The 57,071-nt window shown below is 61.7% G+C and carries 52 protein-coding genes, 2 tRNA genes and 1 other RNA gene (1 of these 55 running past the window's edge); 24 read left to right on the forward strand and 31 right to left on the reverse strand.

What is annotated here, in order from left to right:
• Positions 1-59: 59 nt before the first annotated feature.
• Positions 60-1,256 (reverse strand): tyrosine--tRNA ligase, encoded by a 1,197-nt coding sequence (gene tyrS / locus L1073_RS05335; RefSeq protein WP_246897373.1) that lies wholly within the window; start codon positions 1,254-1,256, stop codon positions 60-62.
• A gap of 99 nt (positions 1,257-1,355) precedes the next feature.
• Here tyrS and L1073_RS05340 point away from each other — a divergent pair, with 99 nt between their 5' ends.
• Positions 1,356-2,471, forward strand: coding sequence for an anhydro-N-acetylmuramic acid kinase (locus L1073_RS05340; protein ID WP_246897374.1), 1,116 nt, complete (start codon positions 1,356-1,358; stop codon positions 2,469-2,471).
• Positions 2,472-2,475: 4 nt separating this feature from the next.
• Here L1073_RS05340 and L1073_RS05345 read toward each other — a convergent pair whose 3' ends face one another.
• Both L1073_RS05345 and L1073_RS05350 read right to left on the reverse strand, forming a co-directional pair.
• The gene (locus L1073_RS05345) at positions 2,476-3,618 is read right to left on the reverse strand and encodes a PilT/PilU family type 4a pilus ATPase (RefSeq protein WP_246897376.1); all 1,143 of its coding nucleotides are present in this window, start codon (positions 3,616-3,618) and stop codon (positions 2,476-2,478) included.
• A gap of 38 nt (positions 3,619-3,656) precedes the next feature.
• The gene (locus L1073_RS05350) at positions 3,657-4,697 is read right to left on the reverse strand and encodes a type IV pilus twitching motility protein PilT (protein WP_246897378.1); all 1,041 of its coding nucleotides are present in this window, start codon (positions 4,695-4,697) and stop codon (positions 3,657-3,659) included.
• Between the two features lie 34 nt (positions 4,698-4,731).
• On the opposite strand from L1073_RS05350, the gene L1073_RS05355 reads away from it, so the two are divergent.
• The 5 genes from L1073_RS05355 to metW are packed head-to-tail and all read left to right on the forward strand — an operon-like array spanning position 4,732 to position 8,759.
• Positions 4,732-5,439, forward strand: coding sequence for a YggS family pyridoxal phosphate-dependent enzyme (locus tag L1073_RS05355; protein WP_246897381.1), 708 nt, complete (start codon positions 4,732-4,734; stop codon positions 5,437-5,439).
• 50 nt (positions 5,440-5,489) lie between these two features.
• On the forward strand, positions 5,490-6,314 hold the full coding sequence (proC, locus tag L1073_RS05360; protein ID WP_246897382.1) for a pyrroline-5-carboxylate reductase: 825 nt from the start codon (positions 5,490-5,492) through the stop codon (positions 6,312-6,314).
• A gap of 34 nt (positions 6,315-6,348) precedes the next feature.
• Complete coding sequence (locus tag L1073_RS05365; protein ID WP_246897384.1) at positions 6,349-6,939, forward strand: YggT family protein; 591 nt, start codon at positions 6,349-6,351, stop codon at positions 6,937-6,939.
• Between the two features lie 60 nt (positions 6,940-6,999).
• Positions 7,000-8,160 carry a homoserine O-succinyltransferase MetX gene (gene metX, locus L1073_RS05370; protein ID WP_246897387.1) on the forward strand — a complete coding sequence of 387 codons (1,161 nt, stop codon included), beginning with the start codon at positions 7,000-7,002 and terminating at the stop codon, positions 8,158-8,160.
• Entirely contained in the window at positions 8,160-8,759 is a 600-nt protein-coding gene (metW, locus tag L1073_RS05375; protein WP_246897388.1) for a methionine biosynthesis protein MetW, read from the forward strand. The genes metX and metW overlap by 1 nt, the downstream gene beginning before the upstream one ends.
• Position 8,760: 1 nt before the next feature.
• Here the strand turns inward: metW and sfsA are convergent, their stop codons facing one another.
• Positions 8,761-9,507, reverse strand: coding sequence for a DNA/RNA nuclease SfsA (gene sfsA, locus L1073_RS05380; protein WP_246897390.1), 747 nt, complete (start codon positions 9,505-9,507; stop codon positions 8,761-8,763).
• A gap of 246 nt (positions 9,508-9,753) precedes the next feature.
• On the opposite strand from sfsA, the gene dksA reads away from it, so the two are divergent.
• The 3 genes from dksA (at position 9,754) to L1073_RS05395 (ending at position 12,676) form a co-directional block, all read left to right on the forward strand.
• Positions 9,754-10,191: an RNA polymerase-binding protein DksA gene (gene dksA / locus L1073_RS05385; protein WP_246897392.1), complete on the forward strand. Its 438-nt coding sequence runs from the start codon at positions 9,754-9,756 to the stop codon at positions 10,189-10,191.
• Between the two features lie 71 nt (positions 10,192-10,262).
• Complete coding sequence (gene gluQRS / locus L1073_RS05390; protein ID WP_246897394.1) at positions 10,263-11,138, forward strand: tRNA glutamyl-Q(34) synthetase GluQRS; 876 nt, start codon at positions 10,263-10,265, stop codon at positions 11,136-11,138.
• A 173-nt stretch (positions 11,139-11,311) separates the two neighbouring features.
• The gene (locus tag L1073_RS05395; protein WP_246897396.1) at positions 11,312-12,676 is read left to right on the forward strand and encodes a sigma-54-dependent transcriptional regulator; all 1,365 of its coding nucleotides are present in this window, start codon (positions 11,312-11,314) and stop codon (positions 12,674-12,676) included.
• A gap of 147 nt (positions 12,677-12,823) precedes the next feature.
• On the opposite strand, the gene L1073_RS05400 is transcribed toward L1073_RS05395, so the two are convergent.
• Positions 12,824-13,165 (reverse strand): hypothetical protein, encoded by a 342-nt coding sequence (locus L1073_RS05400; protein WP_246897398.1) that lies wholly within the window; start codon positions 13,163-13,165, stop codon positions 12,824-12,826.
• Between the two features lie 400 nt (positions 13,166-13,565).
• On the opposite strand from L1073_RS05400, the gene pcnB reads away from it, so the two are divergent.
• The 6 genes from pcnB to L1073_RS05430 all read left to right on the forward strand — a co-directional run bounded on the left by pcnB (position 13,566) and on the right by L1073_RS05430 (position 19,708).
• Positions 13,566-14,981 (forward strand): polynucleotide adenylyltransferase PcnB, encoded by a 1,416-nt coding sequence (gene pcnB, locus L1073_RS05405; protein ID WP_246897400.1) that lies wholly within the window; start codon positions 13,566-13,568, stop codon positions 14,979-14,981.
• On the forward strand, positions 14,965-15,462 hold the full coding sequence (folK, locus tag L1073_RS05410; RefSeq protein ID WP_246897836.1) for a 2-amino-4-hydroxy-6-hydroxymethyldihydropteridine diphosphokinase: 498 nt from the start codon (positions 14,965-14,967) through the stop codon (positions 15,460-15,462). The genes pcnB and folK overlap by 17 nt, the downstream gene beginning before the upstream one ends.
• Positions 15,463-15,574: 112 nt before the next feature.
• Positions 15,575-16,366: a 3-methyl-2-oxobutanoate hydroxymethyltransferase gene (gene panB, locus L1073_RS05415; protein WP_246897402.1), complete on the forward strand. Its 792-nt coding sequence runs from the start codon at positions 15,575-15,577 to the stop codon at positions 16,364-16,366.
• Entirely contained in the window at positions 16,366-17,217 is an 852-nt protein-coding gene (panC, locus tag L1073_RS05420; protein ID WP_246897404.1) for a pantoate--beta-alanine ligase, read from the forward strand. Before panB ends, panC begins: the two co-directional genes overlap by 1 nt.
• Positions 17,218-17,355: 138 nt before the next feature.
• Positions 17,356-18,537: an acetyl-CoA C-acetyltransferase gene (locus L1073_RS05425; protein WP_246897405.1), complete on the forward strand. Its 1,182-nt coding sequence runs from the start codon at positions 17,356-17,358 to the stop codon at positions 18,535-18,537.
• A gap of 133 nt (positions 18,538-18,670) precedes the next feature.
• Complete coding sequence (locus tag L1073_RS05430; RefSeq protein ID WP_246897407.1) at positions 18,671-19,708, forward strand: acyltransferase family protein; 1,038 nt, start codon at positions 18,671-18,673, stop codon at positions 19,706-19,708.
• A 72-nt stretch (positions 19,709-19,780) separates the two neighbouring features.
• Here the strand turns inward: L1073_RS05430 and pnp are convergent, their stop codons facing one another.
• From pnp to rlmE, 15 genes are all read right to left on the reverse strand, one after another.
• Positions 19,781-21,910: a polyribonucleotide nucleotidyltransferase gene (gene pnp, locus L1073_RS05435; protein ID WP_246897409.1), complete on the reverse strand. Its 2,130-nt coding sequence runs from the start codon at positions 21,908-21,910 to the stop codon at positions 19,781-19,783.
• A 251-nt stretch (positions 21,911-22,161) separates the two neighbouring features.
• Positions 22,162-22,431: a 30S ribosomal protein S15 gene (rpsO, locus tag L1073_RS05440; RefSeq protein WP_246897410.1), complete on the reverse strand. Its 270-nt coding sequence runs from the start codon at positions 22,429-22,431 to the stop codon at positions 22,162-22,164.
• Positions 22,432-22,603: 172 nt separating this feature from the next.
• Positions 22,604-23,527, reverse strand: coding sequence for a tRNA pseudouridine(55) synthase TruB (truB, locus tag L1073_RS05445; RefSeq protein ID WP_246897412.1), 924 nt, complete (start codon positions 23,525-23,527; stop codon positions 22,604-22,606).
• The gene (gene rbfA / locus L1073_RS05450; protein WP_246897414.1) at positions 23,527-23,931 is read right to left on the reverse strand and encodes a 30S ribosome-binding factor RbfA; all 405 of its coding nucleotides are present in this window, start codon (positions 23,929-23,931) and stop codon (positions 23,527-23,529) included. Before rbfA ends, truB begins: the two co-directional genes overlap by 1 nt.
• A 56-nt stretch (positions 23,932-23,987) precedes the next feature.
• Positions 23,988-26,546, reverse strand: a complete 2,559-nt coding sequence (gene infB, locus L1073_RS05455) for a translation initiation factor IF-2 (RefSeq protein WP_246897415.1) — start codon at positions 26,544-26,546, stop codon at positions 23,988-23,990.
• Between the two features lie 27 nt (positions 26,547-26,573).
• A complete protein-coding gene (nusA, locus tag L1073_RS05460; protein ID WP_246897417.1) occupies positions 26,574-28,067 on the reverse strand; it encodes a transcription termination factor NusA in 1,494 nt (497 codons plus the stop codon).
• 26 nt (positions 28,068-28,093) lie between these two features.
• Positions 28,094-28,555 carry a ribosome maturation factor RimP gene (rimP, locus tag L1073_RS05465; protein WP_246897418.1) on the reverse strand — a complete coding sequence of 154 codons (462 nt, stop codon included), beginning with the start codon at positions 28,553-28,555 and terminating at the stop codon, positions 28,094-28,096.
• A 136-nt stretch (positions 28,556-28,691) separates the two neighbouring features.
• Positions 28,692-28,768: transfer RNA gene (locus L1073_RS05470), tRNA-Met, on the reverse strand.
• 107 nt (positions 28,769-28,875) lie between these two features.
• A tRNA-Leu gene (locus L1073_RS05475) sits at positions 28,876-28,962 on the reverse strand.
• 144 nt (positions 28,963-29,106) lie between these two features.
• Positions 29,107-29,466: a preprotein translocase subunit SecG gene (gene secG, locus L1073_RS05480; protein WP_246897420.1), complete on the reverse strand. Its 360-nt coding sequence runs from the start codon at positions 29,464-29,466 to the stop codon at positions 29,107-29,109.
• A gap of 4 nt (positions 29,467-29,470) precedes the next feature.
• Complete coding sequence (gene tpiA, locus L1073_RS05485) at positions 29,471-30,220, reverse strand: triose-phosphate isomerase (RefSeq protein ID WP_246897421.1); 750 nt, start codon at positions 30,218-30,220, stop codon at positions 29,471-29,473.
• Between the two features lie 64 nt (positions 30,221-30,284).
• Positions 30,285-31,646: a phosphoglucosamine mutase gene (gene glmM, locus L1073_RS05490; RefSeq protein ID WP_246897423.1), complete on the reverse strand. Its 1,362-nt coding sequence runs from the start codon at positions 31,644-31,646 to the stop codon at positions 30,285-30,287.
• A complete protein-coding gene (folP, locus tag L1073_RS05495; RefSeq protein ID WP_246897425.1) occupies positions 31,643-32,515 on the reverse strand; it encodes a dihydropteroate synthase in 873 nt (290 codons plus the stop codon). Before folP ends, glmM begins: the two co-directional genes overlap by 4 nt.
• 116 nt (positions 32,516-32,631) lie before the next feature.
• A complete protein-coding gene (gene ftsH / locus L1073_RS05500) occupies positions 32,632-34,596 on the reverse strand; it encodes an ATP-dependent zinc metalloprotease FtsH (protein ID WP_246897428.1) in 1,965 nt (654 codons plus the stop codon).
• A 138-nt stretch (positions 34,597-34,734) separates the two neighbouring features.
• Positions 34,735-35,367, reverse strand: a complete 633-nt coding sequence (gene rlmE / locus L1073_RS05505) for a 23S rRNA (uridine(2552)-2'-O)-methyltransferase RlmE (RefSeq protein ID WP_246897430.1) — start codon at positions 35,365-35,367, stop codon at positions 34,735-34,737.
• 254 nt (positions 35,368-35,621) lie between these two features.
• On the opposite strand from rlmE, the gene yhbY reads away from it, so the two are divergent.
• Positions 35,622-35,948, forward strand: a complete 327-nt coding sequence (yhbY, locus tag L1073_RS05510; RefSeq protein WP_246897431.1) for a ribosome assembly RNA-binding protein YhbY — start codon at positions 35,622-35,624, stop codon at positions 35,946-35,948.
• 298 nt (positions 35,949-36,246) lie between these two features.
• Here yhbY and greA read toward each other — a convergent pair whose 3' ends face one another.
• The 4 genes from greA to dapB all read right to left on the reverse strand — a co-directional run bounded on the left by greA (position 36,247) and on the right by dapB (position 42,253).
• Positions 36,247-36,723, reverse strand: coding sequence for a transcription elongation factor GreA (gene greA, locus L1073_RS05515; RefSeq protein WP_246897432.1), 477 nt, complete (start codon positions 36,721-36,723; stop codon positions 36,247-36,249).
• A complete protein-coding gene (gene carB, locus L1073_RS05520; RefSeq protein WP_246897433.1) occupies positions 36,720-39,950 on the reverse strand; it encodes a carbamoyl-phosphate synthase large subunit in 3,231 nt (1,076 codons plus the stop codon). The genes greA and carB overlap by 4 nt, the downstream gene beginning before the upstream one ends.
• Positions 39,951-40,022: 72 nt before the next feature.
• Positions 40,023-41,180, reverse strand: coding sequence for a glutamine-hydrolyzing carbamoyl-phosphate synthase small subunit (gene carA, locus L1073_RS05525; RefSeq protein WP_246897434.1), 1,158 nt, complete (start codon positions 41,178-41,180; stop codon positions 40,023-40,025).
• A gap of 251 nt (positions 41,181-41,431) precedes the next feature.
• Entirely contained in the window at positions 41,432-42,253 is an 822-nt protein-coding gene (dapB, locus tag L1073_RS05530; protein WP_246897435.1) for a 4-hydroxy-tetrahydrodipicolinate reductase, read from the reverse strand.
• Positions 42,254-42,573: 320 nt separating this feature from the next.
• Here dapB and L1073_RS05535 point away from each other — a divergent pair, with 320 nt between their 5' ends.
• The 3 genes from L1073_RS05535 to L1073_RS05545 are packed head-to-tail and all read left to right on the forward strand — an operon-like array spanning position 42,574 to position 45,510.
• Positions 42,574-43,701: an ABC transporter substrate-binding protein gene (locus tag L1073_RS05535; protein ID WP_246897436.1), complete on the forward strand. Its 1,128-nt coding sequence runs from the start codon at positions 42,574-42,576 to the stop codon at positions 43,699-43,701.
• Positions 43,691-44,767 carry a FecCD family ABC transporter permease gene (locus tag L1073_RS05540; RefSeq protein WP_246897437.1) on the forward strand — a complete coding sequence of 359 codons (1,077 nt, stop codon included), beginning with the start codon at positions 43,691-43,693 and terminating at the stop codon, positions 44,765-44,767. The genes L1073_RS05535 and L1073_RS05540 overlap by 11 nt, the downstream gene beginning before the upstream one ends.
• Entirely contained in the window at positions 44,761-45,510 is a 750-nt protein-coding gene (locus L1073_RS05545; protein WP_246897438.1) for an ABC transporter ATP-binding protein, read from the forward strand. Before L1073_RS05540 ends, L1073_RS05545 begins: the two co-directional genes overlap by 7 nt.
• Here L1073_RS05545 and L1073_RS05550 read toward each other — a convergent pair.
• From L1073_RS05550 to grpE, 4 genes are all read right to left on the reverse strand, one after another.
• On the reverse strand, positions 45,488-46,384 hold the full coding sequence (locus tag L1073_RS05550) for a DMT family transporter (RefSeq protein WP_246897439.1): 897 nt from the start codon (positions 46,382-46,384) through the stop codon (positions 45,488-45,490). The two genes, L1073_RS05545 and L1073_RS05550, sit on opposite strands and share 23 nt — an antisense overlap.
• A gap of 219 nt (positions 46,385-46,603) precedes the next feature.
• Positions 46,604-47,743 (reverse strand): molecular chaperone DnaJ, encoded by a 1,140-nt coding sequence (gene dnaJ / locus L1073_RS05555; RefSeq protein WP_246897440.1) that lies wholly within the window; start codon positions 47,741-47,743, stop codon positions 46,604-46,606.
• A 90-nt stretch (positions 47,744-47,833) separates the two neighbouring features.
• Positions 47,834-49,768, reverse strand: coding sequence for a molecular chaperone DnaK (gene dnaK, locus L1073_RS05560; RefSeq protein ID WP_246897441.1), 1,935 nt, complete (start codon positions 49,766-49,768; stop codon positions 47,834-47,836).
• 129 nt (positions 49,769-49,897) lie between these two features.
• Complete coding sequence (grpE, locus tag L1073_RS05565) at positions 49,898-50,530, reverse strand: nucleotide exchange factor GrpE (RefSeq protein ID WP_246897443.1); 633 nt, start codon at positions 50,528-50,530, stop codon at positions 49,898-49,900.
• 185 nt (positions 50,531-50,715) lie between these two features.
• Here grpE and recN point away from each other — a divergent pair, with 185 nt between their 5' ends.
• Complete coding sequence (recN, locus tag L1073_RS05570; protein WP_246897445.1) at positions 50,716-52,389, forward strand: DNA repair protein RecN; 1,674 nt, start codon at positions 50,716-50,718, stop codon at positions 52,387-52,389.
• A gap of 102 nt (positions 52,390-52,491) precedes the next feature.
• On the opposite strand, the gene fur is transcribed toward recN, so the two are convergent.
• On the reverse strand, positions 52,492-52,944 hold the full coding sequence (fur, locus tag L1073_RS05575; RefSeq protein WP_246897446.1) for a ferric iron uptake transcriptional regulator: 453 nt from the start codon (positions 52,942-52,944) through the stop codon (positions 52,492-52,494).
• Positions 52,945-53,022: 78 nt separating this feature from the next.
• Here fur and L1073_RS05580 point away from each other — a divergent pair, with 78 nt between their 5' ends.
• The gene (locus tag L1073_RS05580) at positions 53,023-53,454 is read left to right on the forward strand and encodes an outer membrane protein assembly factor BamE (protein ID WP_246897448.1); all 432 of its coding nucleotides are present in this window, start codon (positions 53,023-53,025) and stop codon (positions 53,452-53,454) included.
• 16 nt (positions 53,455-53,470) lie between these two features.
• Here L1073_RS05580 and L1073_RS05585 read toward each other — a convergent pair whose 3' ends face one another.
• Together L1073_RS05585 and L1073_RS05590 are read right to left on the reverse strand one after the other, a co-directional pair.
• Entirely contained in the window at positions 53,471-53,791 is a 321-nt protein-coding gene (locus L1073_RS05585; RefSeq protein WP_246897450.1) for an RnfH family protein, read from the reverse strand.
• Entirely contained in the window at positions 53,778-54,218 is a 441-nt protein-coding gene (locus L1073_RS05590; RefSeq protein ID WP_246897452.1) for a type II toxin-antitoxin system RatA family toxin, read from the reverse strand. Before L1073_RS05590 ends, L1073_RS05585 begins: the two co-directional genes overlap by 14 nt.
• Positions 54,219-54,354: 136 nt before the next feature.
• Here L1073_RS05590 and smpB point away from each other — a divergent pair, with 136 nt between their 5' ends.
• From smpB to ybiO, 3 genes are all read left to right on the forward strand, one after another.
• Positions 54,355-54,828 carry an SsrA-binding protein SmpB gene (smpB, locus tag L1073_RS05595; RefSeq protein WP_246897454.1) on the forward strand — a complete coding sequence of 158 codons (474 nt, stop codon included), beginning with the start codon at positions 54,355-54,357 and terminating at the stop codon, positions 54,826-54,828.
• A gap of 121 nt (positions 54,829-54,949) precedes the next feature.
• Positions 54,950-55,329: a transfer-messenger RNA gene (ssrA, locus tag L1073_RS05600) on the forward strand.
• Positions 55,330-55,616: 287 nt separating this feature from the next.
• Positions 55,617-57,071 carry the 5' portion of a mechanosensitive channel protein gene (ybiO, locus tag L1073_RS05605; protein WP_246897461.1) on the forward strand. Its footprint extends 936 nt past the window's final position, so only the first 1,455 of its 2,391 coding nucleotides appear in the window; it begins with the start codon at positions 55,617-55,619; its stop codon lies off the right edge, out of view.

Here is a 57,071-nt window from a genome sequence, read left to right on the forward strand (position 1 = left end):
AGGCCCACACGGATTGAACGCAAGGAGTTTTTTACACGAATGAAACATGGCGCTGCGCCCTACTCTAACGTCACCCGCGCGTAGCGTTTTTTACCCGCCTGGATGACATAGCTCCGGCCGGTGGCGAGCATATGATCGCGTGCCACGACATCACCATCGACCTTGACGCGACCATTGCCCAGCATGTCCTTGGCCTGGGCACTGTTGTTGACCAATCCCGAGCGATTGAGCACCGCGGCGATAGGCGCCTGTTCGCCTTCGAAAGCCACGTCAACCTCCGGGAGGTCCTCCGGCAGCTCGCCTTCCGCCAGTTGGTTGCCCGCCGACTTGTGTGCATTGGCAGCAGCTTCATCACCGTGATAACGCCCGATCAATTCGCGTGCCAGCTCCATCTTGATATCACGCGGATTGGCCCCGGACTCGATCGACTGACGAATGGTTTCGATGTCCTCGTTGGACTTGAGCGACAGCAGCTCGAAGTAACGCCACATCAGGCTATCGGGCATCGACACCAGTTTGTTGAACATCACGCCCGGCGTATCGTCGACCCCCACATAGTTGCCCAGCGACTTGGACATCTTCTGTACGCCATCCAGCCCTTCCAGCAGCGGCATGGTCATGACCACCTGCGGCGCTTGACCGAAATGCTTCTGGATCTCGCGCCCCATTAGCAAGTTGAACTTCTGATCGGTGCCACCCAGCTCGATATCGGCCTCGAGCGCCACCGAGTCGTAGCCCTGTACCAGGGGATACAGGAACTCGTGAATCGAGATCGACTGGTTGGCCGTATAACGCTTCTCGAAATCGTCGCGCTCCAGCATGCGTGCCACAGTGGACTGCGCCGCCAGCTCGATCATGTCGGCAGCGGAAAGCTGGCTCATCCACTCAGCGTTGAAGCGTACTTCGGTCAGCGCCGGGTCAAGGATCTTGAATACCTGCTCTTTATAGGTCTCCGCATTGGCCTTGACCTCTTCCTCGGTCAGCGGCTTGCGGGTGACGTTCTTCCCCGTAGGATCACCGATACGCCCCGTGAAGTCACCGATCAGGAACACGACCTGGTGGCCCAACTCCTGAAACTGACGCATCTTGGTGAGCAGTACGCTATGCCCCAGGTGAAGGTCCGGTGCGGTAGGATCGAACCCCGCCTTGATGCGCAGCTTACGCCCGGACTCGAGCTTCTTTACCAACTCGTCTTCCAGCAGGATTTCATGGGTGCCACGCTTGAGCAGCGCCAGCGCATCGGCGACGTCGGTCATCGTATCCTTTCTCCGCAAATAGGGTGACTTGGGCAATAACAGGGGATGTTAGCATGACTCATCGACGGCGGTTGAGCGCCCTGGCACATGGAGATGCACATGCCCCTTTATATCGGTTTGATGTCCGGCACCAGCCTGGACGGCATCGACGCCGCCCTGGTGCGTTGCGGCGAAGGCCGCCCAGAGTGGCTGGGCGCCACCGGCGTGCCCTTTCCCGCCGCGCTGCGCGAGGATTTGCTGGCCCTGTGTCTTGCCCGTGAGACCACCTTCGCGGAACTGGCCCGGCTAGAGGCCGCGTTCTGCGAACGTCAGGCCGAGGCGGTCAACCGCCTGCTCGCGGAGACCGGCACCTCGCCTAGCGACATCGCCGCCGTCGGCAGCCACGGGCAGACCATCGAACATGCCCCCGAAGGCGTACCCCCGCATACCTACCAGCTCGACAACCCCAGCCTGCTCGCTGAGCTGACCGGCTGCACGGTGGTCAGCGATTTTCGGCGCCGCGATATGGCCGCCGGCGGGCAAGCCGCACCGCTCGCGCCGGCCTTTCATGCCGCACTGTTCACCGCCCCCGAGCATATGCGCTTGATCCTCAATCTCGGTGGCATCGCCAACCTCACGCGTCTTCCGCCGAGCGGCGACTCCGCGCCCGTGCTCGGCTTCGACACCGGCCCCGCCAACATGCTGATGGATGCCTGGTGCCAGCGCCACCTGGGCCACGCCTACGACGCCGATGGCGCCTGGGCCGCCGGCGGTCACGTCGACGCGACCTTACTCTCGCGCCTCCTCGAAGATCCTTACTTCCGGCGCCCCCCGCCCAAGAGTACCGGGCGCGAGCATTTTCACCTCGACTGGCTGGCGACTCATCTCACGGGTAACGAAGCGCCCCAAGACGTTCAGGCGACACTCGCCGAGCTGACCGCTACCAGTATCGCCATGGCCATCGCCCAAGGCAGCGAACATTCGGACACGTATTGCGATGCGCTCATCCCCTGCGGGGGCGGCGCCCACAACACGGACCTGTTGGCGCGTCTACGTCGGCACGTCCCGGATATTCCGCTGACACCCTGCGAACGTTTCGGCTGGTCAGCGGACTGGCTGGAAGCCGGCGCCTTCGCCTGGCTTGCTCATCAGCGCCTCGTTCAACGCCCCGGCAACCTGCCCGAGGTCACCGGCGCCCGTGGCCCCCGCGTGCTGGGCGGCCTGTATGCGCCATGAAGGCTCATTCATCGTCGCCCTTCAGGGTGAAACGCTCGGCGGCATCGCTGGCCCGCGCCAGTTGCGGGCTATCGGCATCGCCGTAATCGATGCGCAACCGTAGGTCGTTGGCCGAGTCGGCATGCACCAGGGCCATCTTTTCGCTGATACGCCCTTGCCGATAGAGCGTGTATAGCGCCTGGTCGAAGGTCTGCATGCCCTGGTCGTGAGAACGCTGCATGACCTCCTTGAGGTCGTGAATCGCCCCCTTGCGGATCAGATCGCTGACCAGCGGCGAACGCAGCATCACCTCGACCGCCGCGCAGCGCCCCTCGCCATCCTCGCGCGGCAGCAAACGCTGGGCGACGATGGCCTGCAGATTGAGCGACAGGTCCATCCACACTTGTTCGTGGCGCTCGCTGGGGAAGAAATGCTGGATCCGCTCCAGCGCCTGGTTGGCGTTGTTGGCATGCAGCGTCGCCAGACATAGATGACCGGTCTCGGCAAACGTCAGCGCATGCTCCATGATTTCGCGCGAGCGAACCTCGCCGATCATGATCACATCGGGCGCCTGACGCAGCGCATTCTTGAGCGCCACCTCGAAGGACTCGGTATCGATGCCCACCTCGCGCTGATTGATGATCGCCCGGCCATGCGGATGAATGTATTCGATGGGGTCTTCAATGCTTATCACATGCCCGCCACTCGTCTGATTACGGTGCTGAATCATCGACGCCAGCGTGGTCGATTTGCCGCTGCCCGTGCCACCGACGATGAACACCAGACCGCGCTTGCGATTGACCAGCTCGCTCAGGGCCTCCGGCAACGCCAGGCTCGCCAGATCGGGAATGTCGAAGGCGATGCGGCGCACGACCATCGCCATCTGGCTACGCTGGTAGAAGGCACTCACGCGAAAGCGTCCCTTGCCTTGCAGGCTGAGCGCGAAATTGGCCTCGCGTTCGGCCTCGAAACGCTCACCGACGCCCTGCGGCAGCGCCGCCGAGACCAGCTCGCGCACCTGCGCCACCGACATCGCCTGCTCGCCCAGCGTGACCAGCTCGCCGTCGATCTTGAGACTCGGCGGCGCACCGGTGGAGACCAGCAGGTCGGAGGCCTGCTTGTCGAGCATGATGTCCAGCAGTTGCGTCAGCCATTCGTATGGCGTCATCTCGCGTTCTCCTTCGCGACCGTCGATTGGTGCCCGGCTCACACGCCCAGCACGCGCCCATCCTTCGCCTTGGCCTGTGCCTCGGCACGCGAGACGACCCCCTGCGACACCAGACGCGAAAGCGCCGCATCCAGGGTCTGCATGCCCAGGCTGCCGCCGGTCTGGATAGAGGAATACATCTGCGCCAGCTTGTTCTCGCGGATCAGGTTACGCACTGCCGCACTGGCCACCAGGATCTCGTGGGCCGCCACACGCCCGCCGCCTTCACGCTTGAGCAGCACCTGCGAGATGACCCCCTGCAGCGACTCGGACAACATCGAACGCACCATGCTTTTCTCATCGCCCGGGAATACATCGATGATGCGATCCACGGTCTTGGCCGCCGAGGTGGTGTGCAAGGTACCGAACACCAGATGCCCGGTTTCGGCGGCAGTCAACGCCAGGCGGATGGTTTCCAGGTCGCGCAGCTCGCCGACCAGGATCACGTCGGGGTCCTCACGCAACGCCGAGCGCAACGCCGTGGCGAAGCTACGCGTATCGCGATGCAACTCGCGCTGATTGACGAGACTGCGCTTGCTGCGATGCACGAACTCCACCGGGTCCTCGATGGTCAGCACATGCTGATAGTAGTTTTCGTTGACGTAGTCGATCATCGCCGCCAAGGTCGTACTCTTGCCCGACCCGGTCGGCCCCGTCACCAGCACCAGCCCGCGCGGCAGTGAGGCCAGGCGACGAAACGCTTCGCCCAGGTCCAGGTCGTCGAGGGTAAGCACCTCGCTGGGAATGGTACGAAAGACGGCGCCCGCGCCGCGCCCCTGATGGAAGACGTTGACACGAAAGCGCGCCACGCCCGGCACTTCGAACGAGAAATCATGCTCGAGCGCCTCTTCGTAGTCGCGGCGCTGCTGATCGTTCATGATCGCATAGATCAACTTGCGAACATCACGGTCCTCGAGCGGCTCCACGTTGAGCCGGCGAATGTCGCCGTCGACGCGAATCATCGGCGGCAAACCGGCGGACAGATGCAGATCGGACGCCTTCTGCTTTGCCGAGAACGCCAGCAATTCGATAATATCCATGCATTTCTCTCGCTCGCAGACAGGGTTTCCCAGTATGCCAGATGTCACCATCGCCGAATCCCTCGAACGCGCTCGCCAGCGTTTGACCCGCGCCCTGGCGAGCGCGGGGCGTGACAGCGAAGACGCTTGTCTGCTGGCCGTGAGCAAGACGCACCCTGCGGCGAGTGTGCGCCAGGCCTTCGCAGCGGGGCAGCGCGCCTTCGGCGAGAACTATCTTCAGGAAGCGCTCGACAAACAGGCCTCGCTGGACGATCTCGAGGGTATCGTCTGGCATTTCATCGGTCCTTTGCAATCCAACAAGACCCGCGCGGTGGCCGAGCACTTCCAGTGGGTGCATACCATCGACCGCGAGCGCATCGCCACACGCCTCGACGCGCAGCGCCCGGCGGCGCTGGGGCCGTTGGATATCTGCCTACAGGTCAACGTCAGCGGCGAAACCAGCAAATCCGGCGTCTCGCCCGAGGCGCTGCCGGCGCTGGCCGACGCCGTGATCGCGCTGCCACACCTGCGGCTACGCGGCTTGATGGCACTACCCGCGCCAAGCGACGACCCCACCGCCCAGCGGCGCCCCTTCGCCGAGCTGCGCACCTTGCTCGAAACGCTCCGCCAGCGACACCCCCAGGCGCCCCTGGATACCTTATCGATGGGCATGAGCGGCGATCTCGAGGCCGCCATCCTCGAAGGCGCCACTCTGGTCCGTCTGGGTACGGCCATTTTCGGGCAGCGCGCGCCGCACCCCTGATCGCCTTGCCCCTAACCCCATTGTTTCGCCGCGACACTTCAGGAGACATCATGACAAGCCAAGTCACATTCATCGGCGCCGGGAACATGGCCAGCGCCATTTTCGGCGGCATGATCGAAGGCGGCTATCCCGCCGAGGCCATCACTGCCACCGCGCGCGGCGCCCAGACACTCGACGCGCTCGCCTCACGCTATGGTGTCAACACCACATCCGACAACAACGCCGCCGTCGAACACGCGGATGTCGTGGTCCTGGCCGTCAAACCGCAGGTCATGCGCGAGGTATGTCAGGAATTGCACGATAGCGTGCAGCGTCGGCGTCCACTGATCGTCTCCGTGGCCGCCGGCCTGAGTGCCGAGACGTTGGATACTTGGCTGGGCGGTGACATGGCCGTGATCCGCTGCATGCCCAACACGCCTAGCCTGGTCGGTCAGGGTGCCGCAGGGCTTTACGCCAACGCCCGCGTCAGCGAGGAACAGAAGCAGCTGGCTACCTCGTTGCTGGAAGCCGTGGGACTCGTCGAGTGGGTCGCCGACGAGACACTTCTCGAGGCGGTCACGGCCGTGTCGGGCAGCGGTCCGGCGTATTTCTTCCTGATCATGGAAGCCCTCGAGGACGCCGGCAAGAAGCTCGGCCTGCCCGCCGACAGTGCTCGTCGCCTGGCCCTGCAAACCGCCTACGGCGCGGCCAGCATGGCCCGCGAAAGCGAATTCGAGCCCGCTGAATTGCGCCGCCGCGTGACCTCGCCCAACGGCACCACCGAACGCGCCATCAATAGCTTCGAGGACGACGGCCTGCGTCGGCTATTCGAAAACGCCACGCAAGCCTGCGCGACACGCGCCCGTGAACTGGCCGACGAACTGAGCCGCGACTGAATTCCCCTTCACCCATTCGATACGGAGGAGCCCCATGGGCAGCCAAATGGGAAGCGCCGGCTTGATGCTGGTCAACACGCTAATCAATGTGTATCTGTTCGTCCTGATGCTGCGCTTTCTGCTGCAGTTCTCGCGCGCCGATTATTACAACCCCGTCAGCCAGGCGGTGATCAAGGCCACGCGTCCGGTGGTCGCGCCCTTGCAGCGAATCTTCCGTCCGCGTGGGCGTTTCGATCCCGCCTCGCTGGTCGCGGGCCTGCTGCTCAAGGGCATCACCATCTTCGTGCTGCTCAAGCTCGCCGGCATCGGTATGCCGCCGATTCAGGGTGTGCTGGTGGCGGCACTGGCCGGGGTGTTGAGCGCGATTCTCGACATCTATTTCTTCGCCCTGATCATCATGATCATTCTCAGTTGGGTCGCGCCGCAGGCCAGCCATCCCGGCGCCATTCTCGTCCACCAACTGGTCGAGCCGATCATGGCACCGGTGCGTAAGGTCATCCCCCCGCTGGGCATGATCGACCTGTCACCCATCGTGGTGTTCATCGCCATCAGCCTGATCGACAGTCTTGTCGTCGGCGCCCTGGCCCGTGCGGCAGGATTGCCCGGCATGCTGGTAGGCTTCTGAACATTCACGATCCTGGCGCTGGCGCGCGCCCCACGCTGGACACGGAAACCGACACATACGATGCCCGATACGCTACCTCCCGACTCAGTCGGACTGGTCACGCCGCAAACGGCGCACTTCGATACCCCGCTGGCACTGGCCGGCGGCAAGACGCTGTCCGATTACACGCTGGTCTACGAGACGTATGGCACGCTCAACGCCGAACGCAACAACGCGGTGCTGATCTGCCATGCGCTTTCCGGCCATCATCACGCGGCAGGCTTCCATAGCATGGAAGATCGCAAGCCCGGCTGGTGGGACGCCTATATCGGCCCCGGCAAGGCGATCGATACCGAGCGCTTCTTCGTCATTTCGCTCAACAACCTCGGTGGCTGCCACGGCAGTACCGGCCCCGCCTCGACCAACCCCGAGACTCAGCGCGCCTGGGGTCCGGCATTTCCAGTCCTGACGGTGGCCGACTGGGTGCATAGCCAGGCACGTCTGGCCGATCGACTGGGCATCGAGCGCTTCGCCGCCGTGGTCGGCGGCAGCCTCGGCGGCATGCAGGTGTTGCAATGGACGATGGCGTATCCCGAGCGCATCGCCAATGCCGTGGTCATCGCCGCCACGCCGCGCCTCTCGGCGCAGAATATCGCCTTCAACGAGGTCGCCCGCCAGGCGATCCGCTCGGATCCCGATTTCCATGACGGCTGGTATGAGGAGCACGGCACAGTGCCCAAGCGCGGGCTCAAGCTGGCCCGCATGATCGGCCATATTACCTATCTGTCCGAGCATTCGATGGGCGCCAAGTTCGGCCGCGATCTGCGTACCGATCAGCTCAACTTCGGCTATGACGTGGAATTCCAGGTCGAATCGTACCTGCGCCACCAGGGCGATACGTTTTCCACCAGCTTCGATGCCAACACCTACCTGCTGATGACCAAGGCGCTGGATTACTTCGACCCGGCCGCTCTGCACGGCGGCGATCTGGCTGCGGCGCTGGCGCCGGCGCAATGCCCATTCCTGGTGGTCAGTTTTACCACCGACTGGCGTTTCGCGCCGCCGCGTTCGCGCGAGCTGGTCGACGCCCTGATGCGCGCCGACAAGACCGTCAGCTACGCCAGCATCGACTCGCCCCACGGCCACGATGCATTCCTGCTGCCGCATCCACGTTACAAAGCGGTGTTCGGTGGTTTCATGCGTCGCGTCGCCCGCGACCTGCAGCTCGAGGAGACGACCTGATGCGTGCCGATCTCAAATTGATCCACGACTGGGTGCCGCAAGGCGCGCGCGTACTCGACCTGGGCTGCGGCGACGGCGAGTTGCTTGCCGCCCTGGCGCGTGACAAGCAGGTCGTCGGCTACGGCCTGGAGATCGATCCCGATGGCATCACTGCCTGCATAGAGCGCGGGGTCAGCGTCATCGAGCAGGACATCGACGACGGCCTGAGCAACGTCGACGACGATGCCTATGACTTGGTGATCATGACCCAGGCACTTCAGGCCTTGCAGCGCCCGGACCGCACCCTCGACGAAATGCTGCGCGTGGGCCGGGAATGCATCATCGCCTTCCCTAACTTCGCCTACTGGCGCCACCGTCTTTATCTTGGCATTCAGGGTCGCATGCCGGTGTCCAAGTCGCTGCCCCACGCCTGGTACGACACGCCCAACATTCATCTATCGACGTTCCGCGACTTCGGCCAGCTATGCCGCGACAAAGGCCTGACCATCGTCGATCAACGCGTCGGCAACGGCGATCATGAGCCGCATTGGAGCTCGCGACTGTGGCCCAACCTGTGCGGGGAAACGGCGATCTTCCGTGTCACGCGCGCCTCACGCTGACTCAAGCACTCGGCGGCAGCCGTTCGAGATCCACCGGCAACCGCCGGGTCAGCATCGCCTCGCAGGGCGCGCCGCCCGCATCCCGGGTGACGCTGACGCCATATGCCAGCACCTCGACCCCCTGGGCGGCGACGCGACGTAGCGTCTCGGCATAGGCCGGATCGAGATGCGCGGCCGGCGCCACTGCGTCGATCCCGGTATGTGCCACACAAAAAAGGAGCACCGCGCGTTCGCCCAGCGCAACCCGCGCCGCCAGGCTCTCCAGGTGCCGGCGACCGCGCTCGCTGACCGAGTCGGGGAAATAGCCATGGCCGTCGTCTTCACGCAGCGTCACCTGCTTGACTTCGACATGGGTCGTTTGCCGCGCCTCGGTGAGGCGAAAATCGAGCCGTGCGCCTTCGACCTTGGCCTCCCGCTTGAGCGTCGTATACCCCGCCAGCTCGGCGATACGCCCCGCCCGCAGCGCCTCCTCGACCCACGCATTGGCGCGCCCGGTGTGCACCGAGGCCAGCGCCGGTGCTGCGCCGGGCGTGGGCAGCTCGATCCATTCCCAGGTCCACGCCAGCTTGCGCGCGGGATTACGACTCGGCGAGAGCCAGACGCGACACCCGGGGACGTTGACCGCGCGCATGGAGCCGGTATTGGGACAATGCGCGACCACCTCCTCACCCGATGCCAATCGCACATCGGCCAGAAAACGCTTGTAGCGACGCACCAGAATACCGGGCGTCAGTTGCGTGTATTCCATCTTTCCCTCTTGGATCGCGAATACGTCACACCGCAGGACAAAAAATCACATTTTCGCCAGAGCGGCCGCATGACCGCGAACGCGCGCGCTCCAGCACCTTGACCGAGATCGGAAAGCGCTATTTTGTCGCCGAGAATGGTTGCAAAGCCTGCATTTTTCCGCTAAATAAGCAAGGCTTCGGGCGGGCGCCCAAGTCCTACCCTGGCCAGGCATCGGCCCAAGTCACTTGCGTAATGAGGCAGTCCCATGCCAGTAGCGGAAATCAAATCGGAAGCGCCGAAGAAATTCACCCCGTATGACCCGGCGCCGGGTGAAGAATACATGAACGAGCAGCAGCTCGCGCACTTCCGCCAAATCCTGCTCATCTGGAAACAGGAGCTCATGGAAGAGGTGGATCGCACGGTGCGCCACCTGCAGGAAGAAGCCAACAACTTCGCCGACCCGGCCGACCGTGCCACTCAGGAAGAAGGCTTCAATCTGGAATTGCGTACCCGCGACCGTGAGCGCAAGCTTCTCAAGAAGATCAACGAGACCATCGAAAATATCGATGAGGATGACTACGGCTTCTGTGAAGCCTGCGGCGTCGAGATCGGCATTCGCCGCCTCGAGGCTCGCCCCACCGCCACGCTCTGCGTCGACTGCAAGACGCTGTCGGAGCTCAAGGAAAAGCAACTCGGCGGCTGATGCCGTTTATTAATACTCTATCGACGGGTACCTTCGGGTGCCCGTTTGTCATGGCGCAGGCCACGTAGCTCATGTCATATATCGGTCGCTTCGCACCGACCCCCTCGGGACCTCTACACCTAGGGTCGCTGATCGCGGCCCTGGCGAGCTTTCTCGACGCACGCCACGCCAAGGGGCACTGGCTCGTGCGCATCGAGGATATCGACCCGCCACGCTGCCCTAAAGGCACTGCCGATGCCATTCTCCGCCAGTTGGACGCCTTCGGCCTTACCTGGGATGGCAGCGTGCGCTACCAGAGCGAGCGTCACGCGGACTACCAGGCAGCGCTCGAGCGCCTCGCCGAGCAAGGACTTGCCTATCCGTGCAGCTGTTCGCGCAAGGAGTGGCGCGAACATGCCATCTATCCCGGCTGGTGCCGGCACGGGCCGCTACATCCCGAACGCCCCCAGGCCTGGCGGCTGCGAAGCGACCTTGGCCGGCGTCCCGTTGAATGGGAGGACCGGCGCCTGGGGCATCAGCGCTTCGATCCCGCCGAACTGGGCGACGTCATCCTCAAGCGCAAGGACGACCTCTGGGCGTATCAGCTTGCAGTGGTCATCGATGATGCCGATCAAGGCGTATCCGATGTGGTGCGCGGCGCCGACCTCCTCGATAACACTCCCTGGCAACGTCAATTGCAAGACGCCCTGGAATTCCCGGTGCCGCGCTATCTACACCTTCCCTTGATACTCGGTGACAACGGCCAGAAGCTCTCCAAGCAGAATCTTGCTCCGGCATTGCCGACCGACGCGGCCAGCATCCGCCACACCCTGCACCACGCCTTGCAGCGACTCGGTCAGCAGCCACCACGCGAAATGGCGCATGCCTGCGTGACCGATCAGCTCGACGCGGCGATCGGCGCCTGGTCTCCCGAGCGCCTACGCCACCTGGCAACGACCGAACACTGAAAACCCATGCCCGCGTAGACATCCAGCGCCCTGGCCAGCATCCTTGTCATGCCATGGTCGCACACCCCTTGGCTTGATTCGCCTGGCCGGCAGGCGTCAGGATACAAGCCTACCGAGCGCCGCCAGCGCCGACGTTCGGCTATTCCCCATGCATTCACGCGACCATGAGGCCCATGAGCCGAATCCTGATCGTCGAAAACGAAGACACGCCGCGTCAGGCCCTGAAGGACCTGCTCGAGCGTCAGGCGTACCGCGTCGCGACCGCCGCGTCGCTCGACGCCGCCCAGGCGCTGGCCCCACAGACCTTCGACCTGGTGATCTGCGATCTGCGCCTGGCAGGAGAAGACGGCACGCAGATGCTCGCGCTGAGCGCCCCGACACCGGTATTGGTAATGACCGACCACGCCAGCCTGCGCAAGGCTGTGGTCGCGCTCAAGGAAGGCGCCGTCGATTGTATCGCCAAGCCCGTCGATGACGATGACGTCCTGGCGACCGTGTCACACGTGCTAGCACGCCCGGCAACCAAGGACACCGCCTCTCCTAGTGGCGTTCCTCGCGGCATGATCGGCGAGTGCGTCGCCATGCAGCGTGTCTACGAACGCATCCGCAAGACGGCGCACGCCGATGTCACTGTACTCGTGCAGGGTGAATCGGGTACCGGCAAGGAACTGGTCGCGCGCGCGCTGCATCGCCAGAGCCGTCGCGCCAAGGCGCCGCTGATCTGCGTCAACTGCGCTGCGATCCCCGAGACCCTGATCGAATCCGAACTCTTCGGCCACGAAAAGGGCGCCTTCACGGGAGCCAACAGTGCACGCACCGGCCTGGTCGAAGCCGCCGATGGCGGCACGCTCTTCCTCGACGAGATCGGCGAGCTGCCCATGGATGCTCAGGCCCGCCTGCTACGCGTGCTTCAGGAAGGCGAGATCCGACGCATCGGCTCGGTGGAGACGCGCTACGTCGACGTACGCCTGATCGCGGCGACGCATCGTGACCTGCACTCGCTGTCGCGCAGCGGCGAATTCAGGCTCGACCTCTACTATCGCCTCAATGTCATGCAGATCGAGCTGCCACCGCTTCGCGAGCGCGACGACGATATTCTCACCATTGCCCAGGCCCTGCTCGAGCGGGCTTGCACCCGCCATGCGCGACCAGGATTGCGCTTATCGCGCGCCGCACATCGCGACATCCTCGGTTACGCTTGGCCAGGCAATGTGCGTGAGCTGGAAAACGCCCTGGAACGCGGCGTCATTCTCGCCGAGGGCCACCTTATCCACCCCGGCGATCTCGGCCTCCCCCTGGAACGCAGACAAGAGTCGGCCTCTGGATCTCCCGAACCGTCCGACGCCCCCGAAGAGGGCGAGGTTCTCGACGACGACCTGTCTCTGGAAGACTACTTCCAGCATTTCGTCCTCGAGCATCAGGCGCAGATGAGTGAAACCGAGCTGGCCCAGAAGCTGGGCATCAGCCGCAAATGCCTGTGGGAGCGTCGTCAGCGTCTGGGCATTCCGCGCAAGAAAAATGCTCGCCGCCTGGCGTGACACCCCTTGATCTCGCCGTCGAGCACCTTTTCGATTCCTGCCGCGACTATGGTCTAAGCGCATCTCCCGGCCTTTTCAGAGATCCTATGCGCCTTGGTGACGGGGCTGATGCACCAGTTGTTACCATCCCACACAAGAGATGCCCCGTTATGCGGCAATTTCGGTAACACCAAGCTCCCTCAGAACGTAGGGAACTTTCATTAAAAACCATAAAACATTGATAAAAAAGAAAAAAACAAATGGTGGCACGACCACTGCAACATATAGATCAAGAAAAACAACAGCCGGACGCCCGGCGGCGCACGAACAACCACAATAACGTACGCCGCAGGTGCTCAGCCCGACATCGGCAACCACAAATACAACAACGTCGAGCTGGAACATCGCAAGCGAATCGCCAACAACAACAAACGAGACGCAACGCGAGTCGACCGCCAACAACAACAAGACGGTCGAGATCCGGAACCGAACCAGGACGCGACGCTTCATGCGAGGCCCAACAAGAACAATGCTCTCGCCCGAAGCATCCCGACGACAACAACAACATGTCGGGAGAAACGATGTCGTCGTGGTTGGATTATTGTTTTGAATACGAGGTGGTCACCATGCGGGAAGAGTCACAACAACAAGAATACTGCTTGCCTGCCGGATTTCATTGGTGACTGTGGTGCGTATTCAAGGCGATGCGCCATCACGAAGAAGAAACAGCAGCAAGGACGTTGCACAGCACACTTAGGGGAGGCCATCGGGTCTCCCCTTTCTAATATGTCATATATTCCTCTACTCCCAAGATGGACTGTTCTCGCTGCCCATCACGCCACATCCTTTGCAAGCCAAGGAGTGTCGGCTTACACTGGCCACTTCGCTCTCCGCAAGTCGTTAACGACGCATGTTCAAAGGATTTACCCGCTTTCTCCAACGCCCCGGTGAACGTTTGAAGACCCTGTTTGGCGCCCAAGAGGCCTCCGGCCACTCCACGCCCACGCTGCGCGTCATCCCACGTGACCAACACGACGTATCGCGGCGCCTGTTCAGCGAGAATGCCCTCAAGGTATTGTATCGCCTGCATAATGCCGGCCATGAAGCCTACTTGGTCGGTGGCTGCGTACGTGACTCACTGCTCGGAAAGGTCCCCAAAGACTTCGATATCGCCACCGATGCCACACCGGAAGAAATACGCACGCTGTTTCGCAACTCACGCATCATCGGACGCCGCTTTCGTATCGTTCACGTGCGCTTCGGCCGCGAGGTAATCGAAGTCACGACCTTCCGTGGGCGGCCCGGCGACGACCAGGACACCACGCATTCCCAGCAATCCGACGACGGCTTGCTGCTGCGTGACAACGTCTGGGGCACCATCGAGGAAGACGCGCTACGTCGCGACTTCACGGTCAATGCGCTTTACTACAACATCGCCGACTTCTCGATTCACGACTGGGCCGACGGTGTGAATGATCTCGAAGCCCGCACTCTGCGCTTGATCGGCGACCCCGAGGTGCGCTATCGCGAGGACCCGGTGCGCATGCTGCGTGCCATGCGCTTCGCCGCCAAGCTGGACTTCGATATCGAGCCGCGCACTGAGGCCCCGATTCTCGAATTGGCACCCTTGCTGTTGCAGATCCCGCCCGCACGCCTGTTCGAGGAAGTGCTCAAGCTCTTCCTTTCCGGACAAGCACTGCGTACCTTCGAGCTGCTCCGCGAGTATGGCTTGTTCGCCATGCTATTCCCCGAGGCCGAAGAGGCCATCACAGAACGCGCGTGGGCAAGGCCACTGATCGAGCAGGCCCTGATCAACACCGACCGGCGCATCCAGGAAGAACGCCCCGTCACTCCGGCGTTTCTGTACGGTGCCATACTATGGCCCGGCATGCGGCTACGCGCCGAGCGCCTCGAGGGCGACGGCATGCCGCCGATCCCCGCGCAGCAGACCGCCTCGCAGCAAAGCATTTCGCGGCAACTGCAGCACACCACGATCCCCAAACGCTTCAGCATGCCGATGCGGGAAATCTGGGACCTTCAGCAACGCTTGCCCAAGCGTCGCGGCAAACGTGCCTTCCAGACCCTGGAGCATACTCGCTTCCGCGCCGCCTATGACTTCCTCCTGCTGCGGGAAAGCGCCGGTGAGATCGATCCCGGGCTCGGTGCTTGGTGGACGGCCTTCCAGGAAGGCGACGACCACGAGCAGGCACGCCTGATCGCCAAGACCAGCGGCTCCCCGGCTGGCACGTCCGACCGCCCCAAGCGTCGCCGTCGTCGGCGGCGCAATCCGTCCTCCGAGCACGGCAATGATGGACGCCAGGAGTGACCGCGTAACGGCCTATATCGGCCTGGGCAGCAATCTGGATGGGCCGCGCGAACATGTCTCGCGCGCCCTGAAAGAACTCGATACCCTGCCGCTGACTCACTTGGCGGGGTATTCCTCCCTATATGCCTCGGCGCCGGTAGGCCCCCAGGATCAACCCGACTTCATCAATGCCGTTGCTTGCGTATCCACGCGACTCTCGCCGCTGGCCTTGCTCGACCAACTGCAGGCACTCGAGCAACGCCACCGTCGGGTCCGCCAGCGCCATTGGGGGCCACGCACGCTGGATCTCGATCTCTTGCTCTATGCCGACCTCCAATGGCAAACATCGCGCCTGACGCTCCCTCACCCAGCCATGCACGAGCGAGCCTTCGTGCTCGTCCCCCTGGCGGAGCTCGCACCCGAGGTAACGCTTGCGGGCAAGACCAGCGCCACCTTAGCGAAGCACCATAATAGTGCAGGCCTGCACCGCCTTCTTCCCTAAAAGTCGTGTTGCAGCCAATATGTTACCGATACACACTTCCGGCGCCCCAAGGTAACGTTTGCGGTAACACGTACCCTAGGCCCGAGCGGGCCACCACAGCATGGAATATCTCATGAAAACCGTCACCTTGAGCCACCTCAATGCCTTCAAGCGTGCCAGCGAACCGTTCAGTTGCCTGACGGCCTACGATGCGTCGTTCGCACAGCACGCGGACGCCGCCGGTATCGATGTGTTGCTGGTGGGCGATTCACTGGGCATGGTACTGCAAGGTCATGCCAGCACGATTCCCGTGACGCTCGACGACATCCTTTACCACACGCGCTGCGTGGCGCGCGGCAAGCAGCGTAGCCTGTTGATGGTCGACCTGCCCTTCATGAGCAACGCCGATACGGGCCAGCTATTGCGCGATGCTGGCGCCCTGATGCGCGCCGGCGCCGAGCTCGTCAAGATCGAAGGCGCGGGATGGATGCACGACGATGTGCGCGCACTCACGCAACGTGGCGTGCCGATATGCGCGCATCTGGGCCTGACACCCCAGAGCGTGCATCAGTTCGGCGGCTACAAGGTGCAAGGACGCGAACAGGACGACGCCCAGCGCATCGTCGATGATGCGCGCTTGCTGGTCGACGCCGGCGCGTCGGTGATCCTGCTCGAGTGCGTGCCCGCCGTGCTGGGTCGCGCCGTGCGCGATGCCGTGGAGGTCCCGGTGATCGGAATCGGCGCCGGTCCCGATGTGGATGGCCAGATATTGGTAATGCATGACATCCTTGGCGTGACGCACGGGCGGCCGCCACGTTTCGCCAAGAACTTTCTAACCGGCCGCGATAGCATTCAGGCCGCGTTCGCGGCTTACCACGACGCCGTCAAGACACGCCAGTTTCCCGCCGAGGAGCATAGTTTTTGATGTTGACGCTGCACGACATCGCCGAATTACGTGCCCACCTGACTCCTTACCGCCGCGATGGCCAGCGTATCGCCCTGGTGCCGACCATGGGTAATTTGCACGCGGGGCATCTGGCCTTGATCGACGCCGCGCGCCGTGACGCGGATGTGGTGGTCGCCACCATCTTCGTCAATCCTCTGCAGTTCGGGGAGGGCGAGGACTTCGAGCGCTATCCACGCACGCTCGATACCGATACTCAGGCGCTGGCAAGCCACGGCTGCGATATCATCTTCGCCCCCAGTGCCGATACGCTTTATCCTCAGGGCCACGCTCACCTCACCCAGGTCAGTGTCCCCCAGGTCTCGGAAGGCCTGTGCAGCGCCAATCGGCCCGGGCATTTCACCGGCGTGGCCACGGTCGTCAGCCTGCTCTTCCATCTCGTGCAGCCCGATATCGCTTATTTCGGGCGCAAGGATTACCAGCAGCTGACGGTGATTCGCAAGATGGTCGCCGATCTGCATTTCCCCATCGACATCGTCGGCGTGCCCACCCAACGCGCCGAGGACGGCCTGGCGCTGTCGTCGCGCAATGGTTATCTAAGCGCCACGGAACGTCAGCGCGCCCCGGCACTGTATCGTATCCTGTGCCAGGTGCGTGACGCACTACAAAGTGACACTACCCCGGCGTCGGCGCTGCGCGAGGGCTTGGCGAGCCTCGCCGCGGAGGGCTTCAAACCCGATTACCTGGAGCTGCGTCGCGCCCAGGATATGGGGCCAGTCGCGGTGGATACCCGCGAAACGATCCTGCTCGCCGCGGCGCACCTCGGTACCACCCGCTTGATCGACAATCTTCCGGTCAGCTTGCCGCACTGATCAGTTACCTTATCTCCATCACATTACGCCGGTATACCTGCTCATGCCGGCGATCTACGCCCACTACCCGATTGTCGCGCGGCATCGTACTCACCTATTCTGAATGTATCGTCCCTCTACGCTGATCAGGAGACTCTCATGGAAGACGTGGTGATCGTAGCCGCGAGGCGCACCGCCATCGGCAGTTTCGGCGGCGCCCTCGCCAGCCTTCCCGCGACCCAGCTCGGCGCCACGGTCATCGCGGATTTGCTCGCGCATACCGGCGTGCCCCCCGAACAGGTCGACGAGGCTCTGCTCGGCCAGGTGCTGGCCGCCGGATGCGGTCAGAACCCTGCCCGCCAGGCGGCCATAAACGCGGGACTACCTTCCGCCGTACCGGCGATGACTATCAACAAGGTCTGCGGCTCCGGTCTCAAGGCACTGCATCTGGCGACCCAGGCCATCCGCTGTGGCGACGCCGAACTGATCATTGCCGGTGGCCAGGAGAACATGTCACTCGCCCCGCACATGCTGCCGAACTCGCGTACCGGCCAACGCATGGGCGACTGGACGGCGGTGGACACGATGATCCGCGACGGCCTGTGGGATGCCTTCAACGACATCCACATGGGCATCACCGCCGAGAATCTAGCCGAGAAATACGGCATTACCCGCGAGGAGATGGATGCTTTTGCCGCCGCTTCCCAGCAGAAGGCGGCCGCTGCCATCGAGGAAGGACGTTTTGCTGGACAGATCGTGCCGGTCGAGATTCCCCAGCGCAAAGCTGACCCGCTCCATGTCACCACCGATGAGGAGCCACGCGCAGGCGTAACCGCCGAACAACTCGCCGGTATGCGCCCGGCCTTCAAGCGCGATGGCACCGTCACCGCCGGCAATGCCTCTTCGCTCAACGACGGCGCTGCCGTGACCATGCTCTGCTCGGCGAAGAAAGCGAAAGCGCTTGGTCTGGAGCCCCTCGCTGTGATCAAGGCCTATGCCAACGCCGGGGTCGACCCTGCCATCATGGGCATCGGCCCCGCCCCCGCTACGCGACGCTGCCTGGAACGTGCCGGCTGGTCGCTCGACGAACTGGACCTGGTCGAAGCCAACGAGGCATTCGCCGCCCAGGCGCTCGCCGTCAACAAGGAACTCGGCTGGGACCCGGTCAAGATCAACGTCAATGGCGGGGCCATCGCATTGGGGCACCCCATCGGCGCCTCGGGTTGCCGCATCCTGGTGACGCTGCTGCACGAGATGATTGCCCGCGATGCCAAGAAAGGGCTCGCGACGCTATGCATCGGCGGGGGGCAAGGCGTCGCGTTGGCTATCGAGCGCTCGTGAGGCACTAATAAAAACACTGTTTTGTAACTTAACGTAAAACCGGTGAACTTTTCGATTATCCTGCCTGCCCAACCGTTTACGGCGCCCAATCGGCGTCGTATTCGTCTTGGTTTCAACAGGAAATGTCATCGGTATGTTGATTTCGGTGCAGGCATTACGGGCGTTTGCGGCCTGGGTGGTCGTCTTCCACCACTTCGTACAGGTCTTTTTCGACTTCGATGCCAATAATGCCTTCGAGCACCTTCTCGCCACCCGTGGTCAAATGGGTGTGGATATCTTCTTCATCATCAGTGGCTTCGTTATCTATGCCGCCACTGCGCGCCGTGAACCTTCCGGCGGTGAGTTTCTCCTGCAACGCACCGCGCGTATCGTGCCTGCCTACTGGCTTTATACCGCCATTACAGCAGGCATCGTCTACCTTTCACCGGATGTCATGCCAGACTACGGGCTGGACCTCAAAAGCCTGGTGATGTCGCTTTTCTTCCTGCCCACCGAGAATCCTGCCGGCTATGGGTACTATCCAACATTGCCCGTGGGATGGACGCTTAACTTCGAAATGCTGTTCTACCTGGTGTTTGCAGGCTCCCTGCTGATCAATAGACACCTACGCCTGTGGCTACTCGCCCTAGTGCTGATCGCGATCAGCGCCTGGCTCGCGGAGCGCCCACTCTTGAGCGATTTCTACCATGACCCGATCATCTACAACTTCCTGCTCGGGCTGGGGGTCGGCATCATCTATCGCCGCGGCTGGCTGCCACAAGGGCGCTGGTTGCCGGCCGGCATCGCCCTGATAGCATTCACGCTGCTCATGCAGTTCGATGATCCCCAAGGCATGACGCGCTTCCTGGCCTGGGGGTTGCCCAGCACGGTGCTGCTGTGCGCGTTCATCGCCATGGAGCCGCTGTTTGCCGGCAACCGGATGATCAAGGCGCTGGGCGATTGGTCCTACTCGACCTACCTGCTGCATGTCATCGTACTGTGGACGGCGCAATACACCCTGCGCGAACACGTTGGCTTCCCACCCTACGCCACCCTGGCGATCTGCCTGCCGCTCATCGCCGTGTTGTCGTGGGCCAGTTTCGAGTTCATCGAGAAGCGACTTTCACGCCGCTTGCGTCAATGGATGCCCGAGCACCGCTCGTCTCCTGCCGCAAACGCCTGCCAAGCTTGAGGCATCACTAATATAAAAAGCCCCGTACACCAACGTGCACGAGGCTTCATTGACCGCTGGGTGCGGGAGCGTTTATTCAGTCTCGGCCGGCGCTGCCTCGAAAGCCGCTTTTTCTTCCGCGGTGATTTCCTTGATGGAAAGCTTCACGCGGTTGCGGTTATCGATATCGAGTACCTTGACGATGACTTCCTGGTCTTCACTGAGATAGTCACGCACGTCGTTGACCCGCTCAGGGACGATCTGCGAGATATGTACCAGGCCGTCGGTGCCCGGCATGAAGGTCACGAAGGCGCCGAAGTCGGTGATACGCGCGACCTTGCCCCGATAGAGCTTGCCGATCTCGGGCTCGGCAGTAATCGCCAGCACGGTATCGATCGCTGCCTTGGCAGCTTTCTTGTCCTCGGCATAGATGCGCACGGTACCGTCATCGTCGAGATCGATGGAGGCGCCGGTATCATCGCAAATCTTGCGAATAGTCGCGCCACCCTTACCGATCACGTCACGAATCTTGTCCGGAGCGATCTTGACCGTAGCCATCGACGGCGCGTTGTCGGACACTTCGTTACGGCTCTGGCCAATGACGGTGCTCATCTGCTCCAGAATATGCAGGCGCGCTTCGTGAGCTTGCTGCAGTGCGGTCTCCATGATCTCTTCGTTGATGCCCTCGATCTTGATATCCATCTGCAGGGCCGTCACGCCGGCGGTGGAACCCGCCACCTTGAAATCCATATCGCCTAGGTGGTCTTCGTCACCGAGGATGTCGGTCAACACCGCGAAGCCGTCGTCGTCCTTGACCAAGCCCATGGCGATACCTGCCACTGGTGTCTTGAGCGGAACGCCGGCATCCATCAACGCCAGGGATGTACCGCACACCGAGGCCATGGAGCTGGAACCGTTGGATTCGGTGATTTCGGACACCACGCGAATGGTGTAGGGGAAATCTTCCTCGCTGGGCAGCACCGCCTGAACGCCGCGCCGTGCAAGACGTCCGTGGCCGATCTCGCGGCGCTTGGGGCCGCCCATGAAGCCAGCTTCACCCACGCAGTAGGGAGGGAAATTGTAGTGCAGCAGGAAGCGGTCCTTACGTTCGCCTTCCAGCGATTCGATCAGCTGCGCATCCCGCAGCGTGCCCAGGGTCGCGACCACAATCGCCTGGGTCTCGCCGCGCGTGAATACCGCCGAGCCATGCGTCTTGGGCAGGTTGCCGACCTCGATCGCCAACGGACGCACGGTCTTGAGATCGCGGCCATCGATGCGCGGCTCGCCCTTGATCACCCGTGAACGCACCACCCGTTTTTCGAGACCGGCGAAGGCCCCCTTGACGTCCTCGGCACTGAACTGGCCCGTTTCCTCGCCGGCCAGTTGCTCGATCGCCTCGTCCTGCAAGGCGGATAGAGCCTCCTGACGCGCCATCTTGTCGGTGACGCGGTAGGCTTCACCCACCTTGGCTTCGAAGCCAGTCGCCAGGGCCTCCTTGAGCGCCGTATTCTCGACGGCGGGCTGCCATTCCCAACGCGGCTTGCCGGCCTCAGCGGCAAGCTCATTGATCGCGGCGATCGCGACCTGCATCTCCTGATGGCCGTAGAGCACTGCACCGAGCATTTCATCCTCGAGCAGTTCGTTGGCCTCGGACTCCACCATCAGCACGGCCTTCTCGGTGCCAGCCACGACCATGTTCAACTCGGAACTACCGAGCTCTTCCACCGTCGGATTGAGGAAATAGCCATTGTCCTCGGTGAAACCAACGCGCGCGGCGGCAATCGGCCCATTGAAGGGGACCCCGGAGATAGCCAACGCGGCAGACGTGCCCAGCATCGCCGCGATATCCGGGTCATGGTTGCGGTCGGTGGAAAGCACCGTGCACACCACCTGCACCTCGTTCATGAACCCTTTGGGGAACAACGGGCGGATCGGACGATCGATCAAACGCGAGGTGAGGGTTTCCTTCTCGGTGGGGCGGCCTTCACGCTTGAAGAAACCACCGGGAATCTTGCCTACGGCGTAGGTCTTTTCCTGATAGAAAACGGCCAGCGGGAAGAATGGCTGGGCGGGGTTGACGTCCTTCTTGGCCACCACGGTACACAGTACCACGGTGTCGTCCATGGTCACCATCACGGCACCGGTAGCCTGGCGGGCGATACGGCCCGTTTCCAGGGTGACGGTACTGCGACCGTATTGAAACGTTTTCTTGACCGGGTTCACGGCAATGTCCTTAACTTTTCATCTCATGTATTGGTCGTTTCGACTCGGCGACCATTTTAGGAGTTCACGCACCACGGGGCCACTCATTACGACACCCGGGGCCGACGAAACAAAAAACGGGCAGCCCCGGAGGACTGCCCGTTTCAAACAACCATGCGTCGGCGCTCATGTGAAAGACCTTCGCGACCCTGGCATGCAGGTGCAACACCTTCATGGCACCCACACCTGCTCTGTCGCGAACGGAACTTTCCTCAGCGGCGCAGGCCGAGACGCTGGATCAACGACTGATAGCGCCCGAAATCCTTGCGCTTCAGGTAATCCAGCAGCTTGCGACGCTGATTGACCATGCGAATCAGACCACGACGAGAGTGGTGATCCTGCTTGTTGCTCTTGAAGTGATCCTGCAAGCCATCGATGTTGGCGGATAGCAGGGCCACCTGTACTTCAGGCGAACCGGTATCGCTTTCGCCACGACCGTATTCGTCAACGATGGCGGCTTTCTGTTCAGCGGTCAGTGCCATTTCTCTCTCCAGTAAACAATATGCCTGAGCAATGAATGTCGGAGACCACGCATATTTGCAGTCTCCAGGTACTGCCCGCGAAATACGGGCACCATGTAAAAGGCCTGGCCTTCATGCACACCGAGAGTCTCGGTATGCCCCGGCGCACATGGCACGCGCCGGGTATCACGCCTCACTCGCGAACGGGCGAGGCGGTATTCCGTAAGCGTCGCGGCGTGACTTCCCCAGGCCTCGTAACGCTCACGAGCCCCAGGAAAGCACCGTCGTGATATAGACGCACCGTCTCGTCCGCGACCAGCGCGCCGGTGTCGACCCGTGCCCGCTGCCCATGCAGCAGCCGCCGCGACTCGATCGCTGCCACTTCAAGCGATGGCACATGGGGTAACATCGCATCGATGGGCAACAACCGCGCCTGACGCGAGGCCCCGTCCATTTGCTCGAGTGCCTCAACGTCGTGCATGGCATCGGCGTCGAACGGTCCGCTACGTAGCCGACGCAGGGACGTTATGTGCGCGCCGCATCCCAGCGCCTGGCCGATATCCTCGGCCAGGGTACGAATATAGGTGCCCTTGCTGCAGCGGACCTCGAGCTCGAAGCCTTCGCTCTCGCACGCCAGCAGGCGCATATCATAAACCGTCACGCGGCGCGCCGCACGTTCGACCTGCTTGCCTTCGCGCGCCAGCTCGTACAGAGGACGCCCTTGGTGCTTGAGTGCCGAGTACATCGGCGGAACCTGCTCGATATCGCCGCGAAACATCGTCAGCACGGCCTCGATATCATGCTCGCCGAGGGCCGGCACCGCATGACGCTCGACCAAGGTGCCTTCGGCGTCACCGGTATCGGTGATTTCGCCCAGCCTGACACGCGTGCGATACGTCTTGTCGGCATCGAGCAAATAGGCCGAAAACTTGGTCGCCTCGCCAAAGCAGATCGGCAGCAAGCCAGTCGCCATTGGGTCCAGCGTACCGGTATGGCCAGCCTTTTGCGCCTCGTACAGACGGCGCACCTGCTGCAAGGCATGGTTCGAAGAAACGCCCTGTGCCTTATCGAGCAACAGCACACCATCCACCGGTATGCCACGACGACGGCGCGCCATCAACGTACCTCGTCTTCGTCATCGTCATCGTCATCGTCGTGACGGCGACGATCATCGGCCACCGCCTCGTCGATCAAGGACGACAGACGCTGACCGCGCACGATGCTTTCATCGTAATGAAAGCGCAGTTCCGGCACATGTCGGAGCTTGACGCGATTGGCAATCTGACTGCGCAGGAAACCCCGCGCATGACGCAACACCTTGAGGTTTTCATCGATGCGCGTGGCATCGTTCTCACCCAGCAGCGTGATGTGAATGTCGGCATAGCCCAGATCGCGACTGACCGTCACCGCACTCACGGTGACCATCCCCAGGCGAGGATCCTTGATCTCACGCTGGATGAGGACGGCCAACTCCTGCTGCAGTTGATCGGCCACACGATCGGTACGTTTGAATTCGCGCATCGTTATCTCCCGCGATTCGCCACTCGGATGGCGGACGACACGTCGTCCGCCATACCTTACAGGCTACGCTCGACCTTGACCTGATCGAAGACTTCGATCTTGTCGCCGACCTGAACGTCGTTGTAGTTCTTGACGCCGATACCGCATTCCATACCGCTGCGGACCTCGCCGAGGTCATCCTTGTAGCGACGCAGGGATTCCAGCTCGCCTTCGTAGATGACGACGTTCTCGCGCAATACGCGAATTCGTTTGTGGCGATGCACGGTGCCTTCGACGACCATGCAGCCTGCTACGGCACCGATCTTGGGCGCGCGGAACACCTCGCGTACTTCGGCTACGCCGACGATCTCTTCCTTCCACTCCGGTGCCAGCATGCCACTCATGGCCTGCTTGACCTCGTCGATGAGGTGATAGATCACGCTGTAATAGCGCAGCTCCAGGCCTTCACGGTCGACGATTTCCCGCGCGGAGACATCGGCACGCACGTTGAAACCGACCAGGATAGCGTCACTGGCCACCGCCAGATTGGCATCGGTGCCAGTGATACCGCCGACACCAGAGGAGACGACCGCCACCTTGACCTCGTCGGTGGAGAGCTCTTCCAGGGCACCACGAATCGCTTCCAAGGAACCTTGCACATCGACCTTGAGGACGATGTTGACCTTGGCCACTTCGTCCTGGCCCATCTGGCTGAACATGTTCTCCAGCTTGGCCTTCTGCTGGCGAGCCAGGCGCACTTCGCGGTACTTGCCCTGACAGAAGTTGGCGACTTCGCGCGCCTTCTTCTCGTCGGCCACGACGATGAACTCGTCACCGGCTTCGGGCGTCCCATCCAGTCCCTGAATCTCGACCGGCATGGCTGGGCTAGCCTCTTCCACGCGTGTGCCGGTTTCATTGACCAGCGCGCGAACGCGCCCATAGTGCAAGCCAGCCAGGACGATATCGCCCCTCTTGAGCGTACCGTTCTGTACCAGCACGGTCGCCACCGGGCCGCGGCCCTTATCCAGTTGGGATTCGACGACGACGCCCTTGGCCGGTGCGTCCGGCACCGCCTTGAGCTCGAGCACTTCAGAGACCAGCAGTACCGCCTCGAGCAAGGCATCGATGCCGTCACCGGTCTTGGCCGAGACGTGTACGAACTGCGTATCGCCGCCCCATTCCTCGGAGATCACACCGTGCTGGGACAGCTCATTGCGGATACGGTCGAAATCCGCACCTTCCTTGTCGACCTTGTTGACCGCAACCACCAACGGCACGCCGGCCGCCTTGGAGTGCTCGATCGCCTCGACGGTCTGTGGCATGACCCCATCGTCGGCCGCGACGACCAGGATGACCACGTCGGTCGCCTGGGCACCGCGCGCACGCATGGCGGTGAACGCCGCGTGGCCCGGTGTATCGAGGAAGGTCACACCGCCGTGCTGATCTTCGACGTGATAGGCGCCGATGTGCTGGGTGATACCACCGGCCTCGCCAGTCGCAACCTTCGTGCGGCGGATGAAATCAAGCAGCGAGGTCTTGCCGTGATCGACGTGCCCCATCACCGTGACGACCGGCGCACGCGTGATTTCATCGCCTTCGTAGGAGATGGCCTCGAGCACTTCCGTCTCCAGCGCATCGTCCTTGACCAGCTTGGGCTTGTGGCCCATCTCTTCGACGACGATAGCCGCCGTGTCTTGGTCGATGGTCTGGTTGATGGTCACCGCCGCACCCATGGTGAACATCGCCTTGATGACCTCATTGGCCTTGATCGACATCTTGTCGGCCAACTCGGCAACGCTGATCGACTCGGGAATGCCAACTTCGCGGACGATGGGCTGCGTCGGCTTCTGGAAGCCGTGCTGATTATCACGACCACCGCCACGACGACCGCCACGGCGCTCGGAGCGCTTGGCTTTCTTGGCATTGCCGCGACGCCGCTCACGGCGATCATCGTCATCGTCACGTCCGCCTTTGCGGCCACGTTCTGACTCTTTCTTATGCGGAGTCTGACCACGACGGTTCGGTGTCCGCGGCTCTTTCGGCGGCGCCTCGACGTAGGGCTCGCTCGCAGGCGCCGGTGTAGCGATATCCTCAGGCACGGGGACGTCTGGTGTGCTCGGCGTCTCGCTTTCAGCCGGCTTAGCGGCCTCGGATGCCTTGGCTTCCTCTTGTGCCTTCACACGCGCGGCCTCTTCCGCCGCCGCTTCTTCCGCAGCGGCTTTTTCCGCCTTGGCGGTTTCGGCAGCCTCGGCGGCCTGCGCCTGCTTGGCATCGGCCATGTCACCGACCAACTGACGCGGACCGGTTTCTTCGGCCGGTGCTTCTTCGGTCGGCTCCGGCTCGCGTTTGACGTAAGTACGCTTCTTGCGCACCTGCACGTCGATGGCCTTGCCGCGGCCATCGCCACTACGGATCCGGCTCTTGGTATTACGCGTCAGCGTCACGCGGTTCTTCGTCGTGCCGCTGTCTCCACCATGGCTGCGCGTCAGGTGATCGAGAAGGCGTTGTTTATCCTCCTCGGATACCGCATCGCCTTCGGCCTGATGGGGAAGCCCTGCTTCTTTCATCTGCTCCAGCAGACGGGACACATCGCGTCCCACCTTGCTGGCAAAATCCTTAACGGTCATGTCTGACATTACGACCCTCCTGAGCCCGTGACCAGATTACTGTTCGCTCTCGAACCAAGGCGCACGAGCGGTCATTATCAGCGCCGCAGCGCGCTCTTCGTCCACACTGTCGATGTCCTTGAGATCATCGATGGACTGCTCGGCCAAATCCTCACGAGTGACGATCCCTCGGCTGGCGAGCGTGAATGCCAAGTGACGCTCCATGCCCTCCATTTCAAGGAGGTCATCATCAGGCTGCGCACCGTCCAGTGCCTCTTCGGAGGCAATGGCCAGCGTCAGCAACTCGTCCTTGGCTCGAGCGCGCAGCGTTTCGATCAGTGCTTCATCCAATTCCTCGATTTCGAGCAATTCCTCGAGCGGCACATAGGCCAGCTCTTCGAGCGAGGTAAAGCCTTCCTCGACCAGCAGGCGTGCCAGTTCATCGTCGACTTCGAGATGATTGATGAAGTACTCGATCAGGCTGTCGATTTCTTGCTCGCGCTTACCTTCGGCCTCTTCCTCGGTCATCACGTTGAGCGTCCAACCCGTCAGCTCGGAAGCCAGGCGAACGTTCTGGCCGCTGCGGCCGATGGCCTGCGCCAGGTTATCCTCGGCGACGGCGACATCCATGGAGTGGGCATCTTCGTCGACGAGAATGGAACCGACTTCCGCAGGCGCCATGGCGTTGATCACCAATTGCGCCGGGTTGTCGTCCCAGGTAATGATGTCCACGCGCTCGTTGCACAGCTCGTTGGACACCGCTTGCACGCGCGAACCGCGCATGCCGACACACGCACCGACCGGGTCGATACGCTTGTCATTGGTCTTCACCGCAATCTTGGCGCGTGCACCCGGATCGCGCGCAGCCCCCTTGATCTCGATCAATTGCTCGGCAATTTCAGGCACTTCGATCTTGAAGAGTTCGACAATCATCTCGGGACGCGTACGCGTCAGAATCAACTGCGAGCCACGCGCCTCGGCATCGACCTTCCACAACAGGGCACGTACCCGCTCGTTCATGCGGTAACGTTCGCCGGGGATCATTTCACTACGCGGGAGGAAAGCCTCTGCGCTCTCTCCCAGGTCGACCACCAGCCCTTCTCGCGTGGTCTTCTTGACGATACCCGCCACCAGTTCGCCTTCACGCTCGGCGTATTGGCGCACGACCTCGGCCCGTTCGGCTTCGCGCACCTTCTGCACGATAACCTGCTTGGCGGTCTGGGCGGCGATGCGTCCGAAAGCCACCGATTCGACCTGCTCTTCGACCACATCGCCGAGGGCCAGCGGCGGATCGCGACGCTCTGCCTCGGAGAGCGGAATCTCGCTGTCCGGATTCTCGAACGCGTCATCGTCGACGACGGTCCAGCGACGGAAGGTGTCATAGTCGCCTGTCACGCGGTCGATCTTGACGCGGGCGCTCACTTCCTGGCCGTCGAAACGCTTACGCGATGCACTCGCCAGCGCCGACTCCACGGCCTCGAAGATCACTTCTCGCGGCACCCCCTTTTCGTTCGAGATCGCATCCACGACTAGCAGAATCTCTTTACTCATGCCTATGCCTCGTAGAAAAGCTGTCCTTAATTATCGAACTGAGGCACCACCCGCGCCTGCTCGATGCTTTCGACCGGAAAGCAATATTCTTGTCCGTCGAGTTGCAGCAGAATCTCGTCTCCCTCGACACCCGCCAGTTGTCCTTGAAACTTGCGACGCCCTTCGAAGGGAACGCTCAACTTCACCTGGACATGGCTGCCCTTGAAACGCGCGAACTGATCGAGCGTAAACAGAGGACGATCCATTCCCGGCGATGAGACCTCCAAGCGATATTCTCCCGCGATGGGGTCTTCTACATCCAGTACGCCACTGACTTGACGGCTGACTGACGCGCAGTCGTCCACGGTCACGCCCTCGGCGCTTTCGATATAGATCACCAGACGGGAATGCTTACCCTGGGAAAGGTAGTCGACCCCCCAGAGATCGAAGCCCATGGCCGTCACGACCGGCTCGATGAGCGTATTCAGTGCAGCGTGCTTATTTGCCACAGGCGGAGGCTCCCACTAGCAGTTGCATCAGGCACCTGACCAGGAGTGAAGAGAAAAGCTAGGTGGCTGATTGGCGTTATCGTCGCAAGTGATAACAAAAAGCCCCTTCATAGGAAGGGGCTTTTCGTAAAAAACTTGGTAGCGGGGGCCGGATTTGAACCGACGACCTTCGGGTTATGAGCCCGACGAGCTACCAGACTGCTCCACCCCGCATCAGTGGCTAACGATTATACTGATCACCTCTTGAAAGGTCAAGGTGCCGAGCTATCGTTATATCGTGCCAATCTTCAATTGGGTCAACAGCTTACATTGACTCAATGTGGTGCCGAAGGCGGGACTTGAACCCGCACGACCATGAGGTCACTACCCCCTCAAGATAGCGTGTCTACCAATTCCACCACTTCGGCAACAGGGGCCAGGCTACCTCGACGCAAAACACTTGCTACTGCTTTTTGTTTGCATCGTTTCGCCTGCTAAACCACTCATCATGAAGTCGGCCAATTTGGCTTCTCTACATTACTTGATGAGCTAACCCAATGACGGCATTGCATTTATTCGCCGCCGTCCTCGAGTACTGGCGCTGCATTCTGCTCGTTATCTTCCTCTTCGTCAATAGATGGCGAAGATTTTTGTTGCTCGACGACTTGTGCATCGGGCACACCTTCCTGTGGCGCATCCCCAGTCTGCGAGACCATGTACGCCAGGCCCAGCGAGGTCGCGAAGAAAACCGCCGCCAACACGCCCGTCAACTTGGCCAGGAAATTACCGCTGCCTTGCGACCCGAAAACCGTCTGCGAAGCACCGCCCCCGAAGGACGCGCCAGCGTCGGCGCCCTTGCCTTGCTGTAGCAATACCAACACCACCAGGGCAATGGCAATCGCCACATGAACCAACAACACCCCAATATACATCGCGCTACCTTGCTGAATGACAAATGGCTAGAAAATCGTCGACCTTGAGCGAAGCACCACCCACCAGGCCGCCGTCGATATCCGGCTGAGCCAGCAACTCGGCCGCGTTGGCCGCGCTCATACTGCCGCCGTAAAGCAACCGCATTGACTGCGCCAGGCCGGAATCGATACCGGCCAGGTACTCACGAATAGCGGCCATGACGTCCTGCGCTTGCTCGGGCGTCGCTGTACGTCCCGTGCCGATGGCCCACACCGGCTCATAAGCGATCGTCACCCGAGTACGTTGCTCGGGCTCGAGGGAGGTCAGCGCATGGCCGACCTGTTGCAGCACGACATCAAAGGTATGCCCTGCATCGCGCGCCTCGAGCGTCTCGCCAACGCACAAAATCGGCTGAATGCCGACATTCAATGCTGCCAGCAGGCGATCATAGACGTCGTCATCGGTTTCTCGATAAAGCTCGCGCCGCTCCGAATGGCCAACCAGCACATAGTCGACACCCACCTCTTTGAGCATGCGACTACTGACCTCGCCAGTATGAGCACCGGCATGCGCGGGATTGAGCGTCTGCGCGCCGAGCTGCACGGAGACGTCGGCCAACGCACGGCGCGCCGCATCGAGATAAGGGAATGGCGGCAGTACGACGACGTCCAGCGAATCGGGAAGCGCGACATCGGCGAAGGCACGACCGAACTCATCCACCAGGGCGTTCGAGCCGTTCATCTTCCAATTGCCCGCGATCAGCGGCGTGCGCATAGAACAGTCCTCCGAATGGAGCGCCATGGTATAGGAGGCGTATTGACAACACAATATGCGCGCTTTAGCGCGCCATTTGCCCCTCGATATCGTCCGCAATACGCTTGGCCAGCGCGTCGACATCGAAATGAGGGCGCCCTTCGACCATGACTCGGATCAAGGGCTCGGTGCCCGAAGGTCGTAACAACACTCTCCCTTCGTCGCCCAACTCCGCCTCGACTGAGGCAACAGCATGACGCACCTGCTCATTGGCCAACAACGCCGCGTTGTCCACATCAGAGGTCAGGCGTACATTGACCAACGCTTGCGGCGCTTTCTCGAACCCCTTGAGCAGACCCGATAGCGATGACGACTCGCGCACCATAATCGCCAGCACCTGAAGCGCCGACACGATGCCATCCCCGGTCGACTGCACATGGCCGCAGACAATATGCCCGGAGGACTCACCTCCCAGCTGCCAACCGTTGGCTGCCAGGCGCTCCATTACATAACGGTCACCGACCTTGGCCCGCTCAAAGGGAATATTCAAGGCCTCCAGTGCAGCCGCAAGACCGAAGTTGGACATCAGCGTGCCGACCACGCCTCCGCCCAGCATATCGCGCATTTGCCGATCGCGAGCAATCAGATAAAGAATATCGTCGCCATCGACCTCATGGCCCTCGGCATCGACCAGAATCACACGGTCGCCATCGCCATCCAGCGCCATGCCGAGATCGGCACCACGCTCGATCACCGCCGCGCGCAAGGCGTCAGGATGCGTGGACCCCACATCCTGATTGATATTGAGCCCATCCGGATCGACGCCGATCAAGCTGACCTCGGCGCCCAGTTCGCGCAATACGCTGGGAGCAATGTGGTAGGTTGCGCCATGCGCGCAATCAAGCACCACCTTCAGGCCTTCCAGCGTCAGACGATCGGGCACCGTGGACTTGCAGAATTCGATGTAACGTCCTGCGGCATCCGAGATACGTAGCGCCTTGCCCAAGGCCGCCGGCGCCACCGTAGATAGCGGCTGCTCGAGTTCCGCCTCGATCTCTTCCTCGACGGCATCGTCAAGTTTTACGCCCTCGGCGGAGAAGAACTTGATGCCGTTATCCTGAAACGGATTGTGCGACGCCGAGATGACGATCCCCGCATCGGCACGAAATGTCCGCGTCAGATACGCGATCCCCGGCGTGGGCATCGGCCCCAGCAAGGATACGTCGACCCCTGCCGCTGACAGCCCCGCCTCCAGAGCAGACTCGAACATGTAGCCCGAAATCCGCGTATCCTTGCCGATCAATACCTTGGCGCGCGACTTGCGCGCCGTGTGGCGCGACAGCACACGGCCCATCGCCCAACCTAGTTTCAATACAAAATCAGCGGTGATGGGAGGCTCTCCCACCGTGCCGCGAATACCATCGGTTCCAAAATAGCGTCGTGTCATGCGTCGGTGCCTTCCTGTAGCACTGCCCAAGTCATATTGACCGCATCCACCGTCGGTCCTACATCGTGAACGCGCACGATACGCGCCCCTCGCTCCACCGCCATCGTGGCAAGCGCCAGGCCGCCCGGCAGGCGCTCCTCGACGGGACGCGCCAGCACTTTGCCAATCATACTCTTACGTGACATGCCAGCCAGTATGGGAAGCCCAAAATCAGTCAATGGTTGCATGCGATTCAGCAGCCGCAGGTTATGTTCGACACGCTTGCCGAAACCAAAGCCTGGGTCGAGCACCAGCCTGTCGCGCCTGATTCCTGCCGCTTCGCATTCAGCAATGCGCGCCTCGAGGAACGCAGCCACCGCCTCCTCGATCGGTATCTCGTAATGCGGTGCACGCTGCATGTCGGTGGGCTCGCCAAGCATATGCATCACGCATACCGGCAAGCCACTCAGCGCCGCAGCTTCAAGCGCACCAGGCCAGCGCAGGCTACGCACGTCATTGATCATTCCCGCGCCTTGCGCTGCCGCCTCTTGCATCACTTCGCCACGACTCGTATCCAGCGATACCAATGCATCCAGCTCATTGACCAAACGCTCCACCACCGGCAACACGCGGTCCAGTTCTTGCTGAAGCGGCACCGGCGAGGCACCGGGGCGTGTCGATTCGCCGCCGATGTCGATAATCGCCGCACCCTCGGCCAGCATGGACTCGGCGTGACGTACGGCCTCGTCCAGAGCGTTATGACGACCACCGTCGGAAAACGAATCGGGGGTAACATTGAGGATCCCCATTACGCGGGGATACGAGAGATCGAGCTGATGGCGCCCACAGCGTAACTGCGCGGGCATGGTGTGTCGGTCTTGCATGATCATGGCCGTGGCAACATCAAACGTTCACTTTACCATGCAGGGCATTGGGTGTAAGCACTCCCCAAACGCCAACGGGCGCCGCGTAGCGGCGCCCGTTGTAGTATGACACAGGGTCGCGTTTAGTGGCCGGCTGGCCCACCCAGAGGATCAGAAGGGCGACGCCGTGCATCGTCATCTTCACCACCGCTGGTGTCAGACTCTTCGTCCGCCGACGTGCCCTCAGCGTGCCCCGAACCGGCGGTCGGGCCCTTGTCGTCCCAATCTTCAGGAGGACGCGGCTTACGGCCTTCCATGATATCGCGAAGCTGATTGGCATCGATGGTTTCATATTGCATCAACGACTCGGCCATCAGATCCAGCTTGTCACGATTATCCTCGAGGAGCTGGCGCGCCTTGGCATAGCACTCGTCGATGATCCGCCGCACTTCCTTGTCGAGCCGTGTCGTCGTCTCGCCGGACTTTAGCTTGCCTCCTTGACCAGGACCACCCAAGAACTGGTGCGATTCGTCCTCGTCGTACATCAGCGGCCCCATCTCCTCGGAGAGGCCCCACTTGGCGACCATGTTATGGGCCAGCTCGGTGGCGCGCTTGATGTCGTTGGAAGCACCGGTGGTGACACCATTCGGCCCCAGCGTCATCTCCTCGGCAAGACGACCGCCAAACAACGAACAAATCTGACTGATGATCTGCTGCCGAGAGAGGCTATACCGGTCTTCCTCCGGCAGGAACATAGTCACGCCCAGCGCACGGCCGCGCGGAATGATTGTCACCTTATAGACGGGGTCATGCTCGGGCATCAAGAGCCCGATGATGGCGTGGCCCGACTCGTGATACGCGGTGTTGCTCTTTTCCTTCTCGGACATGGCCATCGAGCGTTTTTCGGCGCCCATCAGGATCTTGTCCTTGGCCATTTCGAGCTCGTCCATGCCCACCAGGCGCTTGTTGCGACGCGCCGCGAACAGTGCCGCCTCATTGACCAGGTTGGCCAGGTCGGCACCGGAGAAACCCGGCGTCCCGCGTGCGATGAGGCTCGAGTGAACATCATCCGCCAGTGGCACCTTGCGCAGGTGCACGCCGAGAATGTGCTCGCGACCGCGAATATCGGGAAGCGACACTACGACCTGACGGTCGAAACGGCCTGGACGCGTCAGCGCTGGATCGAGCACATCGGGCCGGTTGGTCGCGGCGATGACGATGATGCCTTCGTTGGCCTCGAAGCCGTCCATCTCGACCAGCAACTGGTTGAGCGTCTGCTCGCGTTCATCGTTACCACCACCCATGCCAGCGCCACGTGAACGCCCGACCGCGTCGATCTCGTCGATGAAGATAATGCACGGGGCCTGCTTCTTGGCTTGCTCGAACATGTCACGAACACGCGACGCCCCTACGCCGACGAACATTTCCACGAAGTCAGAGCCCGAGATCGAGAAGAACGGCACATTGGCCTCACCAGAGATCGACTTGGCCAGCAACGTCTTACCCGTGCCCGGCGGCCCCACCATCAAGACACCACGAGGGATCTGCCCACCCAAGCGCTGGAACTTGCTCGGGTCCTTGAGAAAGTCGACGAGTTCCTCGACTTCCTCCTTGGCCTCGTCACAACCGGCCACGTCGGCGAAAGTGGTCTTGATCTGGTCCTGAGTCAGCAACTTGGCTTTGGACTTGCCAAAGCTCATGGGGCCGCCCTTGCCACCAGCGCCCCCCTGCATTTGACGCATGAAGAAGATGAAGATCGCCAGAATGATCAGAATCGGGAAACTGGCAACCAGCAGCCGCGTCCACAGGCTTTGCTCTTCCGGCTGCTTACCCACCACGCTGACATCGTGGGCCAGCAGATCATCCATCAGCTTGGGATCCTCTGCCGCAGGACGAATCGTCTGGAATTGCGTGCCATCATCACGCTCACCTGTGATCGTGTAACCTTCGATGGTTACATCGCTCACGCGGTCGTTTTGCACCTGCTCGACGAATTGAGAGTAGCTCATCGCCTGAGGTGAGCTGTCGGAACTGAAGTTGTTGAACACCGTCAGCAACACTGCCGCGATGACCAACCAGAGAATCAGGTTCTTCGCCATATCGTTCAAGGGAATACCCTCATTGCATGCAACTGTCTGCCAAGCAGGACCATAGTTCGGACACTACACCACAAGAGGCGTTCCGACTACCAAGTCATAATGACTATCGAGCCGATACGCCTGAGGGCAAATCCTATGGACGCAAGCTCAGCCGTGGAATCCTTCTGCAAACAGATAAACTTCGCGCGAACGGGCACGCGAGGCTTCCGGCTTGCGAGTCGTCACCTTGCGAAAGCTGCTACGCAGCTCTTTCAAATATGCATCGAACCCTTCTCCCTGGAAGACCTTGGCCAGAAAGCGCCCACCAGGCGACAAGGTTTGACGTGCCAGATCCAGCGCCAGCTCGACGAGATACATCGCCTGGGGCTGATCGATAGCCGCCATACCACTCATATTGGGGGCCATGTCGGACATCACAAGGTCGACACGGCGCCCATCCAAGGCAGCGAGAATTCGCTCCAGCACCTCCATTTCGGTGAAGTCGCCCTGCACGAACGTCACTCCGGCGAGAGCATCTACCTCCAGAATATCCGACGCCACCACGCAGCCCTCGGCCCCGACCCTATCGGCTGCAATCTGGCTCCACCCGCCTGGTGCGGCGCCAAGATCGATGACGGTCATACCCGGCTTGAGCAGTGCATCCTTGGTATCGAGTTCGAGTAGCTTGTAACTCGCCCGCGAGCGATAGCCATCTTGCCACGAGCGCTGCACGTAGCGATCGTCGAAGTGCTCCTTGAGCCAAGAGGCAGAGCTCTTGCTAGTATGCGAGGTACGTGCCACGGGTCACCTAAATCGATAGCGGTCAAAACTCGTCGGAAGACAGGGCGGGCTAGCCGAGCGGGCGGCACGGCCTTTCCAAGACGCCGCTTTCCCCGTAACATGGCGCGTTCTATCTTTTCTCGGCGCCACATCATGTGCTGGCCACGTGGTCAGAATTACCGACAGCAGTTGCGCCGGTTTGCGGCTTGGCCGCATTCAGATAACGCCCTCGGCAACACGCCGAGTGTCCGCCAACCCGGAACAGTCACGATACCATGAGCTTGTCACAGGCACAAAAGAAAGCATTTCGCAGCATCGGTCACCACTTGAACCCCGTGGTGACGGTCTCGGAAAACGGGCTGAGCGAAGGCGTCCTGGCCGAGCTCACTCGCGCTCTGGAAGATCACGAGCTGATCAAGATCAAGCTTGCCATCGGCGATCGCGACACCCGTCAGAGCGTGATCGACGAGTTGACCGAGGCCAGCCACAGCGAGCTCGTTCAGACGATCGGCAAGGTGGCGCTGCTTTATCGCCGCAACCCGCGGGTCAACCCCAAGCTATCCAACATCCAGCGCTTCGAGAACCACCACGGACGGCGTTGAGCGGCCGAGCGGTGCCCGGAGCTTGAAGTTATAAGAACGGCGCTTCGCGCCTGGAAGTCGGAAGAAACGGCACAACCCGCTTTGAGCTTCGAGAATCCGAATGCATCCCTTGGACGAAAAGATGCCAGCGACGAAATACCGTCGCTGGCATCTTTCGTTAGGAGCTAGAAGCCAAGATCAAACCACCACAGTACTGTTTTGGGTCTGGTTTTGGGTTTGGCTTTCGCTTTTGATCTTTCTTCCAAGCGCGTAGCGCCGCTCTTCCAGCTAATAACTTCCAACTTCCGGCGCAGCCGGGTTACAGATGCTCGACGCTGGCAATCTCGTATTCGACATCGCCGCCCGGTGTGCGCACCAGCACCGTATCGCCTTCCTCCTTGCCGATCAGAGCGCGCGCGATCGGCGAGGTCACGGAAATCCGCCCTTCCTTGATGTCGGCCTCGTCCTCGCCGACGATCCGGTAGCGCACTTCCTCGTCGTTGTGAAGGTTGATCAACTCGACCGTCACGCCGAAGATCACCTTGCCGGTCTTGGGCAATTTGGTGACGTCGATCACCTGCGACGCGGACAGCTTGCCTTCGATTTCCTGTATACGCCCCTCAATGAACCCTTGCTGCTCGCGCGCAGCGTGGTATTCGGCGTTTTCCTTGAGATCACCGTGCTCGCGCGCCTCGGCGATGGCTTGGATCACCTGCGGGCGATCCACGCTCTTGAGGTGCTCGAGCTCCTCTCGCAGGCTTTGCTCACCTACGACGGTCATCGGGACATTGTTCATGTGCTTGCTCCTGCGTGCAGTTCCTGCAGCCGCCGTACGGTAATTGTATTTCCATACTCAAGCGCCATACACACCGCACGCGCCCCGGCCAGCGTCGTGGCATAAGGGACCTTGCGAGCGAGTGCGGTACGGCGGATCACGGAAGAATCACTGATCGCCTGGCGGCCTTCGGTCGTATTGACGATATAGGCCACCTCGTCGTTCTTGAGCATATCGACGATATGAGGGCGACCTTCATAGACCTTGTTGACGACCTTGACCGGGAGGCCAGCCGCTTCGAGAGCGATGGCGGTGCCACGGGTCGCGATCAGGCTGAAGCCCAATGCTAGCAGAGATTGGGCCACCTCGGTAATCTCGCTCTTGTCCGGATCACGCACCGAGAGGAATGCCTGACGCTCACCACTCAAGCGCGGAATCGCCTCGCCTGCGCCAAGCTGCGCCTTGTAGAAGGCTTCGGCAAAGGTCGCACCGCTGCCCATCACCTCGCCGGTGGACTTCATTTCCGGCGACAGGATCGGATCGACGCCCGGGAACTTGTTGAAGGGGAAGACGGCTTCCTTGACGCTGTAATAACCTGGCACGCGTTCGCGGGTAACACCCTGCTCGGCAAGGGTCTGACCCGCCATGCAGCGCGCCGCGACCTGGGCCAGCGAGATACCGATGCACTTGGATACGAACGGCACCGTGCGTGACGCGCGCGGATTGACCTCGATGACGTAGATCTCACCATCCTGCCAGGCGAGCTGCACGTTCATCAGCCCGACCACATTGAGCTCCAGCGCCATGCGCTTGACCTGGTCGCGCATCTCGTCCTGGACCTCTGGCGGCAGCGAATACGGCGGCAGCGAGCATGCCGAGTCGCCAGAGTGCACACCGGCCTGCTCGATATGCTGCATGATGCCGCCGATCACCACCTGCTCGCCGTCGCTGACCGCGTCGATATCGATCTCCACGGCTGCGTTGAGGAAGTGATCCAGCAGCACCGGCGAATCGTTGGAGACCTTGACCGCGTGGGTCATGTAGCTTTCCAGCTCGGAGGCGTCATAGACGATCTCCATGGCGCGACCACCCAGCACGTAGCTGGGGCGCACCACCAGCGGATAGCCGATCTTCTCGGCCTTGGAGAAGGCTTCCTCGAAGCTGCGTGCGGTGGCGTTGGGCGGCTGCTTGAGACCCAGCTTGTCGATCATCGTCTGGAAGCGCTCGCGATCCTCGGCGCGATCGATAGCATCCGGCGTAGTGCCGATGATCGGCACACCGGCCGCCTCTAGCGCGCGCGCCAGCTTGAGCGGCGTCTGCCCACCGAACTGCACGATCACCCCGGCCGGCTTTTCCTTGTCGGCAATCTCCAGCACGTCCTCGAGCGTCACAGGCTCGAAGTAGAGACGATCACTGGTGTCGTAGTCGGTGGACACGGTCTCGGGATTGCAGTTGACCATGATGGTTTCAAAGCCGTCGGCGCGCATGGCGAGCGCTGCGTGCACGCAACAGTAGTCGAACTCGATACCCTGACCGATGCGGTTAGGACCGCCCCCCAGCACCATGATCTTCTGCCGGTCGCTGACCTCGGCCTCGCACTCCTCTTCATAAGAGGAATACATGTAGGCAGTATCGGAGGCGAACTCGGCGGCGCAGGTGTCAACGCGCTTGTAGACTGGGCGAATGCCGTGCTTATGACGCGTCTTACGGAATTCCTCCTCGGAGACTCCAAGCAGCGTGGCCAGACGCGCATCGGCAAAGCCCTTGCGCTTGAGGCGGAACAGCATCGCCGCCGATAGCTCGTTCAACGAGCGACTGGCGAGTTGTTGCTCGAGACGCACCAGCTCCTCGATCTGCACCAAAAACCAGCGATCGATGTTGGTCAGCGCAAAGACCTCGTCGATACTCATCCCCGCGCGCATCGCATCGGCCACATAGAAGATCCGATCAGCGCCGGCGGCCTGCAGTTCGCCCTTGATCAGGGCCATGCCCGCGCCGTTGAAATCGGTGACCTTGGGATCCAGACCATCGACGCCGATTTCCATGCCACGCAGCGCCTTCTGCAGCGACTCCTGGAAGGTCCGCCCGATGGCCATGGTTTCGCCCACCGACTTCATCTGCGTGGTCAGGCGGTCGTTCGCCTGGGGGAACTTCTCGAAGGTGAAGCGTGGGATCTTGGTGACCACGTAATCGATCGACGGCTCGAACGAAGCCGGTGTCTTGCCGCCGGTGATATCGTTCTGCAGCTCGTCGAGCGTGTAGCCCACCGCCAGCTTGGCGGCGATCTTGGCGATCGGGAAGCCGGTCGCCTTGGAAGCCAGCGCCGAGGAGCGGCTGACGCGCGGGTTCATCTCGATGACCACTACACGACCGGTGTCCGGGTCGACGCCGAACTGCACGTTGGAGCCACCGGTCTCGACACCGATCTCGCGCAACACCGCCAGCGAGGCGTCGCGCATGATCTGGTATTCCTTGTCGGTCAGCGTCTGCGCCGGGGCCACGGTAATGGAGTCGCCGGTATGCACGCCCATCGGATCGAAGTTTTCGATGGCACAGACGATGATGCAGTTGTCGTGCTTGTCGCGCACGACCTCCATCTCGTATTCCTTCCAGCCCAGCAGCGACTCGTCGATCAGCAGCTCGTGGTTGTTGGAAAGCTCGAACCCTCGGGTGCAGATTTCCTCGAACTCTTCCTTGTTATAGGCCACCCCACCGCCGGAACCGCCCATGGTATAGGACGGCCGGATGATCACCGGGAAGCCCAGCTCGCCCTGGATCTCCCACGCCTCGCTCATGCGGTGGGCGACCTTGGCCTTGGGGCACTGCAGGCCGATGTTCTTCATGGCCTTGTCGAACAGATCGCGATCCTCGGCCTTGTTGATGGCATCGGCATTGGCGCCGATCATCTCCACGCCGTACTGCGTCAACACGCCTTGCTTGTCGAGCTCCAGCGCGCAGTTGAGCGCCGTCTGCCCCCCCATCGTCGGCAGGATCGCATCGGGACGCTCCTTCTCGATGATCTGCGCCACCGCCTGCCAGGTGATCGGCTCGATGTAGGTGGCATCCGCCATCACCGGGTCGGTCATGATGGTGGCCGGATTGGAGTTGACCAGGATGACGCGATAGCCCTCCTCGCGCAGTGCCTTGCAGGCCTGAGCGCCGGAGTAATCGAATTCGCACGCCTGGCCAATGACGATAGGCCCGGCGCCGATGATCAGGATACTTTGGATGTCGGTACGTTTCGGCATGACGATTCCCGCTAACTTGGTGACTGACGACGGCTCAACGTGAAAGCGCCTCCGCCGCGCGGAGGCGGGGCCTTAACGACGCGCTTGCATCAAGGCGATGAAACGGTCGAACAGCGGCGCGACATCGCGTGGCCCGGGGCTGGCCTCGGGATGCCCCTGGAAACTGAATGCCGAGCAATCGGTGCGCTCGATGCCTTGTAGCGTGCCATCGAACAGCGAGCGGTGCGTGGCTCGCACGTTGTCCGGCAGACTCGCCTCGTCGACCGCAAAGCCGTGATTCTGGCTGGTGATCATCACCCGACCGGTATCGATATCTTCGACCGGATGGTTGGCGCCATGATGGCCGTTGTTCATCTTTATCGTGCGCGCCCCGGAGGCCAGTCCCAGAAGTTGATGCCCCAGGCAGATGCCGAACAGCGGCAGATCGGCCTCGAGGATCTCGCGAATCGCCGCGATGGCGTAATCGCAAGGCTCCGGATCGCCCGGCCCATTGGCCAGGAAGACGCCATCGGGGTTCATCGCCAACACCTCGGCAGCCGGGGTCTGCGCAGGCACTACCGTCAGGCGGCATCCGCGCGACGCCAGCATGCGCAGGATGTTGAACTTCGCCCCATAGTCATAGGCCACCACATGGAAGGGACGCTCGGTCTTTCCATCAGGGCCGGCCGCATCGGCGTAGCCGCTGCCCAGCGCCCATTCGCCTTCGCTCCATTCGTAGGTGGTGGGACAGCTCACTTCCTTGGCGAGATCCATGCCTTTAAGGCCGGGAAAGGCGCGCGCCGCAGCCAGGGCCCGTTCGACGACATCCTCGCCCTCGGCCTCGCTACCCGCCAAGATAGCGCCGTTCTGCGCACCCTTGTCGCGCAACAGCCGCGTCAGACGCCGCGTATCGATATCGGCAATGCCCAGCACGTTGCCACGCTTGAGGTAGTCATCGAGACTCGCCTCACTGCGGAAGTTACTGGCCATGAGCGGCAAGTCGCGGATCACCAGACCGGCCGCGGCGATGGCGGCGGACTCGATGTCCTCGGCGTTGACGCCGGTGTTGCCGATGTGAGGATAAGTGAGGGTAACGATTTGTCGCGTGTAGGAGGGATCGGTAAGGATTTCCTGATAGCCAGTCATGGCCGTATTGAAAACCACTTCGCCACTCGTCTGCCCATCGGCTCCGATGGCACTGCCATGAAATACGCTGCCGTCTTCCAAGGCCAATATCGCGGGTCTGATCAACGCAACGTCCTCCCCTTGTCATGCGCGAGTCTGAGCCAGGGCCGGCGTACCGCCGACCCCTCGTATTCAAGGAGCACTGAGAGTATTGACGACCGCTGCTCGCGGGTCGTAAAAAAACGGGACGAAACCTGAAAGAAGTCCGGTTTCATCCCGCTTTGTTGTCATTCGCTCGGATCCCTGTAGCCGTCTCTGGTATCGATAATGTTGCCCGGCTAAATTGATTTGATGATACGCGATTCAAAGCTCGCAGACTACCCTTTGAGGCCCAGCACGTCCTGCATGTCGTAGCGACCACGGTCATGCGAAGCGACCCAGCGTGCCGCGCGCACCGCGCCCTTGGCGAAGGTCATGCGGCTGGATGCCTTGTGGGTTATCTCGATGCGTTCGCCCTCGGTGGCAAACATCACGGTATGCTCACCGACAATATCGCCGGCACGCACGGTGGCGAAACCGATCTCCTTGTCGCCACGCGGGCCGCACTGACCCACACGTTCGAAGACGCCATCGCCCTTGAGGTCGCGATCCAGCGCCTTGGCCACCACCTCGCCCATCTTCAGCGCCGTGCCGGAAGGCGCGTCGACCTTGTGGCGATGATGCGCCTCGCTCACTTCGATATCGTAACCCTCGTCACCCAGCGCCCGGGCAGCGGTTTCCAGCAGCTTGAGGGTGAGATTGACGCCGACGCTCATGTTGGGAGCGAACACCATGGGAACGCGGTCACGATACCCGTCGAGCTCGGCGAGCTCGGCGTCGGAAAGCCCTGTGGTGCCGATCACGATGGCCTTGCCGTACTCGGCGCAAAACGCCAGATTGGCCAGCGTGACCCGGGGTGTGGTGAAGTCGATCAGCACATCGAAGGCGTCGGCGATGGCGGCCGGGTCGTCCGTGGCGTTCACCCCCAAGCGCCCGGCACCGGCGAGTTCGCCAAGGTCGGCACCGACCAGCGAACTGCCCGGCGCAACGATTCCGCCCGCCAGGCGAGCGTCTGGGTCCTGCTGTACGGCGTTGACCAGGGTGCGGCCCATGCGTCCGGCGACACCGACGATGGCGATACGGGGAGCGTAAGAGGACATAAAGTCTCCAGGCAGTTGACGAAAATCGCGGAACGGGTAGTGGTAAAAAGCGACCCGAGTATAACAACTGCCTACACGCCGCGCCCATCACGCCCACCCGCTGAGACTAACCGCAGACGGATCTCGCTCCTGGTTTATTGCGACGCCTTGCAGCCGACGGAACATCGACCCAACGCACCGACACCTCTAGACGTTGCGTCATGCCTCCATCATACTATGAATCATCCGCAAATAAGAATTACACGCAAAACAAAGCAACCCTGTCGACCTGACCGCAGCCAGGTTTCGACGTGATACATCAACGAGTAAAACACCCACGCATGCATACCTCTTTGCTCAAGGTCATCGCTGGCACAGCCATCGCCTTCGCCAGCACGGCCGTTCAGGCCGATCCGATCACCGTCACCGATATCGCTGGCCGCGAGGTCACCGTCGATGCCCCCGTGGAACGCATGATCCTCGGCGAAGGCCGCCAGATCTATCTGCTGGCCGCACTGCAGCCGGATGCTCCTTTCGAGCATGTGGTGGGCTGGCGCAAGGACTTTTCCCAGGCCGATCCGGACAACTACGCCAGCTACGCCGCCAAGTTCCCCGAGATGACCGAAATCCCGACTTTCGGTGGCTTCAAGGACGGCACCTTCGACGTCGAGCAGGCCGCCACGCTCCAGCCGGACGTGGTGCTGATGAACCTCGAAGCCAAGGCGGCCACCGAAGACGCGGCCTATGACGACAAGCTGGCCAAGCTCGGTATTCCCATCGTCTACGTGGACTTCCGTGAAAAGCCACTCGAACACACCATTCCCTCGATGCGCCTGATGGGCCGCCTGCTGGGCGAGGAGGAGCGGGCCCAGGACTTCATCGACTTCTCCCAGGCGCAGATGGCCCGGGTCACCGAAACGATCGCCGCCGCCGACCCCGAGCGTCCCAAGGTCTTCATCGATCGTGCCGGTGGCTATTCTGAAGACTGCTGCATGAGCTTCGGGCCGGCCAATTTCGGTGAGTATGTCGAACTCGCAGGGGGCGAAAACATCGCCGCCGACATCATTCCCAACACCTTCGGCAATCTCAACCCCGAGCAGATCATCGCCGCCAACCCTGACCAGGTCGTCGTTACCGGCGGCAACTGGGACGCCTATGTACCCGGCGGCGACTGGGTCGGCGTGGGACCGGGGGCCGACATGGACGAGGCCCGGGCCAAGCTCCAGGCGCTGACCAAGCGCACCGCCATGACCGGCATCACGGCCGTGGGAAAAGACAATTTCCACGCCATCTGGCATCAGTTCTACAACAGCCCCTACTACTTCGTCGCCGTGCAGCGGTTGGCCAAATGGTTCCACCCGGAACTATTCCAAGACCTGGACCCCGAAGCGACGCTGAAGACCTTGCACCAACACTTCCTGCCGGTCGACTACCAACCCGGATACTGGGTCTCCTTGAATGAGCAGTGATACAGCCGTCAGCACCAACGCCAACACTCCACGAGAGGGCGCGTTCTATCGTGCCCTGGTGATCAGGCGTCAGTTGATCCTCGCCGCCCTCACAATGGCGCTATGTCTGAGCCTGTGCGTCGATCTGGCGCTCGGCCCCGCGCGCTACGGCCTGGGAGAAGTGGTTACCGCTTTGTTCATGCCGGATAACGTGAGCCAATCGGTCAGGGTTGTCCTGTGGGAAATTCGCATGCCGGTGGCGCTGATGGCGCTGGTGGTCGGCGCCAGCCTGTCGATCGCCGGCGCCCAGATGCAGACCATCCTCAGCAACCCGCTGGCCAGCCCCTTCACCCTCGGCATCTCGGCCGGCGCCAGCTTCGGCGCCGCCCTGGCGCTGGCCTTCGGCGTGTCGCTGGTGCCCGCGGCGGTCGACTACATCATCCCGATCAATGCCTTCGTCATGGCCATGCTGACCGCCGGAGCCATTCACCTGCTGAGCATGCGACGCGGCGTGACCATCGAGACCATCGTGCTGCTCGGCATCGCCATGGTGTTCATCTTCAACTCGCTGATGGCGCTGATCCAGTTCTTCGCCAGCCAGCAGGCGGTATCGGCAGTGGTGTTCTGGACCATGGGCAGCCTGACCAAGGCCACCTGGCCCAAGCTGTGGATTGCCGTCGGTGTACTGGCCGTTATCCTGCCCCTGCTGGCGCGCCGTGGCTGGGCGCTGACCGCCATGCGCCTGGGCGACGCCAAGGCCGAGAGCCTGGGCGTCAATCCCCGCGCACTGCGCCTGGAAGTGCTGGTGCTGGTCTCGTTGCTGGCCGCCATCTCGGTAGCCTTCGTCGGCACCATCGGCTTCATCGGCCTGGTCGGGCCGCATATCGCGCGCCTGCTACTAGGGGAGGATCAGCGTTTCTTCTTGCCTGGCTCGGCGCTCTGCGGCGCCCTGATCCTCTCCGTGGGCTCGGTGCTATCGAAGATCATCCTGCCCGGCACTATCATCCCCATTGGCATCATCACCTCACTGGTGGGCATTCCATTCTTTCTGTTCCTCGTGCTCAACCACAAGAAGGCTTCATGGTAACGCTTACGCTCGATTGCCTTTCGGCCCACTATGGCCGGAGCCAGATCCTCTCAGAGATCACCACGCCGACCTTCGCCGGCGGACAGATCGTGTCCCTGCTCGGCCCCAATGCGGCCGGCAAGTCGACCCTTTTCCGGCGCATCCTCGGGCTGCTCAAGGGCAGTGGCGAAGTCCGTATCGAGGGCGCCACCAGCGAGCGTCCGGTGGCCTACATGCCTCAGGAAACCGGGTCCACTGCTGTACTGACGGTCTACGAATCGGTGCTCTTGGCACGCATGCAGGGTCGCAGCCTGAAAGTTCAACCCGACGACCTGCATGAGGTCGACCGTTCCCTGGAAGACCTGGGCATCGCATCACTTGGCGAGCGTGATATCAGTGACCTCAGTGGCGGGCAGCGTCAGTTGGTGAGCGCGGCCCAGGCGCTGGTTCAGGCCCCCGAGATCCTGCTCCTGGATGAACCCACGTCGGCGCTGGACCTGCACCGCCAGATCAACCTGCTGGATATTTTGCGACGACTGGCCCGCGAGCGGGAGATGCTGATCATCGCCTCGCTGCATGACATAGGCCATGCGCTGCGCTTTACCGACCAGGCGATGGTGCTCGAGAACGGCCAACTGGTGGCCTGTGGAACGACCGAGCAGGTGGTGACCCCGGCGCTGCTGCGCCAGGTCTTCCAGGTAGACGCCCGCATCGAGCCCTGCTCACGGGGGCGCCCTCAACTCATCGTCGAAGCGGCTGTCTGAGCCGTCCCTCGAAAGCCGCCAGGACGGCGCCGCCTAACACCAGCGGCAAGGCCAGCAGGAAGCTACTGGTGAGCGGCAGCCCGAAGATCCACAGATCCGCCAACACCGGCCAGATCAGTGCCACATACTCGAACGGTGCCAGACGCGAGACCTCGGCATAGCGCAGCGCCAGGGTCATGCAGATATGCGCCGCGCCGCCGAACAGCCCCGACAACACCAGCAAGCCAAGCGTCTCCCCCGACACGGCCACCCACCCCATCGGCAACGTCGCCAGGCCCGCCAGGGTCGTGACCATCACGAAGTAGAAGGCGATGGAGGCCGGCGTCTCGGTGCGTGAAATACGCCTCACGGTCATTAACGCCCCCGCCGTCAGCAAGGCCGCCAGAATGCCCAGCGCATACCCCAGGATGCGCCCACCACTCTGGTGCCCCTGCAGGTCGGGCGCCACCAGCACCGCCACACCGGTGAGCACCAATGCGAGGGCCGTTGCGCGGTGCAGGCTGAAACGCTCGCCCAGCAGCATCACGCCACCGACGGCCATGACCACCGGTGACAGTTGGGCCAACAGCGTGGCTTCGGCCACCGGCAGCCGGGCCACCGCCGCGAAGGAGGCGAACATCGCCGCTGCCCCTAACCCCGAGCGCAACAGATGCCCCAGCGGACGCCGCGTGACCAGAGCCCTCGGGAACTCCTGCCGCCAGGCCATGAAGGCCACGATCGGCAACAGCGCGAACAGTGAGCGAAAGAAGACCGTTTGACCCAATGGCACCTCGGTGCTCACCGCCTTGACGCACACCATCATCCCGGTGAAGAGAATGCCTGACAGCAACCTGAGCAGAATACCGGCCAGGGGCCGATCCGCGACATCGTCCATGAGTGTCCTTGTCGTTCTATTCAAGTAGGAAGGGCGCCCCTCATCGTGCCGTAGCCAGGCAACTCACCGGCAAGCGAGGCGATATAATACACGAGAATCGGGAATGATTCCCATCTACAAATGGTGGATACAGCACCTGCTGAGCCAGTAGCAAACACGAAAAAGACCCCGCCTCCTTACGGAGGGCGGGGCCTTGATCGTTTGGGCAAGAAGGCCGTGTTACGGCTTCATGTCCTCGAAGAACTTCTTCACGCCGTCGAAGAAGCTCGACTTCTTCGGCGAGTGATGGCTGTTGCTACCGTCCAGGCTTTCCTGGAAGCGGCGCAGCAGGTCCTTCTGTTCCTCGCTCAAGTCGACCGGCGTTTCTACCACGACCTTGCACAGCAGGTCGCCGGGCGGGCCGCCGCGTACCGGTTTGACGCCCTTGCCCTTGAGCCGGAACATCTTGCCGGTCTGTGTCTCCGGCGGAATCTTCAGCTTGACCCGGCCATCCAGGGTCGGCACTTCCAGCTCACCGCCCAGCGTCGCGTCGATGAAGTTGATCGGCACGTCGCACTGCAGGTGGCGTCCGTCACGCTCGAAGATCGGGTGCGGTTTGATCGCCGCCTGCACGTACAGATCGCCCGGCGGCCCGCCATTAAGCCCCGATTCACCCTCGTTGTTGAGACGAATCCGGTCGCCGGTATCGACCCCAGCGGGGATCTTCACCGACAAGGTCCGCGTTTCGCGCACGCGCCCTTCGCCATGGCACTTGCGGCATGGCACCTTGATGCTCTGACCGGCGCCATGGCAAGTCGGGCAGGTCTGCTGCACGGCGAAGAAGCCCTGCTGCATGCGTACCTGACCCTGACCGTGACAGGTCGGACAGGTTTCCTTGCTGGAGCCCGGCTCGGCGCCATCGCCATCGCAATGCTCACACGCGATGTGACGCGGTACGCGGATATCGACCGTGGTACCGGCGACAGCGTCCTCGAGATCGATCTCGAGGTTGTAGCGCAGGTCGGCGCCACGCTGAGGCGCATTGGGATTGCGGCGACCACCGCCCCCGAAGATATCGCCGAACACATCGCCGAAGATATCGCTGAAACCGCCTGCACCGGCACCGCCACCACCGAAGCCGCCGCCACCCTGACCGTCGACACCGGCATGGCCGAACTGGTCATAGGCAGCCCGCTTTTCTTCATCGGCGAGGACTTCATAAGCCTCGGACACTTCGCGGAACTTCTCCGCCGAGGTGTCGTCATCCGGATTGCGATCCGGATGGTACTTCTGGGCAAGTCGACGGTAAGCCTTCTTGATCTCTTTCTGATCGGCTCCCCTGTCGATGCCCAATATTTCGTAATAGTCACGCTTGGACATGGATGGTCCGCCTCCGTGTCGGCGCTGCGCAAACAGCAACGCGGGAGAACATCCCCCGCGCTGCCGTCATGCGAGCATCAGACGTCGTGGTTACTGCTTTTTCTGGTCGTCGTTGACTTCCTCGTACTCGGCGTCAACCACGTCGTCTTCTTTCTTCTGAGCGCCATCGTCGGCTTGCTGCTCGCCACCCTCGGCGCTCGCATCGCCTTGTTCGGCGTACATCTTCTGCGCCAGATTGCCGGAGGCTTCGGTCAGCGCGTCGAGCTTGGCCTGGATATGCTCCTGGTCGTCGCCCTTGGTCGCTTCCTCGAGCTCGCTGATCGCGGTCTCGATCTGCTCTTTCTCGCTGGCCTCGACCTTGTCGCCGGCTTCTTCGAGGGTCTTGCGCGCGGCGTGGACCATACCGTCGGCCTGGTTACGCAGCTGCACCAGCTCTTCGAACTTCTTGTCCTCGGCCTCATGCGCCTCGGCATCTTGAACCATCTGGTCGATCTCTTCGTCGGAGAGACCGCCGGAGGCCTTGATGACGATGGACTGTTCCTTGCCGGTGGCCTTGTCCTTGGCGGAGACGTTGAGGATACCGTTGGCATCCAAGTCAAACGCCACTTCGATCTGCGGCACACCGCGCGGCGCCGGCGGGATGTCGGCCAGGTCGAAGCGACCCAGTGACTTGTTGCCGCCCGACTGCTTGCGCTCACCCTGCAGCACGTGGATGGTCACGGCCGTCTGGTTGTCATCCGCGGTCGAGAAGGTCTGGGTCTTCTTCGTCGGGATGGTGGTGTTCTTCTCGATCAGCGGCGTCATGACGCCACCCAGGGTTTCGATACCCAGGGTCAGCGGCGTGACGTCGAGCAGCAGCACGTCCTTGACGTCGCCGCCCAGCACGCCACCCTGGATTGCCGCGCCAACGGCCACGGCTTCGTCCGGGTTGACGTCCTTGCGAGCGTCCTTGCCGAAGAATTCAGCCACCTTGGACTGCACCAGCGGCATGCGCGTCTGGCCGCCGACCAGAATCACATCGTCGATCTCGGACGCGGACAGGCCGGCGTCGCTCAACGCGGTCTTGCACGGCCCCAGCGACTGCTTGACCAGCTCCTCGACCAGCGACTCGAGCTTGGCCCGGGTAATCTTGACGTTGAGGTGCTTGGGCCCGGTGTTGTCGGCGGTGATGTACGGCAGATTGACTTCGGTCTGCTGAGCCGCGGACAGCTCGATCTTGGCCTTCTCGGCGGCTTCCTTGAGACGCTGCATGGCGAGGCTGTCGCCGGACAGGTCGATACCGGAATCGTTCTTGAACTGCTGCACGAGGTAGTCGATCAGCTTGAGATCGAAGTCTTCGCCGCCCAGGAAGGTGTCACCGTTGGTGGCCAGCACTTCGAACTGGGTCTCGCCATCGACATCGGCCACTTCGATGATGGAGATATCGAAGGTACCGCCGCCCAGGTCATAGACCGCGATGGTCTTGTCGCCACGCGCCTTGTCCATGCCGTAGGCCAGCGCCGCCGCCGTCGGCTCGTTGATGATGCGCTTGACTTCGAGACCGGCGATGCGACCGGCATCCTTGGTGGCCTGACGCTGGCTGTCGTTGAAGTACGCCGGCACGGTGATCACCGCGTCGGTGACTTCTTCACCGAGATAGTCCTCGGCGGTCTTCTTCATCTTCTTCAGGACTTCCGCACTGACCTGCGGCGGAGCCAACTTGCTGCCCTTGACCTCGACCCAAGCGTCGCCGTTATCGGCCTCGGTGATGGTGTAGGGCACCATCTTGATGTCTTTCTGGACGACATCGTCCTTGAACTTGCGGCCGATCAGGCGCTTGATCGCGTACAGCGTGTTGCTGGGGTTGGTCACGGCCTGGCGCTTGGCGGCCTGGCCGACCAGCGTTTCACCATCGTCGGTGTAGGCGATGATGGAGGGCGTGGTACGTGTACCTTCCGCGTTTTCGATCACCTTCGCGTCGCCGCCGTCCAGGATGGCAACACAGGAGTTGGTGGTCCCCAAATCAATACCGATGATGCGTCCCATTGGAATACCTCAAAATCGTTGCTTGACTGTTTCGTGTTCGTCGGCGGCATTGCCGCCTCGCTGTCCGTCTATTTGGGGGGTGGGGGCACACCTTTCAAGGGCTCGGCGTCACATCCCTCCCCTGCCACATCAATTGGCGGCTTGGCTGACGACTACCATCGCCGGACGTACCAGGCGTCCATTCAACAAATACCCCTTCTGCATGACCTCGATCACGGTGTTGGGCTCAACCTCGGGGTTGGGCACCATGGTCATGGCTTCATGCACTTGCGGGTCGAACGGCTCGCCTTGCGGATCGACGGCTTCCACGCCGAACTTGTTAAGCACATCGAGCTGCAACTTCAGGGTCATCGAAACCCCTTCGCGATGCACCTCGCTCGCACCTTCCTGCATCGACTCCAGTGCCTTTTCCAGGCTGTCGACCACCGGCAGCAACTCCTTGACGAATTTCTCCAGGGCGAACTTGCGTGCCTTCTCGACATCCTGCTCGGCGCGGCGACGCACGTTCTGAGCCTCGGCGGCGGCGCGCGCCGCCTGATCCTTGGACTCCGTCAAGGCTTGCTCCAATTCTTCGACACGCACCGCCAGCGCATCGGCTTCAGGGTTTTCGAGCGCCTCGGCATCGGCCTCGCTGGCATCGATATCTTCGACGACGCCTTCGAGCTCAGCATCGTCTCCGGTGGTGTCGTCCGGCTGGGATTCGGCATCGCGCTCAGCGCGAGCCAACTCTTCCTCGGTCGGGGTCTGCGGGTCTTTGGCCATGAGTTTCTCCTGACGGCTGGCGCGGCCCGAAGCCGCATCTAATAAGCGATTGCCTCCTATATGGGGATGCGTTGAACGATCTCAAGTCACCCGTATCGCCTGCAGTGACTGGCAATTGAAGCCCTCACCCAACTACTGTATAAACACACAGAGATCAGCTTCGTTTCCGACGCCCGGAGGTTTTCATGCTGATACAACTTGCCATTCGCGACTACGCCATCGTCGAGCGCCTCGATCTGGACCTGCACGACGGTATGACGGCCATCACCGGTGAGACCGGTGCCGGCAAATCGATCATGCTCGGCGCCCTGGGGCTATGTCTGGGAGAGCGTGCCGATGTGGGCAGTGTGCGCCACGGCTGCGAGCGCGCAGACATCAGTGCGCGCTTCGACATCACCCGCCTCGGCGACGCTCGCGCCTGGCTCGCCGAGCGCGAACTGCCACAAGACGAGTGCTTGTTGCGGCGCGTCGTCACCGCCTCGGGGCGCTCCAAGGCCTGGATCAACGGCCAACCGGTCACGGTGAGCGACTTGAAAGCGCTCGGCGAACATCTCATCGAGGTTCACAGCCAACACGCCCATCAAGCGCTACTGCGCGAAGAAACCCACCTGCGCCTGCTCGACACCTATGCCGGCCAGACCGATGCCGTGACCGCCCTCGGCGAGCATTTCCACCATTGGCGTGCATGCCGGCGTCGACTGCGCGACCTTCAGGAAAGTGGCGATGAAGTCCAGGCACGGCGTCAGCTACTGCGTTACCAGGTCGAGGAACTGGATCAACTGGCGCTCGGCGAGGGCGAGTTGGAAACGCTGGAGGACGAACAGACTCAGCTGGCCAATCTCGAGGAGGTTCTGGGAGATGCCCAGTTCGCCGCCGACTGTTGCGATCAGGACGAGCACGGCGCGTTGTCGTTACTGCATCAGGCCAACGCCCGCCTGGGAAACGCCCCCGAAAAGACCCAACGCCAACTGGCAGATGCCCTGGCCATGCTGGGCGAAGCGCAGATCCAGATCGAGGAAGCGGCACGCGAGCTGCATCGCTTCGTCGACACCACCGAGCTCGACCCGCAGCGCCTGACGGACGTCGAGAACCGCCTCGGCGAAGTGCATCGCATCGCCCGCAAGCACCATGTCATGCCCGAGGAACTGCGCGACCTGCATCAGCGCCTCAGCGACGAATTGGCGAGTCTCGAAGGTGGCGAGCATGACCTGGAAGCGCTCAGCGAGGAAGTAGAGCAGGCCCGCGATACCTATAGAGAGCAGGCTCGGGCGATCAGCGAGGCACGCCTCGAGGCGGCGCGCGACTTCGGCGAGGCCGTGCAGGCGCAACTGGCCTTCCTGGGACTGGGCAAAGCGACCTTCGAGGTTGCTATTTCACCGCGCGAGACACCTCAGACCGAAGGGCTCGACCAGGTCCGTTTCATGATCAGCGCCAACCCTGGCCAGCCGTCACGCCCACTGAGCAAGGTGGCGTCGGGCGGCGAGCTGTCGCGCATCAGCCTGGCGATCCAGGTCGTCGCCGCGCAGCATAGCAGCGCCCCCAGCATGGTCTTCGATGAAGTCGATGTCGGCGTATCCGGTGCTATCGCGGAAATCGTCGGCCAGTTGCTGCGGCGACTCGGCGCCCAGGGACAGATCCTGACCGTGACGCATCTGCCGCAAGTCGCGGCCCAGGCGCATCATCATCTGCATATCGAAAAGCGCGCCGAACACGATACGACGCTCACGCATATGGCGCTGCTCGACGATGCCGGACGTGTGCGTGAACTCGCCCGCATGCTCGGCGGCGTCAAGCTCTCCGACCGCACCCTGGCGCATGCCCGTGAAATGCTCGACGCCAGCCAGCACGCTCAGCACTGATCCGCCTGGATATATAGTCGCCTCGATGAAGGAAGCGGGGCATGAAACGACGCAACCGGCCATGGAGGCCGGTTGCATCGTCGTGTGCGCTTACTGTTCGGGTTACTTCTTGCCGGACCCCGAGCCTTCCTGGCGCGTCACGCTGGAGCCCTTGGGGCGCACGTACAAAACCAAGGCATGGTCGACGAGCTCGAAGCCGTGCTCCTCGGCAATCTCGCGTTGGCGCCGCTCGATGGTATCGTCGAAGAACTCGATGATTTCGCCGCTTTCCAGGCACACCATATGATCGTGATGTTCTTCCTGGGACAATTCGAAAACGGCATGTCCGCCATCGAAATTGTGACGAATCACCAGTCCCGCCGTCTCGAACTGAGTCAAGACACGATATACGGTTGCCAGACCGACATCGTCACCTGCGTCGAGCAAAGCCTTGTAGACATCTTCGGCGCTCAGATGGTGTTGGTCCTGCGTACTTTCGAGAATTTGCAGGATCTTGACACGCGGCAAGGTGACTTTTAGCCCCGCCTTGCGCAGTTCATGGTTCTGATCGGCCATGGTTGCGGTTGCTCTTCGCAGTATCGTGGTAGGTCAGGTATGATCAATCCAGGCAACGATAGTGAATGATAGGCGCAAATGCAAAACTTGATTAAAACAGTCACCTTTTCCGTCGCCCTGACGCTCGTCAGCGGGTGCAGCTATGTCGGCGTTTACAAACGCGACCTGGCTCAGGGCAATCTCATCACCCAGGACATGGTCTCGCAACTCGAGACTGGCATGACCAAGGAGCAGGTGCGCTATGTAATGGGCAGCCCCTTGCTACAAGGCCCGTTCGACGAAAATCGCTGGGACTACGTCTTCTATCTCGACGAGGCCTATGGCGATGTGGAAGAAAAGCGTGTGACGCTGAACTTCCAAAACGACAAGCTGACCGACATCGAGCGAGAGGGCGATATTGAGGACAATGTCGACCTCTCGACTCAGAGCGGCCCCGGTCCGGCGGTGGAAGGCTCCGGCCCAGGCGACGGCGCCCCCGCAGCGGGTCCCAGCTACGCACCGGAAGAGTAAACGCGTCGCGCCTTGCTCAGTCGTCTCCCCGAGCCCGCGCCAGGCGCGCTTGCTTGGGGTCGACCTCCAATGAGCGATAGACCTCGACGCGATCCCCTTCCACTAGCGTATGTCGGTCCGGCTCGCGCAATGCTTGCCCATAGATTCCCAGTGGCGCATGACTGAAGAAGTCTGTCCCGCGCTCGGGAAACAGGGCCGGCAGGTCGGCCATTGCGACCACGTCGCGCGCCGACGTCCCCGATGGCACCGTGAGCGCAATGACATGCTGCCGATGAGGCTCCGCAAAGGCGACCTCGACGTTGACGTGCGTTTGCACATCGCTGTCACTGGCGGCCATAAAGCGCATCCGCGCGACGCGTGAACGCGTCGACCAACTGGCCGGCCACTTGTTGAAACAGCTTGCCAAACGCCATTCCCAACAGGCGGTTGGAAAATTCGAATTCCATTTCCAGACTCACCCGACAGGCCGACTCACCCATCGGCGTGAACAACCAGCGACCGTTGAGGCGCTTGAAGGGCCCCTCAGCCAAGGATAGCTCAATACGCTCGTAGGGATAGAGATCGTTACGCGTGGCCAGCGTCTGTTCCACGCTCCCTTTACCCAGGGTCATCTCACCTATCAGATAGCGCCCCTCTTCGTGCTCGATGACCCGGGCACGACGGCACCCCGGCAAGAATTCAGGGTAACTTTCGAAATCGTTGACCAGATCGAACATCGCCTTGCATGAATGTCTTACCAAGGCGGATCGGTTGACCGTAGGCATTCATCACTCCGCTGACTTTGTTGCGCCGTGCGCGTATGATGGAAGGTTAACATCAAGTCCTTGAATGATATCACGCCTTCCCCCATGTCATGGGCTAGCGGATTCGGCGCATAGTGCATAGTAATGTAGAGGTTCCATGGCCAAGAAAAAGGGCAATATCGGCTCGAGCACCATCGCGCAAAACAAGAAGGCTCGCTTCGAATACCATATCGACGAGACCTTCGAGGCTGGCTTGTCGCTGTCCGGATGGGAGGTCAAGAGCCTGCGTGCCGGCAAGGCGCAGCTCACCGATACCTACATCCTGATCAAGAATGGCGAAGCTTGGCTGCTGGGCAGTCACATCACGCCGCTCAATACCGTGAGCACGCATGTGGTGGCAGACCCATCGCGTACGCGCAAACTACTGCTGCATCGCAAGGAGATCGCCAAGATCTTCTCGCGTACTCAGGATAAGGGGCATACGTGCGTGCCGCTGAAATTGTACTGGAAGAAGAACCTCGTCAAGTGCGAGCTCGCTCTGGTGCGCGGCAAGAAGATGCACGACAAGCGTGCCACGGAAAAGGCCCGCGACTGGGACCGTGAAAAAGCCCGTATCATGCGTGCCCACTGAATGCGGCAGGACGCATCGAGAAAGGCTCATCGAGACAGAGACGCTTGGCCACGAAAAGCCGTGGCGACGGGGTTGAACTAGCCTCGGGGCGTCCCAACTGTTAGACTGTAGAAACGCTTACGGGGGCGACATGGCTTCGACGCCGGTGACAATCCCTGAGGTGCATGCCGAGAGCGTAACGTATCTCGTAAATCCAACGTTACGATAAAATAGTCGCAAACGACGACAACTATGCTCAGGGCGCGCTGGCAGCGTAACAACTGCTAGCTTCTAGTCCGGCCCGGAGGTGATGTGCCCATTCATCACCGATGGGATACGAGCTCAGACTGATGGGATCGCGGCTGGCTTTGTCCTCGCGTCAGCCGCTAAAACTTAGAGGAATCGCGTCGCTGGATCCTGCCCGTCGGAGCCAGAGGCGCTAAATTAAAAGACGGACCTAAGCATGTAGAGCCGATGGGTGAGTGCCGGCGGACGGGGGTTCAATTCCCCCCGCCTCCACCAAACACCGAAAAAGCCAACCCCGAGGGTTGGCTTTTTTCGTTTTTAGTATGACTAAAGCGCCAGACAATACAGATCCGTACAAGGATGGTACAAAAAAGCACGAAGCCGTTATCATCATGCCAGCGGTGGCACATGACTCATGCGCGACACGACACTAGACCGACTAAACGCTGCATGCATCGCTCGACGCTCGGCAATGAGCTGCCTAGTGTTAGTATTGATAAGCAAATTCATCATGAACGATGTGGCTGCGCGCCACTCATCATTCCTTACAAGGAGGTTCCCGCGTGCCGACTCTACGTCTCGATACGTGGCTCAGCCGTTGGTTGTTGCTGTGTCTGCTATTCGTGATGGCGCCGGCCCTGGCTCAACAGGACGCGACGCCCACGGACGGCGACTCCCCCGCCTATTCGACCCTGGCCGACATGCTCGAGAACGAGCAGACCCGCCAGACGATCATCGATCAACTGCGTGCCCAGGCAGCCCAGGAAAACGCCCTGGATGTCGAAGGCGCATCTTCTCCCGGGAAGATCGCCGACGAGGCGCCCAGCAGTCAGACGGCCGCGGAGGTCTCCTTCCCTCGCCGCCTGGCCGATGCCACCAGTGATATCGCGGGTAATCTGGGCGGTCAGTTCAAGAGCCTAGGCGCAGCCCTGGTCGGCTTGTTCGCCAGTAGCGATGCCAGCGCCAGCGGGCCCGGCTTCGATACCGGCGCGTTCCTGATCGCCGCGCTCAACTTCGCACTGGTAGTCATCGGCGCCTTCGTGGCGTTGTTCGTCCTGCGACGTCTTGCATCGCCGCTGTTTGGCAAACTCAGCCAATGGTCGTCGCAGCGCACCGAAAAAAGCGCCTTGCTGCGCACCCTCGTCGCAGTGGTATTGGCCGCCGTCGTGGATGTCGTCGTCGTCATACTGGCTTATGTCGTTGGCAACCTGATAGCAACCTTCGCCATCGGCGAGGCAGGCAGCATGGAGACGCGCTTCTCGCTGTTCCTGAACGCTTTCTTGATGATCGAGCTGTTCAAGGCTGCGCTGCGCATGCTGTTTTCATCGCATTACGCTGGCCTGCGCCTGATGCCCATCGCCTCGCCACAGGCCTCGTACTGCAATCGCTTCCTCGCACGCCTGGCCGGCTTCATCGGTTACGGCATGCTGGTGGCGGTACCCATCGTCAACTACAACCTCTCGCCGGCGCTCGGCCAGGGGCTCGGCACGCTGATCATGCTACTGGCGCTGATCTACGCCGCCACGGTGATCCTCAAACACCGCATACCGTTACGCGATGCCCTGATGCAACGCGCCGAGAACGCCGACATGAGCGCTACGCGCTTCGCGCTGCGCCTGCTGGGACGCATCTGGCACATGCTGGCCCTGGCCTATGCACTGGTAGTGTTCGCCGTCACCGTCCTGCACCCGGAAACCGCACTGCCCTTCGTACTGTTGGCCACGCTCAAGACCGTCATCATCATCGGCATCGGCATGCTGGTCTCGGGCGTGCTCACTCAGTTGATCGGTCGCCGCATTAGCCTTTCCGGAGACATCCAACGCCGCCTTCCGCTGCTGGAAAAGCGCCTCAACGCCTATGTGCCGACCACTCTCAAGGTGATTCGCGCGATCATCCTGATCGTCGTGGCAATGTGCGTGCTCAGCGCCTGGCAAGTCTTCGACCTCGCCGCCTGGTATGCCTCCGAGGCCGGCATACATGTCGTGGGCACCACGCTGAATGTGATCATCATCCTGCTG

The organism is Chromohalobacter nigrandesensis (genome assembly GCF_023061285.1).
In the GTDB taxonomy this organism is placed as follows: domain Bacteria; phylum Pseudomonadota; class Gammaproteobacteria; order Pseudomonadales; family Halomonadaceae; genus Chromohalobacter; species Chromohalobacter nigrandesensis.

What these genes read in the sequence shown, in the direction of transcription:
- tyrS (WP_246897373.1), bottom strand. Translation starts at nt 1,256, where the DNA reads ATGACCGACGTCGCCGATGCGCTGGCGCTGCTCAAGCGTGGCACCCAT.
- L1073_RS05340 (WP_246897374.1), top strand. Translation starts at nt 1,356, where the DNA reads ATGCCCCTTTATATCGGTTTGATGTCCGGCACCAGCCTGGACGGCATC.
- L1073_RS05345 (WP_246897376.1), bottom strand. Translation starts at nt 3,618, where the DNA reads ATGACGCCATACGAATGGCTGACGCAACTGCTGGACATCATGCTCGAC.
- L1073_RS05350 (WP_246897378.1), bottom strand. Translation starts at nt 4,697, where the DNA reads ATGGATATTATCGAATTGCTGGCGTTCTCGGCAAAGCAGAAGGCGTCC.
- L1073_RS05355 (WP_246897381.1), top strand. Translation starts at nt 4,732, where the DNA reads ATGCCAGATGTCACCATCGCCGAATCCCTCGAACGCGCTCGCCAGCGT.
- proC (WP_246897382.1), top strand. Translation starts at nt 5,490, where the DNA reads ATGACAAGCCAAGTCACATTCATCGGCGCCGGGAACATGGCCAGCGCC.
- L1073_RS05365 (WP_246897384.1), top strand. Translation starts at nt 6,349, where the DNA reads ATGGGCAGCCAAATGGGAAGCGCCGGCTTGATGCTGGTCAACACGCTA.
- metX (WP_246897387.1), top strand. Translation starts at nt 7,000, where the DNA reads ATGCCCGATACGCTACCTCCCGACTCAGTCGGACTGGTCACGCCGCAA.
- metW (WP_246897388.1), top strand. Translation starts at nt 8,160, where the DNA reads ATGCGTGCCGATCTCAAATTGATCCACGACTGGGTGCCGCAAGGCGCG.
- sfsA (WP_246897390.1), bottom strand. Translation starts at nt 9,507, where the DNA reads ATGGAATACACGCAACTGACGCCCGGTATTCTGGTGCGTCGCTACAAG.
- dksA (WP_246897392.1), top strand. Translation starts at nt 9,754, where the DNA reads ATGCCAGTAGCGGAAATCAAATCGGAAGCGCCGAAGAAATTCACCCCG.
- gluQRS (WP_246897394.1), top strand. Translation starts at nt 10,263, where the DNA reads ATGTCATATATCGGTCGCTTCGCACCGACCCCCTCGGGACCTCTACAC.
- L1073_RS05395 (WP_246897396.1), top strand. Translation starts at nt 11,312, where the DNA reads ATGAGCCGAATCCTGATCGTCGAAAACGAAGACACGCCGCGTCAGGCC.
- L1073_RS05400 (WP_246897398.1), bottom strand. Translation starts at nt 13,165, where the DNA reads ATGAAGCGTCGCGTCCTGGTTCGGTTCCGGATCTCGACCGTCTTGTTG.
- pcnB (WP_246897400.1), top strand. Translation starts at nt 13,566, where the DNA reads ATGTTCAAAGGATTTACCCGCTTTCTCCAACGCCCCGGTGAACGTTTG.
- folK (WP_246897836.1), top strand. Translation starts at nt 14,965, where the DNA reads ATGGACGCCAGGAGTGACCGCGTAACGGCCTATATCGGCCTGGGCAGC.
- panB (WP_246897402.1), top strand. Translation starts at nt 15,575, where the DNA reads ATGAAAACCGTCACCTTGAGCCACCTCAATGCCTTCAAGCGTGCCAGC.
- panC (WP_246897404.1), top strand. Translation starts at nt 16,366, where the DNA reads ATGTTGACGCTGCACGACATCGCCGAATTACGTGCCCACCTGACTCCT.
- L1073_RS05425 (WP_246897405.1), top strand. Translation starts at nt 17,356, where the DNA reads ATGGAAGACGTGGTGATCGTAGCCGCGAGGCGCACCGCCATCGGCAGT.
- L1073_RS05430 (WP_246897407.1), top strand. Translation starts at nt 18,671, where the DNA reads ATGTTGATTTCGGTGCAGGCATTACGGGCGTTTGCGGCCTGGGTGGTC.
- rpsO (WP_246897410.1), bottom strand. Translation starts at nt 22,431, where the DNA reads ATGGCACTGACCGCTGAACAGAAAGCCGCCATCGTTGACGAATACGGT.
- truB (WP_246897412.1), bottom strand. Translation starts at nt 23,527, where the DNA reads ATGGCGCGCCGTCGTCGTGGCATACCGGTGGATGGTGTGCTGTTGCTC.
- rbfA (WP_246897414.1), bottom strand. Translation starts at nt 23,931, where the DNA reads ATGCGCGAATTCAAACGTACCGATCGTGTGGCCGATCAACTGCAGCAG.
- infB (WP_246897415.1), bottom strand. Translation starts at nt 26,546, where the DNA reads ATGTCAGACATGACCGTTAAGGATTTTGCCAGCAAGGTGGGACGCGAT.
- nusA (WP_246897417.1), bottom strand. Translation starts at nt 28,067, where the DNA reads ATGAGTAAAGAGATTCTGCTAGTCGTGGATGCGATCTCGAACGAAAAG.
- secG (WP_246897420.1), bottom strand. Translation starts at nt 29,466, where the DNA reads ATGTATATTGGGGTGTTGTTGGTTCATGTGGCGATTGCCATTGCCCTG.
- tpiA (WP_246897421.1), bottom strand. Translation starts at nt 30,220, where the DNA reads ATGCGCACGCCGCTGATCGCGGGCAATTGGAAGATGAACGGCTCGAAC.
- glmM (WP_246897423.1), bottom strand. Translation starts at nt 31,646, where the DNA reads ATGACACGACGCTATTTTGGAACCGATGGTATTCGCGGCACGGTGGGA.
- folP (WP_246897425.1), bottom strand. Translation starts at nt 32,515, where the DNA reads ATGATCATGCAAGACCGACACACCATGCCCGCGCAGTTACGCTGTGGG.
- yhbY (WP_246897431.1), top strand. Translation starts at nt 35,622, where the DNA reads ATGAGCTTGTCACAGGCACAAAAGAAAGCATTTCGCAGCATCGGTCAC.
- greA (WP_246897432.1), bottom strand. Translation starts at nt 36,723, where the DNA reads ATGAACAATGTCCCGATGACCGTCGTAGGTGAGCAAAGCCTGCGAGAG.
- carB (WP_246897433.1), bottom strand. Translation starts at nt 39,950, where the DNA reads ATGCCGAAACGTACCGACATCCAAAGTATCCTGATCATCGGCGCCGGG.
- dapB (WP_246897435.1), bottom strand. Translation starts at nt 42,253, where the DNA reads ATGTCCTCTTACGCTCCCCGTATCGCCATCGTCGGTGTCGCCGGACGC.
- L1073_RS05535 (WP_246897436.1), top strand. Translation starts at nt 42,574, where the DNA reads ATGCATACCTCTTTGCTCAAGGTCATCGCTGGCACAGCCATCGCCTTC.
- L1073_RS05540 (WP_246897437.1), top strand. Translation starts at nt 43,691, where the DNA reads ATGAGCAGTGATACAGCCGTCAGCACCAACGCCAACACTCCACGAGAG.
- L1073_RS05545 (WP_246897438.1), top strand. Translation starts at nt 44,761, where the DNA reads ATGGTAACGCTTACGCTCGATTGCCTTTCGGCCCACTATGGCCGGAGC.
- L1073_RS05550 (WP_246897439.1), bottom strand. Translation starts at nt 46,384, where the DNA reads ATGGACGATGTCGCGGATCGGCCCCTGGCCGGTATTCTGCTCAGGTTG.
- dnaJ (WP_246897440.1), bottom strand. Translation starts at nt 47,743, where the DNA reads ATGTCCAAGCGTGACTATTACGAAATATTGGGCATCGACAGGGGAGCC.
- dnaK (WP_246897441.1), bottom strand. Translation starts at nt 49,768, where the DNA reads ATGGGACGCATCATCGGTATTGATTTGGGGACCACCAACTCCTGTGTT.
- grpE (WP_246897443.1), bottom strand. Translation starts at nt 50,530, where the DNA reads ATGGCCAAAGACCCGCAGACCCCGACCGAGGAAGAGTTGGCTCGCGCT.
- recN (WP_246897445.1), top strand. Translation starts at nt 50,716, where the DNA reads ATGCTGATACAACTTGCCATTCGCGACTACGCCATCGTCGAGCGCCTC.
- fur (WP_246897446.1), bottom strand. Translation starts at nt 52,944, where the DNA reads ATGGCCGATCAGAACCATGAACTGCGCAAGGCGGGGCTAAAAGTCACC.
- L1073_RS05580 (WP_246897448.1), top strand. Translation starts at nt 53,023, where the DNA reads ATGCAAAACTTGATTAAAACAGTCACCTTTTCCGTCGCCCTGACGCTC.
- L1073_RS05585 (WP_246897450.1), bottom strand. Translation starts at nt 53,791, where the DNA reads ATGGCCGCCAGTGACAGCGATGTGCAAACGCACGTCAACGTCGAGGTC.
- L1073_RS05590 (WP_246897452.1), bottom strand. Translation starts at nt 54,218, where the DNA reads ATGCCTACGGTCAACCGATCCGCCTTGGTAAGACATTCATGCAAGGCG.
- smpB (WP_246897454.1), top strand. Translation starts at nt 54,355, where the DNA reads ATGGCCAAGAAAAAGGGCAATATCGGCTCGAGCACCATCGCGCAAAAC.